The 54769-nt window shown below is 64.2% G+C and carries 57 protein-coding genes and 2 pseudogenes (2 of these 59 running past the window's edge); 24 read left to right on the forward strand and 35 right to left on the reverse strand.

The features are described from left to right. Together D0Y60_RS18720 and D0Y60_RS18725 are read right to left on the reverse strand one after the other, a co-directional pair. Positions 1–456 carry the 5' end (the start) of a UdgX family uracil-DNA binding protein gene (locus tag D0Y60_RS18720; RefSeq protein ID WP_117371487.1) on the reverse strand. 1017 nt of this gene lie to the left of the window's left edge, so 456 of the gene's 1473 nt are visible here — the first part of the coding sequence; it begins with the start codon at positions 454–456; the stop codon falls past the left edge of the window. Further along, entirely contained in the window at positions 456–1685 is a 1230-nt protein-coding gene (locus D0Y60_RS18725) for a putative DNA modification/repair radical SAM protein (RefSeq protein ID WP_117371488.1), read from the reverse strand. Before D0Y60_RS18725 ends, D0Y60_RS18720 begins: the two co-directional genes overlap by 1 nt. 119 nt (positions 1686–1804) lie before the next feature. Here D0Y60_RS18725 and D0Y60_RS18730 point away from each other — a divergent pair, with 119 nt between their 5' ends. Next, positions 1805–2059 (forward strand): DUF982 domain-containing protein, encoded by a 255-nt coding sequence (locus tag D0Y60_RS18730; RefSeq protein ID WP_158565517.1) that lies wholly within the window; start codon positions 1805–1807, stop codon positions 2057–2059. Positions 2060–2106: 47 nt separating this feature from the next. Here the strand turns inward: D0Y60_RS18730 and D0Y60_RS18735 are convergent, their stop codons facing one another. From D0Y60_RS18735 to D0Y60_RS18760, 6 genes are all read right to left on the reverse strand, one after another. After that, a complete protein-coding gene (locus D0Y60_RS18735) occupies positions 2107–2601 on the reverse strand; it encodes a BON domain-containing protein (protein ID WP_117371490.1) in 495 nt (164 codons plus the stop codon). Between the two features lie 64 nt (positions 2602–2665). Then, positions 2666–3442, reverse strand: coding sequence for an inositol monophosphatase family protein (locus D0Y60_RS18740; RefSeq protein ID WP_117371491.1), 777 nt, complete (start codon positions 3440–3442; stop codon positions 2666–2668). A gap of 8 nt (positions 3443–3450) precedes the next feature. Then, entirely contained in the window at positions 3451–4188 is a 738-nt protein-coding gene (locus D0Y60_RS18745; protein WP_117371492.1) for an amino acid ABC transporter ATP-binding protein, read from the reverse strand. Beyond that, positions 4188–4880, reverse strand: coding sequence for an ABC transporter permease (locus D0Y60_RS18750; protein WP_117371493.1), 693 nt, complete (start codon positions 4878–4880; stop codon positions 4188–4190). Before D0Y60_RS18750 ends, D0Y60_RS18745 begins: the two co-directional genes overlap by 1 nt. Beyond that, positions 4877–5572 (reverse strand): ABC transporter permease, encoded by a 696-nt coding sequence (locus D0Y60_RS18755; RefSeq protein ID WP_117371494.1) that lies wholly within the window; start codon positions 5570–5572, stop codon positions 4877–4879. Before D0Y60_RS18755 ends, D0Y60_RS18750 begins: the two co-directional genes overlap by 4 nt. A 64-nt stretch (positions 5573–5636) precedes the next feature. Next, positions 5637–6452: a transporter substrate-binding domain-containing protein gene (locus D0Y60_RS18760; RefSeq protein ID WP_117371495.1), complete on the reverse strand. Its 816-nt coding sequence runs from the start codon at positions 6450–6452 to the stop codon at positions 5637–5639. A 203-nt stretch (positions 6453–6655) separates the two neighbouring features. On the opposite strand from D0Y60_RS18760, the gene D0Y60_RS18765 reads away from it, so the two are divergent. After that, positions 6656–7768: an aminotransferase class I/II-fold pyridoxal phosphate-dependent enzyme gene (locus D0Y60_RS18765; protein WP_117371496.1), complete on the forward strand. Its 1113-nt coding sequence runs from the start codon at positions 6656–6658 to the stop codon at positions 7766–7768. Between the two features lie 232 nt (positions 7769–8000). Here D0Y60_RS18765 and D0Y60_RS18770 read toward each other — a convergent pair whose 3' ends face one another. The 10 genes from D0Y60_RS18770 to D0Y60_RS18815 form a co-directional block, all read right to left on the reverse strand. Next, positions 8001–8816 carry a helix-turn-helix transcriptional regulator gene (locus D0Y60_RS18770; RefSeq protein WP_117371497.1) on the reverse strand — a complete coding sequence of 272 codons (816 nt, stop codon included), beginning with the start codon at positions 8814–8816 and terminating at the stop codon, positions 8001–8003. 61 nt (positions 8817–8877) lie between these two features. Further along, positions 8878–10113: a cysteine desulfurase-like protein gene (locus tag D0Y60_RS18775; RefSeq protein WP_117371498.1), complete on the reverse strand. Its 1236-nt coding sequence runs from the start codon at positions 10111–10113 to the stop codon at positions 8878–8880. Positions 10114–10183: 70 nt separating this feature from the next. Further along, a complete protein-coding gene (locus D0Y60_RS18780) occupies positions 10184–12142 on the reverse strand; it encodes a 3-hydroxyacyl-CoA dehydrogenase NAD-binding domain-containing protein (protein WP_117371555.1) in 1959 nt (652 codons plus the stop codon). 8 nt (positions 12143–12150) lie between these two features. After that, positions 12151–12546: a RidA family protein gene (locus D0Y60_RS18785; protein WP_117371499.1), complete on the reverse strand. Its 396-nt coding sequence runs from the start codon at positions 12544–12546 to the stop codon at positions 12151–12153. An 8-nt stretch (positions 12547–12554) separates the two neighbouring features. Beyond that, positions 12555–13742, reverse strand: a complete 1188-nt coding sequence (locus D0Y60_RS18790; protein ID WP_117371500.1) for an acyl-CoA dehydrogenase family protein — start codon at positions 13740–13742, stop codon at positions 12555–12557. A 1-nt stretch (position 13743) separates the two neighbouring features. Beyond that, positions 13744–14586 (reverse strand): enoyl-CoA hydratase family protein, encoded by an 843-nt coding sequence (locus tag D0Y60_RS18795; RefSeq protein ID WP_117371501.1) that lies wholly within the window; start codon positions 14584–14586, stop codon positions 13744–13746. Positions 14587–14597: 11 nt separating this feature from the next. Then, positions 14598–15368 carry an SDR family NAD(P)-dependent oxidoreductase gene (locus D0Y60_RS18800; protein WP_117371502.1) on the reverse strand — a complete coding sequence of 257 codons (771 nt, stop codon included), beginning with the start codon at positions 15366–15368 and terminating at the stop codon, positions 14598–14600. Beyond that, on the reverse strand, positions 15365–17683 hold the full coding sequence (locus D0Y60_RS18805) for a bifunctional salicylyl-CoA 5-hydroxylase/oxidoreductase (RefSeq protein WP_117371503.1): 2319 nt from the start codon (positions 17681–17683) through the stop codon (positions 15365–15367). The genes D0Y60_RS18800 and D0Y60_RS18805 overlap by 4 nt, the downstream gene beginning before the upstream one ends. A gap of 190 nt (positions 17684–17873) precedes the next feature. Next, entirely contained in the window at positions 17874–18398 is a 525-nt protein-coding gene (locus D0Y60_RS18810; protein ID WP_117371504.1) for a MarR family transcriptional regulator, read from the reverse strand. Positions 18399–18466: 68 nt separating this feature from the next. Further along, complete coding sequence (locus D0Y60_RS18815) at positions 18467–19231, reverse strand: GntR family transcriptional regulator (RefSeq protein WP_117371505.1); 765 nt, start codon at positions 19229–19231, stop codon at positions 18467–18469. A 158-nt stretch (positions 19232–19389) separates the two neighbouring features. Here D0Y60_RS18815 and D0Y60_RS18820 point away from each other — a divergent pair, with 158 nt between their 5' ends. From D0Y60_RS18820 to D0Y60_RS18840, 5 genes are all read left to right on the forward strand, one after another. After that, positions 19390–20376, forward strand: coding sequence for an ABC transporter substrate-binding protein (locus D0Y60_RS18820; RefSeq protein ID WP_117371506.1), 987 nt, complete (start codon positions 19390–19392; stop codon positions 20374–20376). Positions 20377–20440: 64 nt separating this feature from the next. Further along, positions 20441–21220: an ABC transporter ATP-binding protein gene (locus tag D0Y60_RS18825; RefSeq protein ID WP_117371507.1), complete on the forward strand. Its 780-nt coding sequence runs from the start codon at positions 20441–20443 to the stop codon at positions 21218–21220. Positions 21221–21225: 5 nt separating this feature from the next. Then, positions 21226–22149: an ABC transporter permease gene (locus tag D0Y60_RS18830; RefSeq protein WP_117371508.1), complete on the forward strand. Its 924-nt coding sequence runs from the start codon at positions 21226–21228 to the stop codon at positions 22147–22149. Between the two features lie 9 nt (positions 22150–22158). Continuing rightward, the gene (gene kynU / locus D0Y60_RS18835) at positions 22159–23406 is read left to right on the forward strand and encodes a kynureninase (RefSeq protein WP_117371509.1); all 1248 of its coding nucleotides are present in this window, start codon (positions 22159–22161) and stop codon (positions 23404–23406) included. 54 nt (positions 23407–23460) lie between these two features. After that, on the forward strand, positions 23461–24429 hold the full coding sequence (locus D0Y60_RS18840; RefSeq protein ID WP_117371510.1) for a pyridoxal-phosphate dependent enzyme: 969 nt from the start codon (positions 23461–23463) through the stop codon (positions 24427–24429). Positions 24430–24432: 3 nt separating this feature from the next. Here D0Y60_RS18840 and D0Y60_RS18845 read toward each other — a convergent pair whose 3' ends face one another. The 7 genes from D0Y60_RS18845 to D0Y60_RS18875 all read right to left on the reverse strand — a co-directional run bounded on the left by D0Y60_RS18845 (position 24433) and on the right by D0Y60_RS18875 (position 31469). Continuing rightward, on the reverse strand, positions 24433–25119 hold the full coding sequence (locus D0Y60_RS18845) for an ABC transporter ATP-binding protein (RefSeq protein WP_117371511.1): 687 nt from the start codon (positions 25117–25119) through the stop codon (positions 24433–24435). Further along, on the reverse strand, positions 25116–25865 hold the full coding sequence (locus D0Y60_RS18850; protein ID WP_117371512.1) for an ABC transporter ATP-binding protein: 750 nt from the start codon (positions 25863–25865) through the stop codon (positions 25116–25118). The genes D0Y60_RS18845 and D0Y60_RS18850 overlap by 4 nt, the downstream gene beginning before the upstream one ends. Further along, positions 25858–26829, reverse strand: coding sequence for a branched-chain amino acid ABC transporter permease (locus tag D0Y60_RS18855; protein WP_117371513.1), 972 nt, complete (start codon positions 26827–26829; stop codon positions 25858–25860). Before D0Y60_RS18855 ends, D0Y60_RS18850 begins: the two co-directional genes overlap by 8 nt. Positions 26830–26836: 7 nt before the next feature. Beyond that, positions 26837–27757 (reverse strand): branched-chain amino acid ABC transporter permease, encoded by a 921-nt coding sequence (locus D0Y60_RS18860; protein WP_117371514.1) that lies wholly within the window; start codon positions 27755–27757, stop codon positions 26837–26839. Positions 27758–27839: 82 nt separating this feature from the next. Beyond that, positions 27840–28976 carry an ABC transporter substrate-binding protein gene (locus tag D0Y60_RS18865; RefSeq protein ID WP_117371515.1) on the reverse strand — a complete coding sequence of 379 codons (1137 nt, stop codon included), beginning with the start codon at positions 28974–28976 and terminating at the stop codon, positions 27840–27842. 39 nt (positions 28977–29015) lie between these two features. Then, positions 29016–29852, reverse strand: coding sequence for a tryptophan 2,3-dioxygenase (gene kynA, locus D0Y60_RS18870; RefSeq protein WP_117371516.1), 837 nt, complete (start codon positions 29850–29852; stop codon positions 29016–29018). Continuing rightward, positions 29853–31469: an AMP-binding protein gene (locus tag D0Y60_RS18875; protein WP_117371517.1), complete on the reverse strand. Its 1617-nt coding sequence runs from the start codon at positions 31467–31469 to the stop codon at positions 29853–29855. It lies immediately after the preceding gene. 293 nt (positions 31470–31762) lie between these two features. On the opposite strand from D0Y60_RS18875, the gene D0Y60_RS18880 reads away from it, so the two are divergent. The 10 genes from D0Y60_RS18880 (at position 31763) to D0Y60_RS18925 (ending at position 39855) form a co-directional block, all read left to right on the forward strand. Next, entirely contained in the window at positions 31763–32593 is an 831-nt protein-coding gene (locus D0Y60_RS18880) for an alpha/beta hydrolase (RefSeq protein ID WP_117371518.1), read from the forward strand. A gap of 480 nt (positions 32594–33073) precedes the next feature. Continuing rightward, complete coding sequence (locus D0Y60_RS18885) at positions 33074–33427, forward strand: metalloregulator ArsR/SmtB family transcription factor (protein WP_117371519.1); 354 nt, start codon at positions 33074–33076, stop codon at positions 33425–33427. Then, entirely contained in the window at positions 33424–33864 is a 441-nt protein-coding gene (gene arsN2 / locus D0Y60_RS18890; RefSeq protein ID WP_117371520.1) for an arsenic resistance N-acetyltransferase ArsN2, read from the forward strand. The genes D0Y60_RS18885 and arsN2 overlap by 4 nt, the downstream gene beginning before the upstream one ends. 15 nt (positions 33865–33879) lie before the next feature. Continuing rightward, on the forward strand, positions 33880–34407 hold the full coding sequence (locus D0Y60_RS18895) for an arsenate reductase ArsC (protein WP_117371521.1): 528 nt from the start codon (positions 33880–33882) through the stop codon (positions 34405–34407). After that, positions 34407–35465, forward strand: a complete 1059-nt coding sequence (gene arsB, locus D0Y60_RS18900; protein WP_117371522.1) for an ACR3 family arsenite efflux transporter — start codon at positions 34407–34409, stop codon at positions 35463–35465. Before D0Y60_RS18895 ends, arsB begins: the two co-directional genes overlap by 1 nt. A gap of 2 nt (positions 35466–35467) precedes the next feature. Next, a complete protein-coding gene (gene arsC / locus D0Y60_RS18905; RefSeq protein WP_117371523.1) occupies positions 35468–35890 on the forward strand; it encodes an arsenate reductase (glutaredoxin) in 423 nt (140 codons plus the stop codon). Between the two features lie 13 nt (positions 35891–35903). Further along, positions 35904–36593 (forward strand): arsenical resistance protein ArsH, encoded by a 690-nt coding sequence (arsH, locus tag D0Y60_RS18910; protein ID WP_117371556.1) that lies wholly within the window; start codon positions 35904–35906, stop codon positions 36591–36593. Between the two features lie 385 nt (positions 36594–36978). Continuing rightward, on the forward strand, positions 36979–37908 hold the full coding sequence (locus tag D0Y60_RS18915) for a bifunctional enoyl-CoA hydratase/phosphate acetyltransferase (protein ID WP_117371524.1): 930 nt from the start codon (positions 36979–36981) through the stop codon (positions 37906–37908). Then, positions 37905–39020: an acetate/propionate family kinase gene (locus D0Y60_RS18920; RefSeq protein WP_117371525.1), complete on the forward strand. Its 1116-nt coding sequence runs from the start codon at positions 37905–37907 to the stop codon at positions 39018–39020. Before D0Y60_RS18915 ends, D0Y60_RS18920 begins: the two co-directional genes overlap by 4 nt. Before the next feature lie 109 nt (positions 39021–39129). Beyond that, a complete protein-coding gene (locus tag D0Y60_RS18925; RefSeq protein ID WP_117371526.1) occupies positions 39130–39855 on the forward strand; it encodes a universal stress protein in 726 nt (241 codons plus the stop codon). 21 nt (positions 39856–39876) lie between these two features. Here the strand turns inward: D0Y60_RS18925 and D0Y60_RS18930 are convergent. The 4 genes and pseudogenes from D0Y60_RS18930 to D0Y60_RS18945 form a co-directional block, all read right to left on the reverse strand. Continuing rightward, positions 39877–41614 (reverse strand): annotated as a pseudogene (locus D0Y60_RS18930) (cation-translocating P-type ATPase). Beyond that, positions 41554–41745, reverse strand: a pseudogene (locus D0Y60_RS18935) (VIT1/CCC1 transporter family protein); the annotation flags it as partial. The pseudogenes D0Y60_RS18930 and D0Y60_RS18935, both read right to left, overlap by 61 nt. A 95-nt stretch (positions 41746–41840) precedes the next feature. Continuing rightward, the gene (locus D0Y60_RS18940; RefSeq protein ID WP_035219899.1) at positions 41841–42392 is read right to left on the reverse strand and encodes a cytochrome b/b6 domain-containing protein; all 552 of its coding nucleotides are present in this window, start codon (positions 42390–42392) and stop codon (positions 41841–41843) included. Beyond that, complete coding sequence (locus tag D0Y60_RS18945; protein ID WP_035219788.1) at positions 42392–42670, reverse strand: PepSY domain-containing protein; 279 nt, start codon at positions 42668–42670, stop codon at positions 42392–42394. Before D0Y60_RS18945 ends, D0Y60_RS18940 begins: the two co-directional genes overlap by 1 nt. 129 nt (positions 42671–42799) lie before the next feature. On the opposite strand from D0Y60_RS18945, the gene D0Y60_RS18950 reads away from it, so the two are divergent. From D0Y60_RS18950 to D0Y60_RS18965, 4 genes are all read left to right on the forward strand, one after another. Continuing rightward, the gene (locus D0Y60_RS18950) at positions 42800–43132 is read left to right on the forward strand and encodes a PepSY domain-containing protein (protein ID WP_035219790.1); all 333 of its coding nucleotides are present in this window, start codon (positions 42800–42802) and stop codon (positions 43130–43132) included. Next, positions 43132–43791 (forward strand): response regulator transcription factor, encoded by a 660-nt coding sequence (locus tag D0Y60_RS18955; protein WP_117371557.1) that lies wholly within the window; start codon positions 43132–43134, stop codon positions 43789–43791. The genes D0Y60_RS18950 and D0Y60_RS18955 overlap by 1 nt, the downstream gene beginning before the upstream one ends. Further along, positions 43788–45152 (forward strand): HAMP domain-containing sensor histidine kinase, encoded by a 1365-nt coding sequence (locus D0Y60_RS18960; protein WP_035219791.1) that lies wholly within the window; start codon positions 43788–43790, stop codon positions 45150–45152. Before D0Y60_RS18955 ends, D0Y60_RS18960 begins: the two co-directional genes overlap by 4 nt. Positions 45153–45272: 120 nt before the next feature. After that, the gene (locus tag D0Y60_RS18965; protein ID WP_035219792.1) at positions 45273–45959 is read left to right on the forward strand and encodes a YoaK family protein; all 687 of its coding nucleotides are present in this window, start codon (positions 45273–45275) and stop codon (positions 45957–45959) included. Between the two features lie 211 nt (positions 45960–46170). Here the strand turns inward: D0Y60_RS18965 and D0Y60_RS18970 are convergent, their stop codons facing one another. The 6 genes from D0Y60_RS18970 to D0Y60_RS18995 form a co-directional block, all read right to left on the reverse strand. Next, a complete protein-coding gene (locus tag D0Y60_RS18970) occupies positions 46171–46554 on the reverse strand; it encodes a hypothetical protein (protein WP_051795987.1) in 384 nt (127 codons plus the stop codon). A gap of 399 nt (positions 46555–46953) precedes the next feature. Further along, on the reverse strand, positions 46954–47976 hold the full coding sequence (locus tag D0Y60_RS18975) for an FAD:protein FMN transferase (RefSeq protein ID WP_023513010.1): 1023 nt from the start codon (positions 47974–47976) through the stop codon (positions 46954–46956). Beyond that, positions 47957–50164, reverse strand: a complete 2208-nt coding sequence (locus D0Y60_RS18980; RefSeq protein WP_117371527.1) for a PepSY domain-containing protein — start codon at positions 50162–50164, stop codon at positions 47957–47959. Before D0Y60_RS18980 ends, D0Y60_RS18975 begins: the two co-directional genes overlap by 20 nt. Before the next feature lie 12 nt (positions 50165–50176). Further along, complete coding sequence (locus D0Y60_RS18985) at positions 50177–50644, reverse strand: DUF2271 domain-containing protein (RefSeq protein ID WP_023513012.1); 468 nt, start codon at positions 50642–50644, stop codon at positions 50177–50179. Between the two features lie 268 nt (positions 50645–50912). Next, a complete protein-coding gene (locus tag D0Y60_RS18990) occupies positions 50913–51428 on the reverse strand; it encodes a cytochrome b (protein WP_023513013.1) in 516 nt (171 codons plus the stop codon). A 54-nt stretch (positions 51429–51482) separates the two neighbouring features. Beyond that, positions 51483–51878, reverse strand: coding sequence for a PepSY domain-containing protein (locus tag D0Y60_RS18995; protein WP_088016575.1), 396 nt, complete (start codon positions 51876–51878; stop codon positions 51483–51485). Positions 51879–52024: 146 nt separating this feature from the next. Between D0Y60_RS18995 and D0Y60_RS19000 the strand changes: the two genes are divergently transcribed. The 3 genes in view from D0Y60_RS19000 to D0Y60_RS19010 are tightly spaced (at most 44 nt apart) and all read left to right on the forward strand, a layout consistent with a single transcriptional unit that may run on beyond the window. After that, on the forward strand, positions 52025–52684 hold the full coding sequence (locus D0Y60_RS19000) for a response regulator transcription factor (RefSeq protein WP_024271189.1): 660 nt from the start codon (positions 52025–52027) through the stop codon (positions 52682–52684). Beyond that, a complete protein-coding gene (locus D0Y60_RS19005) occupies positions 52681–54009 on the forward strand; it encodes an ATP-binding protein (RefSeq protein ID WP_117371528.1) in 1329 nt (442 codons plus the stop codon). Before D0Y60_RS19000 ends, D0Y60_RS19005 begins: the two co-directional genes overlap by 4 nt. A gap of 44 nt (positions 54010–54053) precedes the next feature. Further along, a protein-coding gene (locus tag D0Y60_RS19010) for an MgtC/SapB family protein (protein ID WP_117371529.1) crosses the window boundary here: on the forward strand, positions 54054–54769 show its 5' portion. 550 nt of this gene lie beyond the right edge of the window; only the first 716 of its 1266 coding nucleotides appear in the window; it begins with the start codon at positions 54054–54056; the stop codon falls past the right edge of the window.

Genomic DNA, 54769 nt, shown 5'->3' on the forward strand with positions numbered 1-54769 from the left:
ATGCGTCGGCTCGAACCAGGCAAAGAACCGCCGGCGGCCTTCCGCTTCGCCTGCAATTTCCTTGAACCGTACGAAGGCCGTCATCTTGTGGCTGTCGCGCGCCACGTTCTTGGCCAGCAACCGTGCCCAGGCGACATCCTTGTCCGCCGTCAGTTCCAGCAGGCGCCGGTCGGATTGCAGGCGCCAGAGCAGGCGATAGAGCAGATGGAAACGCCCCGGTTCCGTATGGCACACAACCGCCTCGGCCAGCGGAAGGAAGGCCTGCGGCACCACGAGCGGTGCGGCGGCGGCATCCGGCGGCGGCAGCTCCGGCATCGTGCTGGCCTCGAAGAGTTCTATGTCGCCCTTTATGCGCCAGTCCACCTCGCGCGGCGAAATGCCGGCGGAGGCAAGCGCGCGGGCGGCGTCGCGCCACTCGGAAAAATCACCGCGGGCGAGAAGCGGGATCGTCCACATCACAGCAACGAAAGTTGTTCCGGCTTGCGCGCGAAGAGCGTTTTCAAGTCGGCGCGGTCGGCGAGCTTCAGCGGCGTCCAGCCCTCCGCCTCGATGAAGGCCTTCACCTTGCGCACGGACACGCCGAGCCGCGCCATATCCTCCAGCCGCAGGCGGCGGAAGCGGCGGCTGGAGAGGATCGCATCGACCGTCTTCGTACCGAAGCCGGGCACGCGCAGCAGAGTTTCCTTCGCCGCCCTGTTGACGTCGACGGGGAAATCCTGCCGGTTGGCGAGCGCCCAGGCGAGCTTGGGGTCCATGTCGAGATCCAGCATACCGCCGGTCGCGGCCGTGATCTCGTCCACGCCGAAACCATAGAAACGATAGAGCCAGTCGGCCTGGTAGAGCCGGTGCTCGCGCACCAGCGGCGGCTTGATCAGCGGCAGCGCACGCGAGGCATCCGGGATGGGACTGAAGGCGGAATAATAGACGCGCTTCAGGCCATAGCTGCCATAAAGCCGGGCACTGGTCTTCAGGATGGTCGCATCGTCGGCGCCATCGGCGCCAACGATCATCTGCGTGCTCTGGCCGCTCGGCACGAAACGCTTGCGGTGCTTGCTTTGCAAGGTCGGGTCATCGGCCGCCTCGATCTTGCGGCGCAGGTCCCCCATAGCGCGGCGGATGCCCTCGGGGCGCTTTTCCGGCGCGAAACGGCCGATGCCGGCATCCGTCGGCAGTTCGATATTGAGCGACAGACGATCGGCATAAAGCCCCGCCTCCTCGATCAATTCGGGTGCCGCATCGGGGATCGACTTGAGATGGATATAGCCGCGAAAACCATGCACTACGCGCAGGTCTTTCGCCACCCGCACCATTTCGCCCATCGTATGGTCAGGCGAGCGAATGATGCCCGAGGAGAGGAACAGGCCTTCGATGTAGTTGCGCCGGTAGAATTCCAGCGTCAGCCAGACCACCTCGTCCGGCGTGAAGCGGGCGCGCTCAACATTGCTCGACGAGCGGTTGATGCAATAAGCGCAGTCGAAGATGCAGAAATTGGTGAGCAGGATTTTCAGAAGCGAAATACAGCGCCCATCCGGCGCATAGGCGTGGCAAATGCCCGCCCCTTCGGTCGAGCCGAGACCACCGCTCTTTACGGAGTCGCGTTTGACGGTTCCACTCGACGCGCAGGAGGCATCGTACTTGGCGGCATCCGACAGGATGGCCAAACGTTTCTGCAGCGATTTCTTCATATCTGTTCACTATATGTTCTTCTTCTCACTGTCAAGCACGGGATTTGCGCACTGCGGGGTATGGAACTTTTTTCGCCATCCCTGATTGTATGGAGAGGAACACCGGACGGAGGTTCGTCATGGAAGACGCTCACAATTGGCCGATGCCCGTCGTTGTCGCCAACGACGAAGCGAAATCCTTCGTGGTCGTGCGCAGTTCGCTCGAGGCGGCCGCCTATCTCCTGGAATTCTGGCCAAAACAACACGGCGATGCCTTCTTCAATGCCATCCGCATTTGCGCCGATGCGCTCGACGGCGATGTCGAGGATGAGGATGTGCGCGACGCCTTTCTGGCCGCCGCCTACGATGCGAATATCGCCATCACCGTTCATTGAGACGCGCGCGGCCGACCCGGCGTTAACGCCGGGCCGCCATGATGCATTTATTCATCGACATCGCTGGGAATATGGCTGTCGACGCCGCGCGTCATCAGGCGTTCCGCCCGAACGCCGCGCACGCCCTTGACGCGCCGCACGACACCGATGAGATGGCGGCGGTCTTCGTCGCTATCAACGGAACCATCGAGATCGGCGATACCGCCGCGGATGGCGATCTCGATCAGATCAAGATCGAAGCGACCGTCTTCTTCAAGGCTCAGTGCGATGCGCTCTTCCAGATCGTCGTCGGCAATCGTGTCGGCCTCGTCGTCGGAGAATGGCAGCGGTGCACCATCGACATCCCGCAGTTCGGGATCGCCGGCAACTTCCACGCCCTTGTTGTCCAGCTGCTCGAGATTAGCGCCCGCAGTGCCGTAGGGCGCATTCCTGGCGGCCTTGCGATCACCATCGCTGTCCGCATAGGGCCAGCCGTCGCGAATATCGCGCTGTTCGTAATCGCGGAAATCGTCCTCGCGGGAGGCTTGTTTGCGGTCGCCCATTGTTTTGCTCCATCGGTTTCAGATGATGGAGCCCGAACTGCGCAGGGCAGCGCTTTGTTCCGCCTCAGCCGGCAAGCAGCTTGAGCGCGCTTGCATGCAGCGCCGGATCGCCGGCCGCGATGACGCACCCCTTCCAGCCGAGATCGAGCGGACCGCCCTGCCAATCGGTGACGATACCGCCTGCGCCCTCGATGATGGCGGTCGGGGCAAAGAGGTCATAGGCGTCGAAACCGGCATCCACGGCGAGGTCCGTGCGGCCGCGCGCGAGGCAGCCATAGCTGTAGCAGCTGCCGCCGTATTGCGTGAACTGCACGGCGTTGTCGAGCCGCGCGAAGGGTATGCGGTCGGCTTCCGGTACGAAGCGCGGGTTGGAGGAGGTCATATAGGCATCGGCCAACGCCGTGCCCTTGCGGCAGCGGATCGGCTTGCCATTGTGCCAGGCGCCGCGACCGGAAATGCCAGTCAGGCGCTCGGCGGTGGCGGGCAGATCGATGACGCCGAGCAAGGGCTTGCCGCCACGTGCCAGCGATATCAGCGTGCCATAGACCGGGATGCCGGCGACCCAAGCGGCGGTGCCGTCAATCGGGTCGAGCACCCAGACGAACTCGGCCTCCAGCCGTTCGCTGCCATATTCTTCACCCATGATGCCGTGGTCGGGAAAGGCGGCGCGGATCTGTTCGCGCAGCCGGGCTTCCACCGCGCGGTCGGTGGCGGTGACGAAACTCGCATCCTGTTTCAGGTCGACGCGGGGCGCCTCTTCGGCGGCGGCCAGAAGCAGGGTGCGGGAGCTATCGGCGATTTTCTCGGCGAAGGCGAGGAAGGTTTCGGTGCTGTCGGTCATGGCGTTTCTCAATGGGCAAGGATCTGTCCGAGGAAAGTGCGGGCACGCTCGGATTTGGGGGCTGCGAAGAATTCGGCGGGGGTGGAGACTTCGACGATCTCGCCCTGGTCCATGAAGACGATGCGGTCGGCGACGGAACGGGCAAAGCCCATCTCGTGCGTCACGCAGACCATCGTCATGCCCTCGCGGGCAAGGTCGGTCATCACGTCGAGCACTTCGGAGATCATTTCCGGATCGAGCGCCGAGGTCGGCTCGTCGAACAGCATGACCTCCGGGTTCATGCAGAGCGCGCGGGCGATCGCGACGCGCTGCTGCTGGCCACCGGAAAGCTGCGAGGGATATTTGTGCGCCTGGTCGGGAATGCGCACGCGGGTGAGATATTTCATGGCGATGGCTTCCGCCTCCACCGTCGCCATCTTGCGCACCAGGCGCGGCGCGAGCGTCAGGTTTTCCAGCACGGTCATGTGCGGGAAGAGGTTGAAGCTCTGAAACACCATGCCGACCTCGCGGCGCACGAGATCGATCTTCTTCTCGTCGTCGGTCAGCTCCTCGCCGCCGACAACGATGCGGCCGCCGTCATGCTCCTCGAGCCGGTTGATGCAGCGGATCATGGTCGATTTTCCCGAGCCCGAAGGGCCGCAGACCACGACCTTCTCGCCCTTGGCGATCGTGAGATTGACGTCCTTCAGCGCGTGATAGGTGCCGTAGAACTTGTTCATCTTTTCCAGGACAATGATATCGGCCATCAGGTCTTTCTCACATGGCGGTTCGCATAGGTCTCGATCAGCGTGAAGCCGGTCTGGATGATCCAGACGAGCACGAGATAGATGATCGTCGCGGCGATGAAGATCTCGTAAGGGGCGAAGGTATCGGCCACGATGGTGCGGGCGACACCCGTCATTTCCATCAGCGTGACGGTGGAGGCGAGCGCGGTCGACTTCAGCATGGAGACAATCTCGTTGCTGTAAGCGGGCAGCGCCAGCCGGACGGCGAGCGGCGCGGTGATGCGGGTGGTGCGCTGGAACTTGGAAAGACCAAGCGCCTTGCCGGCCTCGACGAAACCCTTGTCGACGCCGAGCACGCCGCCGCGCAGGATTTCCGAGACATAAGCCGCCGTGTTGAGCGACAGCGCGATGACCGAGCACCAATAGGGCTCGCGCAGGAGCGGCCAAAGCACGCTCTGCCGGATGAAACCGAACTGCGGCAGGCCGTGATAGATGACGAAGAGCTGCACGAGCAGCGGCGTGCCGCGGAAGAAGTAGATATAGGCCTTGGCCGGCCAGACGAGCCAGGACCGGCGCGATAGCCGCATCAGCAGGATGCCGACGGCGAGGATCAGGCCGAACAGGGTGGAGACGGCGAGAAGGTTGAGGGTCAGCCCCAGGCCTTGCAGGATCTTTGGCAGGCTGGTGGCGATCAGCGAGAGATCGAAGCTCATCGGGCACCTCTCAGATGACGGTTGGCACGCCGCTCCAGCCAGCCGACGGCGAGCGTGATGACAGTGGTCATGGCCAGATAGATCAGGGCGACGGTCATGTAGAGCAGGAAGGGGCGGTGGATGAGCGAGTTCGCCATCTTGGCGACGAAGAGGATTTCCTCCAGCCCAATGATCGAGACGAGTGCGGTGTCCTTCATGATGGACAGCATGTGATTGCCGAAATTCGGCAGCGCCAGCCGCCACATCTGCGGCAGGCGGACATAGCGGAAGATCTGATGGCGCTTGAGGCTGAGCGCCCGCGCCGCCTCGACCTGCCCGCGATCGACGCCGAGAAAGGCGCCGCGGAAGGTCTCGGTCATATAGGCCCCGACGATCAGGCCGATGGCGATGGAGCCCGCCCAGAACGGCGGCAGATCGATGAACTTCACCGAGGGATCGACGAGCTGCACCAATTGGGTAAGCGCGATCGCCATGCCGAAATAGAAAAGCAGCAGCACGAGCAGCTCGGGTGCGCCGCGAAACACGATGGTGTAGCCCTGGGCCACGCCGCGCAGGATGCGGCTTTTCGACAGTTTCGCCGAGGCCCCGAGGAGACCGCAGACGACCGCAATCACCAGCGACACCGAAAAGACCTGCAACACCGTCATCAGGCCGAAGAAGAAGTCGTCCCACCAGCCGTCGAGTACCGACATGCCGTACCTCCAGAATCTCTATGCGGATCGGGCGCCGCGACGGACGCGACGCCCGGAGGTCTTGTTACTGGCCGACGCCCTTCCAGTTTGCCGGCTGGATGGAGAAGGGGAAATATTTCAGGCTGAACTTCTCGAGCGAGCCGTCCTTGATCATGTCTTCCAGCGCCTTGTCGATCTTGGCGAGCAGTTCGTCATTGCCCTTGCGCAGGCCCACGCCGACGCCCGGACCGAAATATTCGACCTCGTCGATCGGCGGCGAGACGAATTCGAAGCCGGCACCATTCTCCTTGCTGAGGAAGTCGAGATAGGCCTTCATGGGATTGGTGATGGCGATGTCGATGCGGCCGTTCTGCAGGTCGAGCAGCATGGGCTGGGCACCGTCGTAAAGCGCGATTTCCGCGCCCGGCAGCTTGGCCTCCACCCATTTCGCATAGGTCGAGGCACGCTCCACGCCGAAGCGCAGGCCGTTGAAAGCGTCCGGGATCGGCTTGCCGTCCGCGTCGAACAGCTTCAGCGCGGCGTCCTTGGAGCCGAGGATACGGCCGAGCGAGACGCGGTAGGGGACCGAGAAATCGATCTTCTGCTTGCGCTCTTCAGTGATCGACATGGAGGCAACGATCAGGTCGAACTTGCTGGCGAGCAGCGCCGGGATCATGCCGTCCCACTCCTGGCAGACATAATCGAGCTCGACGCCGATGCGCTCGGCAATGCCCTTGGCGACATCGACATCGTAGCCGGCCATCTCGCCCTCGGGCGTGCGGTAGTTGAAGGGCGCGTAGGTGCACTCCATGCCGACGCGCAGCGTTTCGGCTTGGGCGGGCATGGCAACCGCCATCAGGCTGACAACTGTGGCGGACAACAGACCGGTCATGAGTTTCATGGCATTCCCCTTCTTTGTTGGCTCTGACGGCGGTCCTCACTCCGCCGATGGGCAACGATGCGCCGCCGGGAGGGGGGGAGGAAATCCACCTAGGGGATGATGCCGATGAGCTCGAAAATGACGCCCGCCATCACCCTCGGGGTGGATGGAATGTGACATCAGGTTGATCTAGCCCTTTGGTATGCAGGCCAGAGGAGAGCCCCATGAAATATGTCCGCATGCCCATCGAGCTGGAATCCCCCGAGCAGCTCGGCTACGACACGATCCGCTACAATCTCTCGGAAAGCTCGGTCGCCGATCGCCGCCTGGGTGAGCTGAATCTCCGGCTGGACGACATCCTGCTGTGCTACGGCGACCATCGCGGCGCGCCGGATCTGCGCGGCCTGATCGCCGGCACGGGTGAAGGGCTGAAGGCCGATGACGTGCTCGTCACGGCGGGTGCGGCGGGTGCGCTCTTCATCATCGCGACCTCGATGCTGGAGGCCGGCGACCACATCGTCGTGGTCAGGCCGAACTATGCGACGAACCTCGAAACGCCGCGCACCATCGGTGCCGACATGACCATCGTCGATCTCACCTTCGAGACCGGCTACCGGCTCGATCTTGCAGCTATCGAGGCGGCGATCCGGCCGGAGACGAAGTATGTCTCGGTCACCTATCCGCACAACCCGACCGGCGTGATGATTTCCGAAAGCGAGCTGAAGGCGCTCGTCGCACTCATCGAACGTAAAGGCACGCGCCTGCTGTTCGACGAGACCTATCGCGAGATGACCTCGGGCACGATGCTGCCGGTTGCCGCCAGCCTGTCTGACCGGGTGATCAGCGTGTCCTCGCTGTCCAAGACCTACGGCATTCCCGGCATCCGCATCGGCTGGCTGATCACGCGCGATGCCAACCTCATGGAAACCTTCCTCGCCGCGCGTGAGCAGATCGGCATCTCCGGCAGCACGGTGGATGAATACATCGCCTATGTCGCGCTCAGCCAGCGCGATGCGTGGCTCGCCTTCAACAATGCCCGCATCGCCAGCGCCTTTGCCATCGTCAAGGACTGGATCGCGTCCGAGCCGCTCGTCGAGTGGATTGCGTCGTCGGGCGGCTGCGTCTGTTTCCCGCGCATCGTGCCTTCGGCCAATGTCGATCTCGCCGGTTTTCACGAAAGCCTGTACAGCCGCCACCAGGCCTATGTCGGCCGCGGCAGCTGGTTCGAGCAGGACGACCGGCACTTCCGCATCGGCTACGCCTGGCCGACCGAGGACGAGCTGCGCAAGGGGCTTGCGGCCATCTCGGCCGCGATCCGCGAAAACCTGAAGAACTGATGGAACGAGGGGCGAACCAGGTTCGCCCCTAGCCGTCGACACGGTCCTCCTGCCCTCTCCTCCGTCATGTCAGGGCTTGACCCGAGGATCCACCCATCCGCACCGCCTCGCTTGTGGCGTGGATCCTCGGCTCAAGGCCGAGGATGACGTTGGTGGGTGGGATGGGCGCACGGGTTTTTAATGAGGCGCGGGCTGTGGGAGCGGCCTGGGACGCGAGCATGCCCCCCTCACCTCACAGATTGAGACTGCGCAGAAACGTCGAGAACAGCTCCTGCTGCGTGGAGAGATTGAGCTTGGCATAGAGCTTCTGCCGGTGCGTCTTCACCGTGGCGATCGAGATGCCCAGGTGAAAGCTGATCGACTCGCTGGAATGTCCCTTCAGGATCAACAATGCCACCTCGCGCTCGCGCGGGCTCAGCACATCACGGCCGAAATCGCTGAAGAGATGATCGATGGGGCGTGCCTGCGGCGCATTCTCGTTGCGCGACAGATGCGCCCAGAGCCTGCGGAAGATCGCCGCGATCAAGGGATGCGCCTCGCGCAGCCGGGCGACGGACGCCGCGTCGAAACCGCCTTCGCTGCGGATGCGCGACAGGCTGATCTCCGCCATTTCGCCACCCGGCAGGTCCATGGCGATCAGCAGCTCCTCCATGCCTTCCGGCCAGCCATGGGTGCGATAACCCAATTCCTCGTCCTGATGGCGGCGGATATCAAGGCCACGATAGAGATCGGAGCCGAGATACTCATCCGGCGCCAGATCCCGCATCAGGTAGATGCCCCCGGGCAGACCGGCGAGATAGGCGTTGTAGAACGGATTGAGCAGGTAGGTACCGGCGATGAAGAGCTGCACCGCCCGTTTGGCCTTGGGGCCGGAAAACGTATCGAAGACGTAGCTCGGCCCACCGTTCTTACGGTGCACCACCGACAGCGCCAGATGGAACCGCGCCACCGAGCCGATGGCCGCCAGCAGCGCCGACACGCTGTCGGGCTGGTCGTAGCGGTCGAGCGCATGAGAGAAAGGCTCTATCCAGCGGGCACTGTCGGTCATGTTCCATCTGTGAGATTCCCGAAGAAAAACGGCTAGTTATATCCCTTTACGACAGCCGCCCTCACGCGACAAGCTTGCCGACCGCGCCAAGCGTCCGCTCGATCTCCTCGGCGCAATTGTAGTGTGCGATACCGATACGCACCACACCTTCATCCTCGGAAAGGCCGAGATGGCGGGCCGGCTCCAGCGCGTAATTGTGGCCGGACCAGATATTGATGTCCTCGCCCGCCAGCGCCTCGGCGAAACGATGGGTCGAGACACGGTCATGCGTGAACGAGATCGTCGGCACGCGATGGGCGAAGAGGTTGGGATTGGCGATGCCGACCAGCCGGACGCCCGGCAGCGCGGTCAGGCCGCCGATCAGCCGGCGCGTCAGGCCCGCCTCATAGGCATCGAAGGCCTGATAGGCAGCGGCCATCTTTTCGCGCCGTGTGCCCGTGCTGCCGGCCGCTTCGCCTGTCGATGCGAGATAATCGATCGTCGCGGTGAGGCCGGCGAGAAGCTCGGTCTGCGGCGTGCCGGTGCAGAAGCGATCCGGAATGTCATCGCTCTGGCAGCGCACGCGATGCGGCGGCAGCGCGCGCAACAGATCGCCACGGCCCCAGAGCACGCCGAGATGCGGGCCGAAGAACTTGTAGGACGAGCAGACGAGGAAATCGCAGCCGATCGCCTGCACATCCGGCAGGTGGTGCGGCGCAAGCTGCACCGCATCGATCCAGACGAGCGCGCCTGCCGCCTTGGCCAAGGCCGTCAGCGCGGCGACGTCGTTGATGCTGCCGGTCATGTTCGAGGCGTAGTTGAGCGCCAGGAATTTCGTGCGCGGCGTGAGAAGGGCTGCAAGGTCCTCCGGCTCGATGCGCCAGGTCTCCTTGTTGAAGGGCAGCCACTTTACCGTCAGCCCATAGGCCTCGGCCATGGCAAGCCACGGCGAGACATTGCCTTCGTGATCCATGCGCGTGACGATGATCTCGTCGCCGGGGGAAAGCGTGCTGCCGATGACGCGCCCCATCTGGAAGGCGAGCGTCGTCATGTTCGGGCCGATGATCATCTCCTGCCAGGAGGAGGCGTTGACGAATTCGGCTGCCGCGTCATGCGCCGCACGCCAGGTGGCATCCGCGCGCTGAGAGGCTGCAAAGCGCCCGCCGAGATTGGACGAGGCCGTCGCCATCGCCCCGGCCACGGCGTCGATCACCGTTTTGGGAACGAGCGTCCCGGCGGGATTATCGAGATAGGCGGTGCGCGAACCCTCCAAAGCGGGGAAGGAAGCGCGGATGAGGTCGATCGGATAGGCAGTCATGGGCGGCACCCTTTGCAGAACGCTGTTGTCTGCTCCTGTGTGCCGCGTTCTGCCCCTCGCCGCCATCCTCCTAGGAGATGAGGCCGGCGGCAAACATCGGGCCGCCCTTGTGCGCAGGAAAGCCGTAGCCGTTGATCATCACCAGATCAATATCGCTGGCGCGCGCGGCAATGCCCTCCGCAAGCAGCGCCCTGCCCTCATCGGCCATCACCTTCAGAAGCCGGTCCATGATCTCGTCTGCCGTGAAGGCGCGCGGCACGATGCCCTTCGCCGCCCGCGCCGCCTCGATCACGGCGGTGACGGCGGGATCGACGGTTTTCTCACCGTTCGGATAGGCATACCAGCCGAGCCCGGTCTTGCGCCCGAGCCGACCCGCCTCGCACAGCCTGTCGGCGATGTCGACATAGCGTTCGGCGGGATCGCGTGTCGCGGCCTGGCGCTTTCGGCGCGCCCAGGCGATCTCGAGGCCGGCCATGTCGCTGACGGCGAAAAAGCCCATCGGGAAACCATAGGCCTCCATCGCCGCATCGATCTCCTGCGGCAGCGCACCATCCTCCACCATGAATTCTGCCTCGCGACGATAGGCGGAGAAGATGCGGTTGCCGACGAACCCTTCGGTGACGCCGCAGACGACGGGGAGCTTGCCGAGGCGTTTGACGAAAGCGAGCGCGCTTGCCAGCACGTCGGGCGCGGTTTTCGTGCAGTCGACCACTTCCACGAGGCGCATGATATTGGCCGGCGAGAAGAAATGCAGGCCGACCACGCGCGACGGATCGGCGGTTGCGGCAGCGATCGTGTCGGGATCGAGATAACTCGTATTGGTCGCCAGGATGGCCTGTGGCGCGACGATGCCGTCGAGCCTGCGGAACAGTTCCGTCTTGACCGCGAGGTCGTCGAAGACCGCTTCGATCACCAGATCGGCCGTCGCGAGGTTTTTGGCCTCGGCTGTCGTTTCCAACCGGGAGAGGCAGGCGTCGCGCATGTCGGGCGTAAGGCGCTTTGACTGGACGGCCTTGTCGAGCAGGCCGGCGATGCGGGCGCGGCCGCTCTCGGCCGCCTCCACACTCTGCTCCAGCGCAACGACGCGATAGCCGCCGGTGAGCGCCGAGACGGCGATGCCGGAGCCCATCAGCCCCGTGCCGACCACACCGATGGTTTCGATGCGCCGCGCCTGCACGCCCTCAAGCGCATCGACCTTGCCGGCGGCGCGCTCGGCGAAGAAGACATGCCGCAAGGCGGCGGATTCCTGGGAATCGCGCAGGCGAAGGAAGGTGGCGCGCTCCTCCGTCAGCCCCTGTTCGAGGCTGAGCCGGCCGGCTGCCTTGACGAGGCGGATGGCCTCGGCGGGTGCGATCTGGCCACGGCTCTTGCCGATGACCTTCGCCTCCGCCGCGCTGACGGCGGTCTCATCTGCGCGGGGCACGGCAAGCGCGCCGGTACGGCGCAGCGGCTGCCCGGCCTTTTCCTTCATGGCGGCGATGGCGGCAGCAATGGCGTCGGCGGCAACCGCGTCGGCAAGGCCCAATGCCACAGCTTCGGCGCTCTTTACCGCCCGTCCCGTGCCGATGAGATCGATGGCCGCGACCGTGCCAATCAGACGCGGCAGGCGCTGCGTTCCGCCGGCACCGGGAACGAGGCCGAGCTTTACCTCCGGCAAGCCAAAGCTTGCGCCTTCCCCGGCGATACGGCCATGGCAGGCCAGCGCCACCTCGCAGCCACCGCCGAGCGCCGCGCCGTTCACGGCTGAGACTACGGGTTTTTCGAAGCGCTCAATACGCTCGATAACATCAGGAAGTATGGGTTCGACCGGCGGCTTACCGAATTCCTTGATATCGGCCCCGCCGATGAAGGTGCGGCCTGCGCCCGTAACCACGATACCGACGATGTCCGTCGCGCTGGCGGCATGGTCCAACGCTTCGACCAGTCCCGCACGGACATGCGCCGACAGCGCGTTGACCGGCGAATTGTCGATGGTGACGACGAGCACGCCGTCATGGCTTAAGGCCGAAACGCTCTCGGAAAACCGCATCTTCACGCCTATTCGGGAACGACGGCCGTGGCCTGGATTTCGATCTTGGCGCGGTCTTCGACCAGCGCCACCACCTGCATGGCCGCCATGGCGGGATAGTGCCGGCCGATGGTTTCGCGATAGGCCTGGCCGATGCCGCGCAGGTTGCCGAGATATTCCTGCTTGTCCGTGAAGTACCAGGTCATCGTGGTGATGTGGTGTGGCTCCGCACCGCCAGCGGCGAGCACGGCCACGACATTCTTCAACGTCTGGCGCACCTGCTCGACGAAATCGTCGGTCTCGAACTGCGCCCGCGCATTCCAGCCGATCTGGCCGCCGACGAAGAGCGTGCGGCCCGACGCCGCCACGCCGTTGGCATAGCCGATGGGCTTCGCCCAGCCTTCCGGTTGCAGGATCGTATGCATGGCGTCTCCTATCGTGCCGCTTCTTTCATCAGCTCGCGGCCGATGATGAGCTTTTGAACTTCCGTCGCGCCTTCATAGATGCGCAGCGATCGAATCTCGCGGTAAAGCCGCTCGGTGATCTCGCCCGTGCGCACCCCCCTGCCCCCGAAGAGCTGCAGCGCCTGGTCGATAACCCATTGGGCATTTTCCGTCGCGGTCATCTTGGCCATCGCCGCCTCGCGCGTCGTCGGCTGCTTCTGCACATCGCGTTTCCAAGCGGTGCGGCTGGTCAGTAGCGCGGCGGCATCGATAGCGGTCGCCATTTCGCCGAGCGTGCTTTGTGCCGTCGGAAGGTCGGAGAGGGTGGCGCCGAACATTTTTCGGCTTTTCGCATGCGCCACGGCTTCATCGAGCGCGCGGCGGGCAAATCCGGTCGCAGCCGCCGCCACGGACGGGCGGAAGATATCGAGCGTGCGCATGGCGATCTTGAAGCCCTCGCCGGGGCTTCCGAGCAGCTGCGTCGCGGGGATGCGGCAATTGTCGAAGCGGATGCGGGCGAGCGGGTGCGGCGCGATGGTCTCGATGCGCTCGGCAATGGTGAAGCCGGGCGTATCTGCAAAGACGACGAAGGCGGAGATGCCGCGCGTGCCGGGCGCCTCGCCGGTGCGGGCAAAGAGCGTATAGACATTGGCGATGCCGCCGTTGGAAATCCAGGTTTTTTCGCCGTCGAGAATGAAGTGGTCGCCCTCGCGCCGTGCCGCGCAGGCGAGCGCGGCGACGTCGGATCCGGCATCGGGTTCGGAGAGCGCGAAAGCGGACAGCCATTCGCCGCGCGCCACTTTCGGCAGCACCTGCTCTTTCAGCGCCAGCGAGCCGGACAGGCTGATCGCGCCTGTGCCCAGCCCCTGCATGGCGAAGGCGAAATCGGCGAGACCGTCGGCATAGGCGAGCGTTTCGCGCACCAGGCAGAGCGCCCGGCTGTCGATCTCCTCGCTGGCCCCACCGAAAGCTTTTGGAACGCAATGGCGCAGGATACCGGCGGCACCCAGCGCCGCAACCAGCTGCCGGCAGGCCGCATCGACATTGCCATGGTCCACATTGTCGAGGCCGCCACGCGCGACGAAGCCGTCAAGCTCCGCTGCAAGGGCGCGGTGGCTCTCGTCAAAGAACGGCCAGTCGAGATGATCGCGGGTCGGCGCCATGGCAGCGGGCTGCATGTCAGTTCCCCTCGAAGGCAGGCTTGGCCTTGGCGGCGAAGGCCTCGAAGGCGCGGCGGAAATCGCCGGTCGCCATGCAGATCGCCTGCGCCTGCGCTTCCGCCTCGATCATCTGGTCGATGCCCATCGCCCATTCCTGATCGAGCATCTTTTTGGTCATGGCATGGGCAAACCACGGGCCATCGGCGAGGTTGCGCGCGAATTTTTGCGCCTCGGCAAGCACCGCATCGCGCTCGTGCAGGGCGCTATAAAAGCCCCAGGTGTGGCCTTCCACAGCGCTCATCACGCGGCCGGTGAACAGCAGTTCGGCGGCACGGCCCTGGCCGATGATGCGGGGAAGGATGCCGCAGGCCCCCATGTCCGCTCCGGCGAGCCCAACGCGGGTGAAGAGGAAGGCCGTCTTCGTCTCCGGCGTCGCCACGCGGTAATCCGAGGCCATGGCGAGGATCGCACCGGCACCAGCGCAGATGCCATCGACGGCGGCGATGATCGGCTGCGGGCAGGCGCGCATCTGGCGCACGAGTTCGCCCGTCATGCGGGTGAAGGCGAGAAGGTCCGGCATCGCCATTTCGGTCAGCGGCTTGATGATATCGAACACATCGCCGCCGGAAGAGAAATTGCCGGCCGCTCCCGTCAGCACCACGACACGTACATCGCTGGCGCGCGTCAGCGCACGGAAGAGGTCGCCTAGTTCCTCATAGCTTTCGAAGGTCAGCGGGTTCTTCTTGTCGGGGCGGTTGAGCGTGATCGTCGCGACGCGACCGTCGGCATCCGTCTCGAACAGGAAGTGCTTGGCCTTGTGATCCTTGAAGGGGCGCTGCTTGGCCTGCATGGGGTTCGTCATGTCATCGTCCTTCAGAGAATTTCGCCGCCGGCGACCGCGATGGCCTGGCCGGTGATCGCGCTCGCCCCTTCGGAGACGAGCCAGGAAACGGTGTGCGCCACCTCGGCCGGGCTCACCAGCCGGCCCTGCGGGTTGGAGCGCGCGAGGCTGGCGCGCGCCTCCTCGCGTGAGCGGCCGGTTTTTTCCGTGATCGTGTCGAGCGCACCATCGATGAGCGGCGTATCGGTGAAGCCGGGGCAGACGGCGTTGACCGTGACGTCGGTGCGCGCCAATTCCAGCGCCAGCGCCCGCGTCAAGCCGATGACCCCGTGTTTGGAGGCGCAATAGGCGGAGACATAGGCATAGCCGGTGAGCCCGGCGGTGCTCGCGACATTGACGATGCGGCCCTTGCCGGCGCAGCGCACGGAGGGAAGTGCCGCCTGCGTAACGATATAGACGCCCGTGAGGTTGATGGAGAGCACACGCTGCCAGAGGGCGAAGTCGGTCTTTTCGAACGGCGCCGAGGGCGCTTCGCCAGCGCAATTGACGAGCACGGCGATCTCACCGGCCGAGGCGATGGCGGCGGCGATGCCGCGTTCGACGGCAACGGCATCCGTCACATCGAAACCGTCGTGGGCGAAAGCCTCGCCACCGGCCGCGCGGATCTCGTCGCGCACCGTTTCCAGCGGCCCGGCCCTCCGGCCGGCGAGACTGACAATGTGGCCTTCGGTGGCAAGCATCAGCGCGATGGCCTTGCCGATGCCGCTGCCGGCACCCGTGACGAAAGCGTGCCGTTTGCTCATGGCTTGCCTGCCGTCGTCGCGCGCGCGAGGTTGTTCACATATTGCGCGCGGGCGGAATAATATTGTTTGGGCCAGGGCTGGGCGTCATAGCCGATCTTCGCGGCCTCGTGCATCACGAAGGACGGGTCGGCGAGATGCGGGCGGGCGACGGCACAGAGATCGGCGCGGCCGGCGGCGATGATCGAATTGGCGTGGTCGGCTTCGGAAATCGCGCCAACGGCGATGGTCGGCACCTGGATCTCGTTGCGGATCTTGTCGGAGAACGGCGTCTGGAACAGGCGGCCATAGACCGGCTTCTCCTCCTTCACCACCTGGCCGGACGAGCAGTCGATCATGTCGGCGCCGGCCTCCTTGAACATCTTCGCGAAGATCGCCGCATCCTCCGGCGTGTTGCCGCCCTCGTGCCAGTCATTGGTCGAGAGACGCACCGAGATCGGCTTATCCTCGGGCCAGACCTTGCGGATGGCGTGGAACACTTCGAGCGGGAAACGGGCACGCGCCGCGTGGTCGCCGCCGTAGTCGTCGGTGCGATGGTTGGTGAGCGGCGAAAGGAAGCTCGACAGGAGATAGCCGTGCGCGGCGTGTAGCTCGAGAATATCGAAGCCGATGTCGCGTGCCCGCTCGGTCGCCGTCACGAAATCCGCGATGACGCGATCCATGTCCTCGCGGGTCATTTCGCGCGGCGTCTCAGAATGCTTGAGATAGGGCAAGGCCGAGGCCGAGATCAACGGCCAACCACCTTCGGCGAGCGGCTGGTCAATGCCGTCCCAGGCGAGCTTCGTCGCCCCCTTGCGCCCGGCATGGCCGAGCTGGATACCGATCTTGGCGGGCGTTTCGTGATGCACGAAATCGACGATCCGCTGGAAAGCCTGCTGCTGTGCATCGTTCCACAGGCCGAGGCAGCCGGGCGTGATGCGCGCATCGGGCGAGACGCAGGTCATTTCCGGGAAAATGAGGGCGGCACCGCCCATGGCGCGCGCGCCGAGATGCACGAGATGGAAATCGCCCGGCAGACCGTCCGTCGCGGAATACATCGCCATGGGCGAGACGACGATGCGGTTCCTGAGCGTCAGGCCAAGCAGCTTGAAGGGCGTGAACATCGGCGGCGGCACGGCGCCGTTCGCGGCCTTTTCCGCACCCGCCCGCTCGGCGAACCAGCGTTCGAAACCTTCCAGCCATTCCTTGTCGCGCAGGCGCAGGTTCTCGTGGCTGATGCGCTGCGAGCGCGTCAGCATCGAATACATGAATTGTTCTGGCTCCAGCGTATCGGCATAGCGCGTGCCGACCACCTCGAACCATTCCATGGCGTTGCGCGCCGCGTTCTGGATGCGCGCGACATCGACGCGGCGCACCTCCTCGTAAGCCGCGAGCACGGCGGGGATGCTCGCCTTGTCGTGGCCGATCAGATCGAACTGGCGGGTCAGCTCGATTGCATCGTCGATGGCGAGCTTGGTGCCCGAGCCGATGGCGAAATGGGCGGTGTGGGCGCTGTCCCCCATCAGCACGACATGGCTGTTGCCGTTGAAATGGCTCCATTTCTCGCAGATCAGCCGGCCGAAATTCAGCCAGGCCGAGCCGCGCAGATGGCGCGCATTGGTCATCAAGCCGTGGCCGTCGAGGCTTTCGGCAAAGAGCTTCTCGCAGAAGGCGATGGACTGGTCCTGGTCCATCTTGTCGAGCCCATGCGCCTTGAACACCTCGTCCGTCGTCTCGACGATGAAGGTCGAGGTCGTGTCGTCGAAGCGATAGACATGCGCCTGGAACCAGCCGTGTTCGGTGCGCTGGAAATCGAAGGTGAAGGCATCGAACGGCTTGTTGGTGCCGAGCCAGATATAGCGGTTCGGCCGCACCACCATGTCGGGCTGGAAGACATCAGCATATTTATTGCGGATACGGGAATTCACGCCGTCAGAAGCGATGATGAGGTCGGCGTCCGGGAACTCCTCGTCCCCTTGCACGTCGCGCTCGAACAAAAGCTCGACGCCGAGTTCCAGGCAGCGCTCCTGCAGGATGTTGAGCATCTTCTTGCGGCCGATGCCGACGAAGCCATGGCCGGTGGTGCGGATCTTGCGGCCCTTGAAGACCAGTTCGATATCGTCCCAATGGTTGAAGGAAACCTCGATCGCCTCCGCCGTCTCCGGATCCCACTGGCGCATCGACTGCATGGTGGCATCGGAGAAGACCACGCCCCAGCCGAAGGTATCGAAAGCCCGGTTGCGCTCGACGACGGTGATCTGGTGTTCCGGGTGCTGGCGCTTCATCAGAAGCGCGAAATAGAGACCGGCAGGCCCACCACCGATACAGACGATCCGCATGTCGTTCTCCTCCCGAGCTCCGGCCGCGTGTGTCGCAGACACCGCACAGGTATCTGGACTGTGGCAGCAGGTTGGACCCGTTTCGGAGAAATTTCAAGCTTAAAATTGTTTTGGTGAGAGATACGCGTAAGCACAGTCCGCCGGGCATGACGCACGACGTAAAACAGTCTCGGGAAGGCGAAAAAGTTTCTCAGCCGCCCTTGGCGAGCGAGGCGATGACCGAGCGCTTGAGCTTGGCAAGCTCGTCCATCAGCACGCCGCCATCCGCCGGTGCGAGGCCGGCGAAGAGGTCGGAAATCCAGTCGGCGTGGCGGGCAGCCATCTTCTCGAATTCGGCACGGCCGAAGGGGGTGAGCGCGATGATCTGCACGCGGCGGTCGGTCGGAAGCGTCGTGCGGCTGAGATGTCCGCTCTCCGTAAGGCGTTCGACGAGGACGGTGATGTTGCCGGGCGAGACCATCATGCGCTTGGAGACTTCGCCGAGCACCATGCCGTCGGGTGCACGCTCGAGCTGGGCCATCAGGTCGAAGCGCGGCAGGGTGGAATCGAATTCCTCGCGCAGGCGGCGACGCACTTCGCTTTCCACCAGCGTCGAGCAGGTGAGCAGGCGCAGCCAGAGACGAAGCTCGGCACGGTGATCGTGCGGCGCTTCCAGGGCCTTGGTCTCGCCATCCACCCAATCCGGCGCGATGTCGAACGTGTCGTCACCCGTCATAACAAAGGTCCGTTTTCTGTACCGTCGCCTTGCCTTTTAGAGATGTTTGCACCGCTTGGACAGCGCCGTCATTTCGCGGCGTGCCGCGCGGAAGGTTGCGGCTCGGCGCGGTCGCCGTCCTCCGACTGGGCAAAGACGTTCACCGTCAGGCCGATGTGCTCGGTCATCAGGGCCTGCGCGCGCGCGGCATTCCGGTCGAGCGCAGCCTCCATAAGCTCGGTATGGTGCTCGATCGACATGGCGTCATGAAGCGCGGCGACCGCAGCCTCATAGCCTTCCGTCCGGCCCTCGGCCGCGCGGAGCGCCGGGGCAAGGCTGAGGAAGCGGTGATGGCGGCGCAGCTGGTCGGACACCGTCGCCTGGAAGCGCATGAGCCAGTTGGAGCGGGCCGAGCTAATAAGTGCCGTGTGGAAGGCGGCGTGCCGTTCATCCCACTCGTCGATCTCGCTCTCCGTCGCCGTTTCGACGGCGAGCTTACACCGCGACAGCCGGTAATGTGCGGTAACGACCTCCGATTCCCAGGCGCTGTCGCCGCTGGCGATCGATTCCAGCAGGAGCGGGATTTCCACCACCATGCGGGCGCGGGTCAGGTCCTCCAGCGCATCGAGGGAGACGGGTGCCACCGCAAAGCCGCGATTGCTGATCGCCGTCACCAGCCCTTCGGCCTCCAGCCGCGACAGCGCCTCGCGCAACGGTGTCCAGCCGAGTTCGTAGCGATCGCGGAGCGCGCTCAGCTTCATCGGCGCACCGGGCTTCAGCCGCGTCGCGAGGATATCGCGGCGCAGCAGGCGATAGGCGGATTCGGTCTTGGTCGATTGCTCGTGCTTTTGCATCGAGGCCCCTCAGCGCCGGCATGTCATGGATCGAATATATATACTTTTGCCCCCGTGATCAAAATATATATATTATTTGACAAGCCGTTCCACCGCCGCCATGATCCGCGCCAAGCCGCTGAAGAACGGCGGCCGCTTGTCATCTCTGGGAGGATTTCATGAGCAGGCTTACTAAGTCATTCGTTTCGGGACTGGTTCTGGCCGGCGCACTGGCGCTCGGCGCCGCAAACGCGCTCGCCGAGCCGATCCGCATCGGTATCGCCAATTTCGGCGAACACCCGCAGCTTGCCGCCTCGATCGCCGGCTTCAAGAAGGCGATGGCGGAGAACGGCTTCGTCGAAGGCACCGACGTCGTCTATACCGAGAGCCACACCAATTTCGACGCCTCGCTGGTGCCGCAGATGATCGCCAAGCTGCAGGCCGAACAGCCTAAGCTGATCTACACGATCACCACACCCGTCTCGCAGATCGCCAAGAAGGCGCTGGCAGGCTCCGGCATTCCGGTCGTCTTCTCGGCCGTCACCGATCCCGTCGCCGCCAAGCTGGTCCCCTCCTGGGAAGCGGGTGACGATGGCATGACCGGTGCGACCGACCTTCAGGACGTCGCCGCCGTCATGGAATTCGCCCACAAGCTGCTGCCGAACGCCAAGCGTTTCGGCGTGCCCTACAATCCGGGTGAGGCGAACGACGTGGCGCTGCTCGACAAGATCAAGGAAGCGGCCCCCGCAGCCGGTTTCGAGGTCGTTGATGTCGGCGTCGACAATGTCAACGACATCCAGCAGCGCATCGCCTCCTTTGCCGGCAAGGCCGACGTGATCTACACGCCCGCCTCCAACCTGCTCCAGCCGGCGATCGCCGCTGTTTCGGCCGCCGCCCGTCAAGCGCAAATCCCGATCGTCAATTCCGACGACGGTGCCGTGCGCGACGGCGTCGTGCCGGCCAGCTTTGCCGTGAACTACGAGCAGGTCGGCCTCGCCGCCGGCAAGATCGCCGCGGAAATCCTGAAGGGCAAGGACCCGAAGACCATCGCTCCCTGGCGTCCGGCCTATGAAGACCACAAGCCGCTGATCTCCAAGAAGACGCTCGCCGCCTTCGGCGTCGAAGTGCCCGCCTCGCTTGCCGATTGCGGCTGCCTGATTGACTGATCCGACCTTCGCGTCTATCCGGTGACGGCGCCTCAGCGCCGTCACCCATAAAAAGGGGAAGCCCATGCTGGAAATCCAGTCGGCGCGAAAAGTGTTCTACAAGGGACAGGCGGACGAAAAGACCGCCCTCAACGATCTCAACCTGCGGCTTGAAACGGGCGAATTCGGCGTCGTCATCGGCTCGAACGGTGCGGGCAAGAGCAGCATGCTCAACGCCATCTCGGGCGCGCTGGTGCTCGACAGCGGCAAGATCGTCATCAATGGCGACGATGTGACGGGTATGCCCGTGCACAAGCGCGCCATGCGGCTTGCCCGCGTTTTCCAGGACCCGATGAAGGGCACTGCTGCCTCGATGACGGTGGCCGAAAACATGCTGCTCGCGGAACTGCGCGCCAACAGGCGCACGCTGCGGCGCGGCCTCAACCCGGCACGCCTCGCCGCCTACAAGGAGCGGCTGTCGCTGCTCGGCCTCGGGCTGGAAAACCGGCTCGACACCCGCGTGGAACTGCTCTCCGGCGGCCAGAGGCAATCGCTGTCGCTGATCATGGCGGTCGGCGGCTCCCCGGAGCTGCTTCTGCTCGACGAGCACACGGCAGCGCTCGATCCGCGCACCGCCGACATCGTCATGCAAGCGACGATCCGCGCCGTGGAAGCCTTAAAACTCACCACGCTGATGGTGACGCACAACATGCAGCACGCCGTGGATTTCGGCCACCGGGTCATCATGCTCGATGCCGGCCGCGTGCGTCTCGAAATCGCCGGCGCCGAGAAGACGTCGATCACGGTCCCCGACCTGATCGGCCATTTCTCCGTCAAGACCGACCGCATGTTTCTGGCGAGCTGAGACCCATGGATTTCCTGCAAAACACCCTTGCGAGCTTTGTCTCGCTCGTTCCCGTCACGCTGGCGCAAAGCCTCATCCTCGCCTTCGTCGTGCTCGGCATCATGATCCCCTTCCGAATGCTGAGCTTTCCGGACCTGACGAGCGAGGGCGCCTTCCCGCTCGGCGGCTGCGTCTGCGGCGTTCTGATGGCGGCCGGCCTGTCGCCCCTGCCGGCGATCCTGATTGCGCTTCTCGCCGGCTTCGTCGCCGGCTGCTGCACCGCCTTCATCCATCTGCGCTTCCGCATCCATACGCTGCTGGCGGGCATCCTGATGATGACGATGCTCTACTCCATCAACCTGCGTATCATGGGCCGCTCGAACCTCTCGGTCTTCGGCTCGGCGACGGTGTTCGACTGGGTGCCGGGTCTGCAACCGGGCTTCCCGGCCAGCAAGATCGTGATGGCCGGCGCCTTCGGCCTCATCGTCTTCGCGCTGCTCCTGCATTTCTTCCGCACGGAAAAGGGCACGGCCGTGCGCGCCGTCGGCGCCAATCCCGATATGGCCGAGGCGCAGGGCATCAATGTCTGGCTCGCCACCATCGGCGGCGTCGGCCTTGCCGGTGCCTTCTCCGCCGCCGGCGGTGCGCTGATGGTGCAGTCGCAGGGTTTCGCCGACGTCAATATGGGTCTCGGCATCCTCATCAACGGGCTTGCCGCCCTGATGATCGGCGAGGCCATCGTCGGCAAGCAGAGTGTGCTGCGCCAGCTCGCCGCCCCCTTCGTCGGCGCTATCGTCTATTACCAGCTCGTCTCCTTCTGCCTTGCCGCCGGCATGCCGCCGCCGGACCTGAAGCTGGCAACGGGGCTCTTCGTGTTGGCCATGCTGGCGCTCCCGAGCCTCAAGCGCAGCCGTGGCCCGGCGCCCGCCCGCGAAACCGTTCGTGAATAGGATTTTCCGATGACTGCCATTCCCGACTTTTCAGCCGTCGAGGCCATGGACGCAGCCGATGCGCTCAGCGCCTTCCGGGACCGCTTCATCTTGCCGGATGGTTTGATCTATCTCGACGGCAATTCGCTCGGCGTCGCCTCCAAGGCCGCCTTCACCGAATTGCAGCAGGCCGCCACACAGGAATGGGGCCAGGACCTCATCCGCAGCTGGAACATCGCCGGCTGGTTCGACATGCCGCTGACGCTGGGCGACCGCGTCGGCCGGCTGATCGGGGCCGCCGCCGGCCAGACCGCCGTCTGCGACACGACCTCGATCAACATCTACAAGGCGCTGCATGCGGCCATGGCGCTACGGCCCGGCCGCTCGGTCATCGTCAGCGAGGGCGGCAGCTTCCCGACAGACCTCTACATGGCCGAAGGCGTACTCTCGACCCGGCCCGGTGGAACGCTGCGTCTCGAGGGCGTCGATGCCGACACCATCGAGGCGCTGATCGACGACAGCGTCGCCGTCGTGCTCGTCAACCACGTCAACTACAAATCCGGTGAGCTGCGCGACATGGCGGCGCTGACGAAGAAGGCGCATGACCACGGCGTGCTCGTCATCTGGGACCTGTGCCATACGGCCGGCGCCCTGCCCGTCGATCTCGACGGCGCCAATGTCGATTTCGCCGTCGGCTGCACCTACAAATACCTCAACGGCGGCCCCGGCGCCCCGGCCTTCATCTATGCCGCGACGCGCCACCACGGCGATGTCAGCCAGCCGCTCAGCGGCTGGTGGGGCCACGCCCGGCCCTTCGCCTTCGAGAAAAGCTATGCGGCCGGTAAGGGCATGCTCCGCTTCCTCTGCGGCACCCAGCCGATCCTGTCGATGCGGGCGCTCAAGGGTGCGCTCGACATCTGGGAAGAGGTCGACATGGCGGTGCTACGCCACAAGAGCCTCGGCCTGACCGACCTCTTCATCGCGCTCGTCGAAGAAAAATGCGCGGCGCATGGCCTGGAACTCGAAAGCCCGCGCGACCGCGCCAAACGCGGCAGCCAAGTCTCTTTCAGCCATCCGCACGCCTATGAGATCATGCAAGCGCTGATCGCCCGTGGCGTCATCGGCGATTTCCGTGCGCCGTCCACGATGCGCTTCGGCTTCACCCCGCTCTATGTCAGCTATGCCGATGTCTGGAAAGCCGTCGAAATCCTCGAGGATATCCTGACGACCGGCGCCTGGAAGGATGCCCGTTTCGCCGTGCGCGCGGCCGTGACCTGATTTTTCAGCTGCGGGCGGTTTTCCGCCCGCAGCGACGCATCCGGGGATTTCGTCATGACAGCACCACACCGCCCCAGCCTCGACTCGATCGCCGAAGCGCGGGCACGCATCGCTCCCCACCTCGCCCGCACCCCGCTTGTCAAACTCGATCTCGACCTGCCGGACCGGCAGATCTTCCTGAAGCTCGAGACCCTCTCGCCGATCGGCGCCTTCAAGCTGCGCCCTGCCCTCAATGCCGTGCTGTCGCGCGATCCGGCAAGCCTTTGCAATGGCGTCGCCATCACCAGTTCCGGCAACATGGCCTATGGCATGGCCTGGGCAGCGCGCCTCGCCGGTGTTCCGATGGTCGCCTACATGTATCGCGGCGCGCCGCAGACCAAGATCGACGGCGTGCGCGCGCTGGGCGGCGAGGTCCGTTTCATCAGCATGGAAACCTGGTGGGATTATATCATCGGCGCGGACCGGCCGGAGGCGCCGGAGCTGCTGATCAACCCGGTAACCGATCAGGCTGTGCTCGACGGCAACGGCTCCATCGGCATGGAGATCGCCGAGGACCTGCCCGACGTCGACGTGGTGCTGACGCCCTATGGCGGCGGCAGCATGACCACCGGCGTCGCCAGCGCCATCAAGGCGGTGTCGGCACGGGCGCAGGTCTTCGCCGTCGAAGACGACAGCGCCGCTCCCGTCACCGCAGCGCTTGCGGCCGGGGAAATCGTGACGATCGACACCCGTCCCTCCTTCATCAAGAGCATCGGCGGCCCGTCGCTCGTGCCGCAGCTCTGGCCCATCGCGAAAAAGCTGATCGACGGCGCCATCGCCATCAGTCCCGCTGAGATCACAGAGGCAATGCGCCTGCTGTTCCGCAAGGCCAAGATCGTCGCCGAGGGTGCGGGCGCTGCCTCGCTGGCTGCGGCCATCGCGCGGCCTGATCTCACCGGCAACGTGGTCTGCGTCATCTCCGGCGGCAATATCGACGCGGAAGCCTATTCCACCGTGCTCGCGGGCGGTATCCCGGCCGCCTGAAAATCAGACGCCGAGATAGCGGTCCTGCAAGTCCCGCGTCAGTGCTGCCGGGGCTCCCTCGAAAACCGTCCTGCCCTTTTCCAGCACGAAGCAGCGGTCGGCCACCGGCAACAATTCCGACAGCGTCTTGTCGACCACGAGGATCGATTGTCCCGCAGCCTTCAGCTTGCGGATCGCTGCCCAGATATCCTGTCGGATGACGGGGGCGAGGCCTTCCGTGGCCTCGTCGAGAATGAGAAGGCGCGGATTGGTCATCAGCGCGCGGCCGATGGCGAGCATCTGCTGCTCGCCGCCGGAGAGCGTGCTGGCATATTGATCGCGCCGTTCGCCGAGACGGGGGAAGAGGTCGACCACCTTCTCGAAGGTCCATTCGCTGCCGCGGGCGGTCGCGACGAGATTTTCCATCACTGTGAGATTGGGAAAGCAGCGCCGCCCTTCCGGCACGAGACCGAGGCCGAGTCTTGCGATCCGGTGCGGCCGCATGCCGAAGATCGCCTTGCCGCCGAAGCTGATCGAGCCGGCGCGCGGACGCACGAGACCGATGATCGAATTGATCGTCGTCGTCTTGCCCATGCCGTTGCGGCCCATCAGAGCGACGACCTCGCCCTGGCGGATATCGAGATCGACGCCGAAAAGCGCCTGCGAGGCGCCGTAGAAGGTTTCGAGGCCCTTGAGGGAAAGCAGGGTCACGCGGCTTCTCCCAGATAGGCGCGGCGGACTTCCGGGTCGCGGCGGATTTCATCGACCGTACCCGACGCGATGATGCGGCCATAGACCAGCACGGAGATGCGGTCGGCAAGCGCGAAGACGGCGTCCATGTCGTGTTCGACCAGCAGCATCGGCGCCTCGTGGCGCAAACGGTCGAGGAAGGTGGTCAGTTGCTTGGAGCCCTCCGGCCCCATCCCGGCCATCGGTTCGTCGAACAGAAAGGCTTTTGGCTGAAGCGCCAGCGCGATGGCGATTTCGAGCTGGCGGCGTTCGCCGTGGGACAGTTCGGCCGCCGGCGCATTCGCGCGATGAGCGAGACCGACGCGCTCCAGCATGGCCATGGCGGGATCGATCAGGCTCCTGTCGCTTGTTACCTGCCGGAAGAAGCGGAAGCTGCTGCCTTCTTTCGCCTGAACCGCCAGCATGACGTTGCGCAGGGCGGAAAATTCCTGCGCGAGCGAGGAAATCTGGAAGCTGCGGGCAAGGCCGAGCCGTGCGCGCGCCGCCATGTCGAGGCCGCCGATATCCTGGCCGAGAAAGCGGATCGTGCCGCTGTCGGCCTTCAACGAACCGGCGATCTGGTGGATCAACGTGCTCTTGCCGGCACCGTTCGGGCCGATCAGCGCGTGGATCTGACCGGGTTTGAGATCGAGGCTGACACCATCCGTCGCCTTCAGCGCGTTGAAGGACTTTTGGAGATCGCGGATTTCAAGGATCGGCTCAGACATGGCGCGGTTTTCCCGAAAGGAGGCCCAAAAATCCGCCGCGCGCGAACAGCACGATGCCCAGCAGGATGAGGCCGAGGAAGAACTGCCAGCGCTCGGTGATGCCGCCGAGCACATATTCGAGGCAGACGAAGATCATGGCCCCGGCGACCGGCCCGAACAACCGGCCCTTGCCGCCGAGAATGATCAACACCATCAGCTCACCCGACATGTGCCAGGACAGCATGGACGGGCCGACGAAGCGGTTGAGATCGGCATAGAGCGCGCCGGCAAGACCGGTGATCATCGCCGACAGAACGAAGGCGACAAGCCGGACCTTGAACGGTGGAATGCCGACGGCGGCGAGGCGCACGCCGTTCTGCCGTGCCGCCTGCAAGGCGCTTCCGAAGCGCGAGCCTTCGATGAGGCGGAAGGCGAGAAGAGCCGCCATGAGGACAACGAAGCAGATCAGGAAATAGGGCAGCGGCTGTGCGGTGTTGAGGCCGGGGAAGCTGTTTCGCACATAGATCGAGAGGCCATCCTCACCGCCATAGGCCGGCCAGGAGATGGCGAAATAGTAGATCATTTGCGCGAAGGCGAGCGTGATCATGATGAAATAGACGCCCGTGGTGCGCAGGCTGATCGCGCCGATCGGCAGGGCGACGAGACCGGCGACCGCGATGGCAACGAGCCAGATAAGCGGCATGGACGTCGTGCCGGGAATGCCGGCGAAGAGCGGTTCGGCATTGAAGGCATGGGTCGCCAGAATGCCGGCGGCATAGCCGCCGAGGCCGAAGAAGGCGGCGTGGCCGAACGACAGGAGACCGCCGAGGCCGAGCGCCAGATTGAGGCCGACGGCGGCAAGCGCCAGCACGACGACGCGGGTCGCGAGCGTCACATAGAACGGTTCCCCCATGCCGGCGGCAATCAGCGGCAGGGCGAGAAGCAGGGCTGCGAGCAGCAGGTTGATGGCGGTTTCGCGGGTCATCGGGCCCTCACGACTGCGCGGCGAACAGGCCGCTCGGCCTGAAGGCAAGGATCAGGGCCATGACGACATAGATCAGCATGGAGGCAAGTGCCGCACCGATGGTGGTGGCCTGCGCGGCGGGCATGGTGAGCGCGAGCAGCGAGGGCAGCAGGAAACGCCCCATCGTATCGACCACGCCGACGATGACGGCGCCGATCAGCGCCCCCTTGATGGAGCCGATGCCGCCGATGACGATGACGACGAAGGCAAGGATGAGCACCGGTTCGCCCATGCCGACCTGCACGGATTGCAGCGCGCCGACAAGCGCCCCGGCGAGACCGGCCAATGCGGCACCGAGTGCGAAGACCACCGTATAGAGCGTGCTGATATCGACGCCGAGCGCCGCGATCATCTCGCGGTCTGATTCACCGGCGCGGATGCGCATGCCGAGCCGGGTCCTGGAGATCAGCAGATAGAGGCCCACGGCGACGACGATGCCGACGGCGATGATGGCGAGGCGGTAGAGCTGATATTGCCCGCCACCCGGCAGCGGCACCGCGCCCTGCAGCAGTTTCGGGATATCGAGATAGAGCGGGAACGAGCCGAACAGCCAGCGCGCGCCTTCCGACAGGATAAGGATCAGCGCGAAGGTGGCGAGCACCTGATCGAGATGGTCGCGGTCATAGAGCCGACGGATCACCGCAACCTCGATCAGCGCGCCGACACCGGCCGCGGCGGCAAGGCTCGCGATGAGGCCGAGCCAGAAGGAACCGGTGGCGGAGGCAACGACGGCACAGGCGAAGGCGCCGATCATGTAGAGCGAGCCGTGGGCGAGATTGATCAGGCCCATCACGCCGAAGATCAGCGTCAGGCCGGCGGCCATCAGAAATAGCATCACGCCGAGCTGAAGCCCGTTGAGCAATTGTTCGATCAGGAGTGCGGTGAACACGGCGTCGAATCCAAGGTCGGGAGCGCGTGGGGCATGATCCGGGCGCGGCAAGCCGGCGCCCGGAGATCAAGCAGCGAAAACCTTAGAGGCCGCACTGTTCCGCGTAAGCGTCCTTGTGCTTTTCGAAGGCGGTCGCGATGATCTTGTTGGTCAGCACGTCGCCGTCCTTCACCACCTCGCGAACATAGATGTTTTGGATCGGGTGCTGGTTGTTGTTGAAGGTGAAATCACCGCGCACGGACTTGAAGTCCGCCGCCTTCAGCGCCGCGCGGAAGGCATCCTTGTCCTTGACGCTTGCCTTGCCGAGCGCCGAGACGATGAGATTTGCCGTATCCCAGCTCTGCGCGGCATAGACCGACGGCAGGCGGTTGTATTCGGCCTTGAAGGCCTGGACGAAGGCCTTGCTCGCCTCGTTGTCGAGGTCCGGCGACCAGCTGGCGGCGTTCTTCACGCCGAGAGCGGCATCGCCTACGGCCGGCAGAACGTCCTGGTCGAAGGAGAAGGCCGGGCCCATGACCGGGATGCCGACGCCCGACTGGGCATATTGCTTCATGAAGGCGATGCCCATGCCACCGGGCAGGAAGAAATAGACCGAATCAGCACCCGACGCGCGGATCTGCGCGATCTCGGCAGCATAGTCCGTCTGGCCGACCTGGGTATAGACCTCACCCGACAGCGCGCCCTTGTAGTAGCGCTTGAAGCCGGTCAGCGCGTCCTTGCCGGCGGGATAGTTGGGCGCCAGGATGAAGGTGTTCTTGTAGTCCTTGTTGGCGTATTCGCCCATGCCTTCATGGAAATTGTCGTTCTGGTAGGCGACGTTGAAATAGTTCGCATTGCAGTTCGCACCGGCCAGCGCCGAAGGGCCGGCATTGGGCGAGAGATAGATGACGTCCTGCGCCACCGTGTTCGGCACGACGGCCATGGCGAGGTTCGACCAGATAATGCCGGTCATCAGGTCCACCTTGTCGCCCTGGATCATCTTTTCGGCGATCTGCACGGCCAGTTCCGGCTTCTGCGCGTCGTCCTCCACGACGAGCTCGATATCCTTGTTGCCCGACTGCTTGATGGCGAGCTGGAAGGCATCGCGCATGTCGATGCCCAGACCCGCGCCGCCGCCGGAAAGCGTGGTGATGACACCGATCTTGACCGGCTCGGCATAGGCAAGGCCGGATGTCGCGAGCGAAAGACCGAAAAGGCTTGCCGTCAGAATGCGCTTCATGCTGTTCTCCTCATATAACCAGGTTTTTATCGTTTTCTATCAAAGGTCTGTGCGAACATGCCATAGCTCGGGGAAGAGTTCCACTTCCAGCATCTTCTTGAGATAGGATGCCCCCGACGTGCCACCGGTGCCGCGCTTGAAGCCGATGATGCGCTCGACGGTGGTGACATGGTTGAAGCGCCAGCGGCGGAAATAATCCTCGAAATCGACGAGCTTTTCCGCGAGCTCGTAGAGCATCCAGTAGCGCTGCGGGTTGCGGTAAACGGTCTGCCAGGCGGCAAAAACCTTGTCGTTTTCGGTACGCGTTTCGCGCCAGTCCCGGCGCTCGGCTTCTTCCCCGATGTCGAAACCGTTGCGGGCGAGAAGCCGGATCGCCTCGTCATAGAGCGAGGGTGCCGCCAGGATCGCCTCCAGCTTTTCCATCAGGTCGGGGCGGTGCGCATGCGGGCGCAGCATGGCGAGGTTGCGGTTGCCGGCGAGGAATTCGATGGCGCGGTATTGCCAGGACTGGAAGCCGGAGGACTGGCCGAGGCTTTCGCGGAATTCGGTATATTCGCTCGGCGTCATGGTGCGCAGCACGTCCCAGGCACTGTTCAGCTGCTCGAAGATGCGCGCGACCCGCGTCAGCATCTTGAAGGCCGGCTCCAGCCGGTCCTCGCGCACCGCGCGGATGGCCGAACTTATCTCGTGCAGCGCGAGCTTCATCCAGAGTTCCGAGGTCTGGTGCTGGATGATGAACAGCATCTCGTCATGCGCCGTCGAAAGCGGCTCCTGTGCGGTCAGCACCTTTTCCAGCATCAGATAGTCGCTGTAGGACATGCGCCCTTCGAACGACATCTGCGCGCCTTCCTTCGAGGGGTCGTAGGGCTTGCTCATTCAATGCTCCCGCAGGCGAAAACGCTGGATCTTTCCGGTCGCCGTCTTCGGCAGAGCCTCCAGGAATTTCACCGAGCGCGGATATTTGTAAGGCGCAATCAGTGCCTTCACATGGTCCTGCAACCGCTTGATCGTCGCTTCGTCTGCCGAGACGCCGGCTACCAGCACGACATGGGCCTCGACGATCTGACCGCGGTCGCCATCCGGCGCGCCGACCACGGCGCATTCGGCCACGTCGGCATGCGCAATCAGCGCTGCCTCCACTTCCGGGCCGGCAATGTTGTAGCCGGCGCTGACGATCATGTCGTCCGAGCGGGCGGCGAAATGGAAGAAGCCGTCCTCGTCCTGGAAGAAGGCATCGCCGGTGAGGTTCCAGCCGTCGCGGACATAGTCACGCTGGCGGTCGTCGGCCATGTAGCGGCAACCGGTCGGGCCTCGCACGGCCAGTCGTCCGACCGTGCCGCGCGGCACTTCCTGCATGTCCTCATCGACGATCCGCGCTTCGTAACCACCAACCGGCTTGCCGGTGGAGGCCGGCTTGCGGTCTTCGAAGCGGTTGGAGATGAAGATGTGCAGCATTTCGGTGGCGCCGATGCCATCGAGGATCGGCTTGCCGGTCTTTTGGGTCCATTCCTCGAAGACGGGGCCGGGCAAGGTTTCGCCGGCGGAGATGGCGACGCGCAGCGACGAGAGGTCGGCACCGGCATCCATCGCCTTCAGCATCGCGCGATAGGCGGTGGGCGCGGTGAAGGAAATCGTCGCCTTGTAGGTCTCGATGATCTCGACCATCTGCGGCGGCGTCGCCTGTTCAAGCAGGGTCGCGGCGGCACCGAAGCGCAGCGGGAAAATGGCAAGGCCGCCGAGGCCGAAGGTGAAGGCGAGCGGCGGCGAGCCGACGAAGACGTCCTCCGGCGTCACGCCGAGCACGTCCTTGGCATAGCCGTCGGCAATCATCAGCAGGTCGCGGTGGAAATGCATGGTGGCCTTGGGTACGCCCGTCGTGCCCGAGGTAAAGCCGAGCAGCGCCACGTCATCGCGGCCGGTGTGCACGGCCTCGAAGATCACGGACTTGTCGAGGGCGGCCCGGTCGAGTTCGGCGTCGTGATTGGCGGTGCCGTCGAAGCCGATGACCTGTTTGAGGTAGCGGCTGTCCTTGGCGCAGGCGATCATCTCGTCCATCAGGCGCGTGTCGCAGAGCGCCAGGCTGATCTCCGCCTTGTCGACGATCTTGGTCAACTCCCCCGCACGCAACATCGGCATCGTGTTGACGACGACCGCGCCCGCCTTGGTGGCGGCGAGCCAGCAGGCGACCATGGCGGGATTGTTGGCCGAGCGGATGAGGATGCGGTTGCCGGGCTTCACGCCGTAATTCTCGACCAGCGCATGGGCCAGCCGGTTCGTCCAGTCGGACAGTTCCTTGTAGGTGCGGCGGCGGCCGTTGCCGATGAGGGCGGTGCGATCGCCGAAACCCTTGGCGACCACCGCATCCGTCAGCTCGACGGCGGCGTTGATGCGGTCGGGATAGTCGAACCCTTCGAGCAGGAAATCCGGCCATTCCTCCGGCGGCGGCAGGTTATCGCGGGTGAACGTATCGACGTGAGCGGTCGGTCCAAGCATGTGACGGCTATTCCCCCTGTTCGTGCCGGCCCGCATGGTCAAAGCCGGCCGGTCAACACGCCGCGCGGTGCCCCACAGCCGGGCGAAGCTTCGCCGAACCGTCTCGTCGCGCGGGAAAAATCATCTGGTGTGATGGGCACAGCGAAGACCTCCACTTCCGCGCTGAACATGAGGCAGCATGGCACCTGTCAAAAATTATTTCAAGCCTAAAGTTTCTCGCGCCAATGGCATTGCCTTTGTCGTCCATCCGCGCGATTTCTAGCCCGCTGACAACGCGAAGGAGGAGTGCGGCAATGCTGGAACACCGGATATCGGATTGGGACGACGCCTATTCCAACGGCGCGAACATCGCGCGCGGCGATCGCTGGCCGGCCTCCTGGGTGGAGCCTGCCGAAACCTTCCGCACCACCCTGGCCGCCGCCGGCCGCGCGAAACTCGACATCGCTTACGGCGACCGGCCGCGCAACCGGCTCGATCTCTTCCTGCCGGAGGGCACGCCAAAAGGTCTTGTCGTCTTCGTGCATGGCGGCTTCTGGCTTCAGCTCGACAAAAGCTTCTGGTCACATCTGGCCGCCGGCAGCATCGAGGGCGGTTATGCCGTCGCCATGCCGTCCTATACGCTTTGCCCCGAGGTGCGCATCGCGGAGATCGTGAAGGAGATCGCCGCGGCAGTGACGGAAGCGGCACGCCATGTGGAGGGACCGCTGATGCTGACAGGGCATTCGGCCGGCGGCCATCTCGCGAGCCGCATGGTGACGGCGACGGCACCACTCGCGCCGGAGGTCCAGGGGCGCATCCGCAACGTCGTCTCGATTTCAGGCGTGCACGACCTGCGACCAATGCTCTCGACCGCCATGAATGCAAGGCTTGCCATCGACGAGGCGGAGGCACTGGCGGAAAGCCCCGCCTTGCTGCGACCCATGCGGAATGCCCGCATCACCTGCTGGGTCGGCGGCAACGAGCGTTCGGAATTCCTGCGGCAGAACGCCCTGCTCGCCAATATCTGGACCGGCCTCGGCGCGACCACGGTGGAGGTCGTCGAGCCGGACAGGCACCATTTCAACGTCATCGATGGCCTTGCCGATGCGCAGCATCCGTTGACGCGCCAGCTTCTATCCATCTGACGACATTAGCGATCCGGCGAGAGACGGCCACAGCGATGGCCTTGGGATTTTTCCTGCTTGAGCGCCTTGTCCCTTTTCATCGGTCGACAAGACCCGAACTTGCTTTTGGTGATGCTTGATGGTCTGGACGCCGATGGCCGTGGCGCTGTGCGTCTTGGACACGCCGGGATCGCCGAGAGGACGATGTTGTTGGCGTCGTTGATGAAGTCGCATTGCTGCCGCTGGCCCTGGGTGTTGTTTATTTCACGGCTGGGTAAGGCTGCGACGACAGTTTCCCTTTGCACCACGAGCCGGCCATTTTCACGTTGATCTCACTGACCAAAATGGGGCCGGTTGCTGACAGTCTGCTCTCGCGATCAAATTGCGAGAAACGGCCATCCTGCTGCTCAGGTGTATATAGGGCCAAGCACGGATTAGCCCTACGCAATGTCAGTAGTCGCGTGCAATTGACAATCGCAACATATCCGATAATCTGGATATATGGATAACACCACAGCAATTGCGGCGCTCGGCGCCTTGGCACAGGCCACGCGACTGGAGACCTTCCGGCTTCTGGTCCGGCATGAACCCGATGGCATCCCGGCCGGCGAACTCGCCCGCCTTATCGATGTGCCGCAGAACACCATGTCGGCGCATCTCGCGACGCTCTCGCGGGCAGGCTTGGTGACGAGCGAGCGGCAGAGCCGGTCGATCATCTACCGGGCAGACCTCGCCGGCCTGCGAGAGCTGACCCTGTTCCTCCTGAAGGACTGCTGCGGCGGATCGACGGAGCTTTGCGCTCCGCTCATCGCCGAGCTGACGCCCTGCTGCGCCCCGGAGGCGAAGCTGTCATGAGCGCGATCAGGTTGGAGCAAATTGAAGGCAACGACGCTGGCCTCAAGGCAGCCTTGACGGAAGCACATCTGCCAACTGACGACATCGAGGATCACGGCCGCACCTTCTACAGGGCGCTGTCATCGGATGGCCGGGCTATCGGTTTCCTCGGTGTCGAGCGCTGCGGCGACGATTTTCTCCTCCGTTCGGTCGTCGTGCTTCCCGATCATCGGGGGCAAGGACTGGGGAGCGTTTTGGTCGAGCGGGCGGTGGCGGGTCTCGATCAAGCCGGCGACGTCTTCCTTGCCACGACGAGCGCAGCACCGTTCTTCACGCGCGTCGGATTTTTTGAAGTCCTGCGAGACAGCGTTCCCGCAGCCGTGCTGGCGACCCGCCAGCTTTCCTCCATCTGCCCATCATCGGCGACGATCATGAAGCTTATCCGGCCGCCGACCTAACCACGGACCACGACCATGACCGATAAGACCTACAACGTGCTCTTCCTCTGCACGGGCAATTCCGCTCGTTCTATTCTCGCCGAATCCATCCTCAACAAGGAAGGTGGCGGACGATTCAAAGCCTTCTCCGCCGGTAGCCAGCCGAAGGGTGAGGTTAATCCGCATGCCCTGAAGGAACTGGAGGCACTCGGCTATCCATCGACGGGCTTCTCGTCGAAGAGCTGGGATGTGTTTGCGGAACCCGGCGCGCCGCAGATGGATTTCATCTTCACCGTCTGCGACAGCGCCGCCGGCGAAGCCTGTCCCGTCTGGATCGGCCATCCGATGACCGCCCATTGGGGTGTCGAAGACCCTGCCGCCGTCACGGGATCGGACGTCGAGATCCAGCGTGCCTTCGCACAGGCCGCGCGTTTCCTCAAGAACCGGATTGCCGCGTTCGTCAGTCTGCCGCTGGCATCCATCGATCACATGGCGCTTGAGACGAAGCTTCGCCAGATCGGTGCGATGGAAGGTTCGACGTCGCCGCAGGGAAAGTCCGCCTGATGTCCACGTTCGAGCGCTATCTGACCATCTGGGTATTCCTGTGCATCATCGCCGGTGTCGCCCTCGGCCATCTCATGCCCGGCCTCTTTCAGATCATCGGCGCGGCCGAGGTCGCCAAGGTGAACATTCCCGTCGCGATCCTGATCTGGCTGATGATCATTCCGATGCTGCTCAAGATCGATTTCCGGTCTCTGGCGCAGGTCGGCACCTACTGGCGCGGTATCGGCGTGACCTTGTTCATCAACTGGGCCGTCAAGCCGTTCTCCATGGCACTGCTCGGCTGGCTTTTCATCGGTTGGCTGTTCCGCCTATACCTGCCTGCCGACCAGATCGACTCCTATATCGCAGGGCTGATCATTCTCGCCGCGGCTCCCTGCACCGCGATGGTGTTCGTCTGGAGCAACCTGACACGCGGGGAGCCATTGTTCACGCTGTCTCAGGTCGCGTTGAACGATGCCATCATGGTCGTCGCCTTTGCTCCGATCGTAGGCTTATTGCTCGGCCTCTCCGCGATCACCGTGCCTTGGGATACGCTTGTTCTTTCCGTCGCCCTCTATATCGTCGTGCCCGTCATTATCGCGCAGGTCATCCGCCGCCGCCTCACGGTTGGCGGTACGGCTCGCGCACTGGATGGCGTGCTGGCAAGGTTGCAGCCGATCTCACTGGTGGCGCTGCTTGCGACGCTGGTTCTGCTCTTCGCCTTTCAGGGCGAGCAGATCATCGACCAGCCCGCCGTCATCGGCTTGCTCGCCGTGCCGATCCTGATCCAAGTCTATCTGAACTCCGGGCTTGCTTATCTGCTCAACCGGATGACCGGCGAACGGCATTGCGTTGCCGGGCCATCGGCTCTGATCGGCGCCAGCAATTTCTTCGAGCTTGCGGTTGCTGCCGCCATCAGCCTGTTCGGCTTCCAGTCCGGCGCAGCACTCGCCACCGTCGTTGGCGTGCTCATCGAGGTTCCGGTCATGCTCTCGGTCGTCTGGATCGTGAACCGCTCGAAGGACTGGTACGAGGCCGCCCCCGCTGTTTCCAGAACCACCGCCACCGAAAGGCACTGACCATGGACGCGACCATCTATCACAACCCCGCCTGCGGGACGTCCCGCAACACGCTGGCGCTGATCCGCGCTGCCGGCATCGAACCTGCTGTCATTGAGTATTTGCTGAACCCGCCGACGCGCGAGCAGCTTGCGACGATGATCGCGGACGCTGGCTTGAATGTTCGGGAAGCTATTCGCGAGAAAGGCACGCCTTATGCCGAACTCGGTCTGGACAACCCAGACCTGACTGACGAGCAATTGCTCCACTCGATGATCGCGACGCCAATCCTGATCAATCGACCCTTCGTCGTGACACCGCTCGGCACCCGGCTCGCCCGTCCGTCCGAGGCGGTGCTCGACATCCTGCCCGACACCTTCAAGGGACCGTTCTTCAAGGAGGACGGTGAACAGATCCTCGACCAGGAAGGAAAGCGCATTGCCTGACACTTTCCCAGCACTGCGGGGCGATCACCTATATTCGACAGATCTCGATGCCCTGCGTCCGGCGTTCTCAACGCATAAGCCGCGCATCCTGATCCTCTACGGCTCGCTGCGTGAGGTGTCGTATAGCCGCCTGCTCGCATTCGAGGTCCGCCGGCTGCTCGAACGCCTTGGATGCGAGGTTCGTATCTTTGACCCGAAGGGCCTGCCGCTCCCTGACGAAGCGCCGGCGAGCCATCCGAAGGTGCAAGAATTGCGCGATCTTTCGCAATGGTCGGAAGGGCAGGTCTGGGTGAGCCCGGAACGCCACGGCGCGATGACCGGGATAATGAAGTCCCAGATCGACTGGATTCCACTCTCGGTCGGATCGGTCCGGCCGACGCAGGGCAAAACGCTTGCCGTTATGGAGGTGTCGGGCGGTAGCCAGTCCTTCAATGCAGTGAACCAGATGCGCATTCTCGGCCGCTGGATGCGGATGGTCACCATCCCGAACCAATCCTCGGTCGCCAAAGCCTATCAGGAGTTCGACGCCGATGGCCGGATGAAGCCCTCGTCCTACTACGACCGGGTGGTGGATGTCTGTGAGGAGCTGGTGAAGTTCACCGTCCTCACGCGCGACGCCTCCGCCTACCTCACCGACCGCTACAGTGAGCGCAAGGAACAGGCGGCCGAGCTTGAGAAGCGTGTATCGTTGCGGTCGATTTGAAGGGCTTCGCTCATGTCGGATGCGCGAACGTCATGCCTCGTGCCACAGCCAGAATGCTGACCGAAGCCTGCGCTTGCAAAACTTGACGTTGGAATCCGTCGATCGGGAGACGCAAGTGCCATCACATACATGCCGGTGTGCCCGCCGACCACAGCCGTTGCGGTCAATACGGCCCGTTAGCCCCCACCAACGGAACCATCAAAATCCAAGCGCCCATGGTTGCAATCGCTTCTTATCCAGAGCCCGGGCACGGTTCATCCGCCAAATACCAGAATGGCGCGGCGCGACAGGGGTAGAACACCTCTTGCCTCCATTGGGACCATCGTGAAGATTACCGTTCCTACGCAGGGTTTGCTCTTTCCATAGAGTTCCAGGGAAACATTCCATGAGCCGACAGACAGATGCGATCCTCACCCTTTGCCGTGCGCTGCCGCCCACCCGTATCGCGATCGTGCATCCGGTAAAGGCCAATGTCATTGCCGCCAGCTTCGAGGCGGTGCAGGAAGATCTGGTAACGCCGGTGCTCATCGGCCCGGCGGCGCGGATAACCGACGCGGCCAGAGAGGCCGGGGTCGATATCGCGGGGTGGGAGATCGTCGATACCGAGCACAGCCATGCGGCGGCGGTCAAGGCGGCGGAACTGGCCGCGAGCGGCCATGTGGGTGCCATCATGAAGGGTTCGCTGCATACGGACGAGCTTCTGGGCGAGATCGTGAAGGCCGGCGCGGGGCTGCGCACGGAGCGGCGCATCTCGCACTGCTACCTCATGAGCATCGCATCCTATCCGAAACCGTTCATGATCACCGATGCCGCCGTCAACATCCTGCCCGATCTCGCGGTGAAGGCGGATATCGTCCAGAATGCGGTCGATCTCTGGCGCGTGGTGTTCGGCGAGGCGCGCGCGCCGAAGGTCGCCGCTCTCGCGGCGGTGGAAACGGTCAATCCCAAGATGCAGGCGACCCTCGACGCCGCAGCACTCTGCAAGATGGCGGACCGCCGGCAGATCACCGGCTGCCTGATCGACGGGCCGCTTGCCTTCGACAATGCGATCAGCCCGCAGGCAGCACGGGAGAAGGGCATAGAATCGGCCGTCGCCGGCGATGCTGACATCCTTCTCGTTCCCGATATCGAGGCCGGCAACATGCTGGCGAAGCAGCTCACGTTTCTTGGCAGCGCTGAGGCGGCCGGCATCGTGCTGGGCGCCCGCGTCCCCATCGTTCTGACAAGCCGGGCCGACGACCAGCGCACGCGCCTCCTGTCCTGCGCGCTTGCCTGCCTCCTCGCGGATGCCCGCGCCAAGGGCCGCATCAAATGACTGACGTCCTGCTCGTTCTCAATACCGGTTCGTCGAGCCTGAAATTCGAAGTTTTCGGCTATGAGGCACTCGACAAGCTCGCCAAGGGCAAGGTCACCGGCATCGGCACCGAGGCCAGGCTGAGCGCGACGGTCGTGGCAAGCGATGTCCATGTCGACAGGGCGCTTGCAGCGAACGACCACGAGACCGCCATGGCCGCGGTGATCGACCTCATCGACCGATACGACGACGCATGGCGCATGGTGGCGACGGTACACCGGATCGTGCATGGCGGCGCCGATTTCGTCGCGCCTGTCGTCGTCACGCCCGGGATTCTCGATCGGCTTGCGGCGCTGGCGCCCCTCGCGCCATTGCACCAGCCCTACAATCTCGCGGGCATCGCGGCGTCGGACCGCCTGTCGGACGCCCCGGACATCGCCTGTTTCGATACCGCCTTCCACGCCGGCCATGCACCGCTCTTCCAGGTCTTCGCCGTCGATGCGACGCTGCGGGATCGGGGCATCCGCCGCTACGGATTCCACGGCCTGTCCTACGAGTGGATTGCCCGCGTGCTCGCAAGTGAACACCCCGATCTTGCGCGCGGCCGGGTCGTGGTCGGGCATCTCGGCAATGGCGCAAGCCTGTGTGCCCTGAAGGACGGCGCAAGCGTCGACACGACCATGGGCATGACCGCGCTCGACGGTCTGCCGATGGGGAGCCGCACCGGTGCGATCGATCCCGGCGCGGTCACCTACATGCTGCGCAATCTCGGCATGGGCATCGACGATGTGGAACATGCGCTCTACGAGCGCTCCGGCCTGAAGGGCCTGTCCGGCCTCAGCAACGACGTGAAGGCCCTGCTCGAAAGCGCGGATCCGCGCGCCGGCTTCGCCCTCGACTATTTTGCCCTGAAGGTAGCGCAGTTCGCGGCCATGATGGCAGTGTCCATGGGTGGACTCGACGCCGTCGTCTTCACGGGGGGCGTCGGGGAAAATGCGGGACCGGTTCGCGATGCGATCCTCGCCCGGCTGGAATTCCTGCGGCCGTTCCGGACCTTGATCGTCCCGGCGAACGAGGAACGCATGCTTGCGATCCACGGCAAGGCATTGCTGGAGGCAGGACGGGGCGGCTGATCCGGTCCTCGATGGCGAGGCCCCGCGCAACACTTGACCAGGATCAATATATGCCGCGTTATCGGCGCTATGCTTCCGACCGCTTGCCTGGAACGGAAGGAATGTACGCGTGTTTTATCAATCCATTCTCGTCAATCTCGATATCGAGCGGCCGGTCGAGCCGATCACGGAGGCCGCGGTCGATCTGGCGTCTCGCTCGGGTGCTCGGCTCATAGGGCTTTGCGCCGCCGGAACGCTCGCAGAGCGCATGGAGGAGGCTCGCGCCACGTTCCTCCATCTGGCGGCAAACAGGATCGAGGCGGAATGGCGCGGCGAAACGATGGCGCCAACCGAGGCGGTCGTGGCGGCCGCCCGTGTCGCCGATCTGGTGCTGATGGCGGCCGGAGACCGCGCGGACCCGGCGACCGTCGTCCTGCGTGCCGGCCGGCCTCTTCTGGTGGTCGGGAGCGACTGCGACACGATTGCGACACGAAAGATCGTCATCGGCTGGAAGGACACCCGCGAGGCCCGCCGCGCGATTGCGGATGCGCTTCCCCTGCTCTCGGTCGCCTATGACGTCGCCGTCGTCTCCGTTTCCCCGGAGCCCGCGCCGGCCGAGAGGCAGAGCCTCTCCGATATCGTTTCCTATCTCGCCCGGCACAATGTGAAGGCCAGGCCGCAGATGATCAAAAGCGCCGACGAAACGATCGGCTTTCTGCAATTCGTCGACGAAAGCGACGCCGATATCGTCGTCACCGGCGCCTATGGTCATAGCCGCCTGCGGGAATGGGTGTTCGGCGGAATCACGGGCCTGCTTCTCGAAGAGAACACGCGCACCCGCTTTCTTTCCTGTTGATCCGCGGAACGCGACCGGCGCCTACACCGGCGTGTCGGCCGACGACGTGGCCGCAACCGGTGGCGACGTCTCCAACCCATCCTCCGGCGCACGGACGGATGCGGCCCTGTCCACTGGCCGCCGGATCGGATCCGACAACAGCGGAAGCCGTTGAGGACCACGAGCACGGTCCCGCCTTCATGTCCGACCACCGCCAGCGGCAGAGGCAGATCGAAGAACAACCCGCCCGTTACCAGCACCAGCATGGCGCCGATCGCGACGACGAGGTTCTGCCGGATGATCGCGGCGGTCCGGCGCGCCAGATGCTGCGCATCGGCCAGCTTCTTCATGTCATCCGACAAGAGGGCGACATCGGCGGCCTGAAGGGCGACCTCCGAGCCGGCCGCGCCCATGGCGATGCCGACATCGGCGCGTGCAAGAGCGGCCGCGTCATTGACACCGTCGCCGACGAAGGCCACGGTGCCGCCACCCGCCAGTTCCCCCACATGACGCACCTTGTCTTGCGGCAGCATTTCGGCATGAATCTCGTCGGGAGCAAGGCCGAGCAGCGCGCCGATCCGCAAGGCCACCGGCCGGCGGTCTCCGGTCATCATGACGATGCGGCACACGCCGCCGGCCCGCAGCGCGGCGAGCGCCGGGGCCGAGCTCGCCCTCGCCTCGTCCGCCACGCCGACGGCGCCGAGAACGGTCGGTCCACGTCCCAGATAGACGACGGTCTCGGCGCTGTCGGTCAGTTCCCGAAGCCGGGCGTGGTCGACGGACGCCCCCATGTCCCGAACGAGATGAAGATTGCCGGCCCAGAGGACACCAAGCGCATCCGACCCGACGATCCCTGCGCTTGGGCGCGCGCTGACATCCACGACATGCGCCGGCGCGATGCCACGTGCGGCCGCCTCCCGGCGTATGGCCGCCGCGACATGATGCTCGGAATGGGCTTCGAGCCCGGCGAGCAACGACAGGAAGCCGCATTCGTCCGCGTCCAGCGCGACGATCCGCGTCACGGCCGCCCGGCCGTTGGTGAGGGTGCCGGTCTTGTCGAAGGCGAAGATATCGACGGCGGCCAGTGTTTCGAGCGCGCCGCCGAGAGCGCAGACAGGATCGCTGCAGGCACCGATATGACGATCGCACAGGGGCTGGCCGCGACCAGCAGCGTCGCGGCCCGATAGAGCGCCTGCTCCCAATCGCGCTCCACCCCGTAGAAAACGGCGAAGGCTAGAGCGGCGCCGAGGAGCACCGCGACGATATAGCGCTGTCCGAACCAGGCGCTGAAACGCTCGGAGGGGGCCTTGGCCTCCTGGGCTTCCGTGATCAGCCGGATCATGCGGGCGATCGTGCTGTCGCCGATCGTTCTTGCGACCGCCACTTCCAGAATGCCGTCCAGATTGACGGTGGCCTCGAACACCTGCTGGCCCGGCTCTTTGGAAACGGGCATGGATTCACCGGTGATATTGGCCTCGTCGATACCGCCGCGTCCCTGCAGGATGACGCCATCGGCCGGCACGCGGGCGCCGGGCCGCAGGATCACGACATCCCCGACGACAAGCTCCGCTGCGGGAACCTCCAGCACCGAGCCATCGGCCTGCCAGCGGAACGCCGTTTCGGGACGAAGCGCCATCAGCGCCTCGACGGCGCGGCGCGCACGGCCGAGCGCCTGGTGCTCAAGCGTCGTCGACACGCTGAACAGCGTCAACAGCACCGCGCCATCGACATCGCGCCGGCCACCAGCCCGGCGACACCGGCGACGAGGATTTCCTGCGATGCAGCGGTCGCCGCCGCGACACCGACGATGAGGCTCGACGTCGAGATCAGCCCGTCATTGGCACCCAGCACCGCCGCGCGGAGCCAGCCGATACGTTCGATGAGTTGGCTTTCCCTGTGGACGGCGCGCATGGCATCTCCGATTTCAGCAGATCGGCTGTGGTTACACGACTTCAGGCAATGGATTTAGAATTATTCTAAATGTATGCCATAGAGACGGCAGCACATCAATCTTCGCGGCGCTTTCTTCCCGTCACCATGGCGCGAACGAGGTTTTCCCGGTGCTCGACGCTGGCTAGAACAACGCCGGCGATATGCAGGGCGACCAGCCCGATGGTCGAATAGACAAGGGCCTTATGGACATCCTCCACCCAGCCGACACCCCAATAGGCATCCGTGGTCATCATATAGCCGGTGGTCACGATGCCGGACACCGCCGCGAGCAACAGAACGACCATGGCGCCCCCCGCCGGATTGTGGCCGAGATACCGCTTGGCGCGGAAGGCGAGGCTGTCACGGAGGAACGCGAGAATCGTCGTAGGGGCATAGAGGAAATTGGCGAAGCGGGCGTGATGCGGCCCCAGCAGCCCCCAGACCAGGCGCAAGGCGATCAGCCCGGCGATGGCATAGCCGGAGAGGATATGGGCCTTCTTCCATTCGTCGCCGGTGACGAAGGAGAAAACGAAGAGGCAGACCAGCGACCAGTGAAAGACCCGCACGAGCGGGTCCCACACCTTGACGCTTTCCCCCGCCCCGCTGGTTCGGGAGAGTGGCGCCATCATTCCGCTCCTTCCGAGCCGACCGGCTCGCCGGTCTGCGGATTGAAGATCGTCTCGACCTTGGCGCCCTTGGCATCGATCGCATAGACTTCGTAGCAGCCGTTCTCGACCTTTATCCGCCGGACGTCGAGGCCCATCGCCTTGGCCTTGTCCTTCATGGCATCCTCGGTCATCCATTTGTCCTTCGGCACGTCGCAGCTCTTGCCCTCATCTTCGGCACGGGCCGCACCGGCGGCAAAAAGGCCGAGAAGGGCGGTTGCGAGAAGGATTGTCTTCATGGAATTTCTCCTTGTGGCCGGCCGGAGCACCCTGCCCCGACGCTGGACGCACCATAGGCAGCCGTGGCTGAGCGATGGCTGACGGGAAATGTCAGCAAAATTTCAGCCTCGCCGTGCTAGGCTTCGAACATGCGTGTGCTCTTCATGTCCGTCATCACCCTTTCCCTTGCCGGGCTCCTTTCGGCCGGCGCAATCGCTCATGCAGACGATGAGGGGGACGACGCGGACGGACGCACCCTCGACGCCGTTCAGGAGGCGGTCGAGAAGGGCGCGATAAAACCGTTTTCCGAGTTGCGCGACATCGTCAGCCGGCGTTTCCGGGGCGATATCGTCCGCGTGGAACCACGCCGGAAGCACGGGATCTTCCTCTACAAATTCAAGGTTCTGTCGCCCGAAGGGCAGCTCGTCGAAATAGAGATCGACGCAGCGAGCGGCACGATCCTCGAAGTCGAGAACGAATGATGCGCATCCTGCTCGTTGAAGACGACCGGCTGATCGCCCGCGATCTCATCGCCCATCTGGAGCGGGCGGGCTATGTCGTGGACCATGCCCGCGACGGCGAAGACGGCTGGTATCGCGGCGACAGCGAGGATTTCGCCGCCGCCATCCTCGATCTCGGCCTCCCCTCCATGGATGGCATGACGATCCTGAAACGCTGGCGCAAGGACGGGCGCCGCTTCCCCGTCCTCATCCTGACGGCGCGCGGCAATTGGGAAGAGCGCGTGGAAGGCATCGATGCCGGGGCGGACGACTATCTCGCCAAGCCCTTCCAGATCGCGGAAGTCCTCGCCCGCCTGCGCGCTATCCTGCGCCGCTATGCCGGCGAGCCGAGCCCCGTCCTCAGCGCCGGCGGCCTACACCTGGACCCGCGCGTCAAATCGGTGACGCTTGGGGACCGGCCGGTCGACCTGACGCCGCTCGAATATCGCTGCCTGCACCATCTGCTCCAGAACCGCGAGCGCCATGTCAGCCAGCAGGAACTGACCGAGCAGCTCTACGCCCAGGATTTCGACCGCGACAGCAATTCGGTGGAGGTGCTGATCGGCCGGCTGCGGCGCAAGCTGGGCAAGGCTTTCATCGAGACGCGCCGCGGCTACGGCTACCGGATCGCCGCCGCATGAGATGGCCAACCTCCATTCGCAGCCGCCTCCTGCTGATTTCCGCGTTGACCGTGAGCCTCGCGCTGACACTGACCGTCACCTTGCTGGTCTCGCTCTTCTCCAGCAACATCCGCAACCGCATCGATGCGGAGCTGACCAGCCATATCAACACGCTGGCCGGCGCGCTGTCCTTTGCCGCCGACGGCACGCTCCAGCGCCCGGAAAGCCCGCTCGACCAGCGCTTCGCCACGCCCTATGGCGGGCTTTACTGGCAGATCGTCGACGATGCGCGGGGGCAGACCGTCCGCTCGCTGTCGCTGTTCGACACGGCCCTTGCCCTGCCCATGGACAGGCACGCCGAGGGCGCGGTTCATCGCTACCTGCTGCCCGGCCCGGCCGGAAGTTCATTGATCGTCCTCGAGCGGCTCGTGCAGGTCGCTGCACCGGAGGGGAAACGCGCGCTGCGCATCGCTGTCGCCATCGACGCGCAAACGCTGGAGGAGGCCAGAGCCGCCTTCATCCGCGACATCCTGCCGGCCGTCGCCGGGCTCGGCGTCTTCCTCGTCGTCGCGTCGATCCTGCAGCTCACCCTCGGGCTGCGGCCGCTGGCGGCGCTGAACGAAGGGATCGTGCGCATCCGCGAGCGGCGTGCCAACCAGTTGACCGGCGCCTATCCCAGTGAATTCCAGAGCACCGTGGCGGCAGTCAATGCGCTTCTGGATACGCAGGAAGCGATGATGGGCAAGGCGAGGAAGCGCGCGGCCGACCTCGCCCACGGCCTGCGCACGCCGCTGACGGTGCTCTCGAACGATGTCCTCACTCTGCGCGACAAGGGTGAGGCGGCCATGGCGGACGAACTGGAGCACCTGGCGTCCGTCATGCGTAATCATGTGGAACGGGAACTGGCGCTTGCCCGCATCGCCGCCAGCGCGGACCTGCGCCGCTCGGACGCCGACGTAGCCATGATCGTCGGCGAACTTGTGCGCATCCTCAAGCGCTCCCCTTCCGGCGAGCGGCTGCGGTTCGAGATCGACGGCCCAAACACCGAGACCGTGCCCATGGACCCAGCCGACTTTCGCGAACTCATCGGCAACCTGCTCGAAAATGCCGTCAAATGGGCGACGGCCGAAATTCGCGTGCGCTGGAAGCGCAACGAAGACGGCCTGCGTCTGACGATCTCGGACGACGGTCCGGGCGTGCCGGAGCAAGAACTCGGCAATCTCACCCGCCGCGGCTGGCGTCTTGACATGGCATCCCCCGGCTCTGGCCTCGGTCTCTCCATCGTTCGTGAAATCGTCGATGTCTATCGCATCGGTTTTATGCTGCGGAACAGAAAGGCCGATAGCGGGCTGGAAGCCGAGCTTCTGTTCGCTCATACATGATGCAAACCGTCACGCAGATGGACGCCCCCCATCGACTCTCGCGCTTCGGCGTTGCATCCTGCCCTACAGAAACGACACGCGGTTCGTTCCCCACCGCATCCATAGCAATGTAAAATCGAAATGCTCATCCAAGAAGGCGACAAGAGGACTCCGGCAACAGACCTGATGCTGGCTTCAATTCTGGCGTTCGTCGCAGGCGGCGTGAACAGTGCCGGTTACCTTGGCTACCGCTATTTCTCAGCCAACATGACCGGCAATGTCTCGATGGCCTCCGATTTCCTCGCAGTCTCCCGGTCCGACCTGGCACTGGGATTCCTGACGATCGTCGTGATGTTCATCCTTGGTGCCTTCATCGCCTCGTGTCTCATCGAAGTCGGCAAGCGGCAGCTACGTCGTAACATCTACGCCCTCACATTGATCGTCGAAGCCGCGCTTCTGATGCTTGTCGGGCTTTTCATCACCCTGAGCGCACGCTCCCCGAATGGTGTGCTGGTGGTGGGCCTGTTGAGCCTGACCATGGGATTGCAGAATGCGGCATCGACGCGGATTTCCGGCAGTCGCGTAAGAACGACCCACGTTTCGGGTGTAGCAACCGATATCGGGGTGGGCATCGCCATGCTTCTGGGAAACAATTCCAGCTCCGACAGGCTGGCCATCGTGCTGCGCTTGAAACTCCACCTCGTCACGATTGTCTTCTTCGCACTCGGTGGCGTATTTGGCGTTCTTGGATACCAGCACCTCGGGGGATTATCCTTCTGCGCTTTGGCGATGCCTCTACTCCTGCTAAGCATCAGATATCTCCGGTAATGCAGATGGAGAAATGCTGCCCGCTCTGCCGGACGGCGCGCACTTGCAAATTGAGCAGACTGTCGGCTTTGAAGTGTCACAACTTTAGACTGAAGGACCATAATAAAGGCGCAAATATACCTCTACCCCAGCCGGATACCGGCCAGCACCGACACATCGCCATAGCAACCGTCGACTATCCCAAGAACACAATTCAAATCCGAATCTACTGTTATTCTGGCCCACGATCACCGTATTTGAGCAGCCCCTTCACCGCCTCGCCATCCAAAGCCTGCGCATCGAACAGCGCCGTGGTGAGCGCGTCGAGCTTGTCGCGGTTCTCACTGATGATTTCGACCGCCCTCGCAAATGCCCTTTCCAATCCCGCATGGATGCGGGCTGCGAGATCGGGATTACCGTCGAGCACGGCGGTCGGGTCCTTGTCATCGCGGTAGAGCAGCGGCTGAATCGCACCGAAGCCGAGGGAACGCTCCATGGCGAGCGCCATCTTCGTTGCCCTGGCGAGACCGCTTTCGTCCGAACCAGCGGACCCGGCGGACACCTTGCCGACCACGATCTGCTGGGCGGCGCGCCCCGCCATGAGCATGGCAAGCATGTCCTTACGGTACCCCAGCGTATCAGCATTTGCCTAAACCCGCAATCTTCCAACCTATCGGTTCCCACCAATTGTGGGTTGCTATGATCCGGGCCGACTTCATGGCCTGAGTAAAGTCGTAGGAGCTACGGCGGTTAAGAAATTCCTACATTAAGCAACCTGTGATGAAATAAACAGCAGAGAGATCAGAAATTAAACTTGATAAATTTCAAAAGGTTAAGCGTGCAAATCCGCGCCTCTCACGTTCTGGCGCATTCTCCACATCAACTGTCGCGATATGAAATCTTGGGTTGAATGGAATTTGGAAGCCGATACGGGGTCCCGTTACAACGTCGATTGACAAGAATAGCTGGCCAAAGTCCAGCCACCACCAGGAGGCACGGCCATTTTCCGGTCCTGTCAGTCCGAATTGTGCGATTGCTTCAAACTTTGCCCATAAACCTCAGGAACCCTTCGACAGGTCTCCCGGCCTGCCGAAAAAAGAGGTCCTGTCGCTATCGGCCGGACTCCGCCCGAGGCGTCTCGCAGAAGAAACAGCACGTCTAGGCCAAGGTGCTGGGCAAGCTCGGTCCCGGACGTCGGACCGAGAACCGTCAACGCGGTCGCCCAGGCATCGGCTTCAGCGCAGGTTCGCGCGACGACCGTGACCGAAGCGGGCGACGACAGTAGCGGCGCACCGCGGCGCGGATTCATGGTGTGCGAGAGACGGCGACCGTTCACGACAGTCCAATGCCGGTAATCGCCAGAGGTGGCGACCGCAGCCTCCTGCAAGGCGAGGACGGAGTGCGGCGCTCGACGGGCCGCGTCGGGACCTTCTACGGCAATGTTCCACGGTTCACCATCGGGGCGCAGACCGAGCGCCCTCATCTCGCCGTCAATTCCCACGAGGCCGGAAGTTATGCCGAAGCGCCCGAGGATCGCGACCAGCCGGTCGACGCCATATCCCTTGGCAATGCCGTTGAGGTCGATCGTGATCGGCGCGCGCTTGCGCACCGCCGCGCGAACAGGATCGAGCTCGAGCGCCACATGGGCGGGTTGGCGCGATGTCGCGAGTGCCTTCCGGATCAGGGCCCGGTCGGCCGCTTGCGGGCCAAAACCCCAGGCAACGACCGCATCGCCCACGCCGATATCGAAAGCTCCGCCCGACGCACGGCCGATTTCGAGCGCAAGATGCAGAACGTCTGCCAGACGCGCCGGCACATCGATCCAGTCGCCGACGGGACCGGCGTTCAACCTCATCAGAGCGCTGTCGGGCTTCCAGGTGGACATCTGCGCGTCCACCTCGTCCATTTCCGCCTGAAGAGCGTGTCGAACCGGCTCCGGATCGAACCCTGCCTCCGTGTAGAACAGCGCGGACCAGCGCGTTCCCATGGTCGGTCCGTTGAGCGCGTGCCTCATCGGATCAGTAGACGTCTTCGACATAGCGTCCCTCCGCCTTGAGCAGGGCCGGCGTCAACCCTACCGGCGCGAGAATCTCGGCAAGCGCCGCCGAAACGCCGACGGCCATATCCCGCCCACCACAGACCATGATGCGCGCGCCGCTGCGGATCAGGGCTGCGATCTGGGCGGCATCCTCAAGAAGAGCGTGCTGGACATAGCGCGGCATCCGCCCGCGCGAGCAGGCCCCGACGAGCCGGTGAAGGCGCCCTTCGCGATGCCAGCGCGTCAGTTCGTCCTTGTAGAGGAAATCGCTGGCAGGATGACGCATTCCGAAGAACAGGTGGATCGGACGGCGACGCGCATTGGCGCGCACGAAGCCCGCCAGCGGCCCTATCCCTGTTCCAGCTCCGATCAGGATCAACGGTATCCTCCTCCTGCCGGCATGGAAGCCGGGATTGGTTCGGATGAATGCGCGAACGGCACATCCTGGCTCCAGATTGAAGAGCTGCCCGGAACAGAGCCCCGCCGGATGCTTCTTCACGACGATCTCGATGAAGCCATCGCGCCGTCCCGAAGCCAGCGAGTAGAACCGTGGAACGGACGAGCCCTCGGGCAGCACGCCGAGAAGATCGCCTGCCGAATATCGACCGAAGCCACGCCCGGCCAACCGATGCCAGAACGGGACTTTGGGCAGCACGAACCGCAGGATCACTGTCGGAGCTTGCACCTCCGCGCCGTATTCGCGTCGCGAAACGAGGGTCAATGGGGAGGCCGCCAGCAAGGCTGGCCGATGGACAAGCTCCAGCCCGATCCCTATTGCCTCGCCCAGCGATCGTCCCCAACGGGCAAAATCCTGCGGCGACTGCCGGTCGACGGTTTCGTATGGGATGAGCGTGCTCCACCCTCGCGCCTCGGCGGCCCTCGCAACGACCTGGGCAAAAGCGCAGTAGGCCGGGAAGCTGCGGTCACCGAAGCCGAGCACGGCGATCGGAATGGTTGGCTCTACCGGCAGGGTTTGCAGGCGATCGAGAAACCCCCGCGCCGAAGCGGGCGCATCGCCATCGCCATAGGTTGCCGCAAGAATGAGAACGCGCCGGGCATGCCGGTAGCGTTCAGGATCGAATGACGACATCGGCGCGGTGTGAACCGCCTGCCCGAGCTTCGTCAGCGCGGCGTGCAGTGTCGCAGCGAAGCTCCATGTGCTGCCGCTCTCGCTGCCGACAAGCAGGATCGTTTCCGCACGTCCAGCCGTTACATTGCCGTGAATCCGTGGCCGCCCGCGCCGACCCGCCAGCCACAGGATGAGGCCGGTGCCCGCCATCGCCGGCACGCCGAGCGCCATCATGCCGAGCACGAGGCCCAAGGTGGCCGCGCCTCGACCGGTATGCAGCATATAGATAGTCTCCGAGAGACGCTGCCATCCGGTCAGGTCGCTCCAGGCCAGCAGCACGCCGGTGCCCTGATCCAGATAGCCCGTGCCGCGATCCGTCTTCAGCGTGAAGACATCCGTCGCATCGGCCGGATCGGGAAACGCCAGGCTGCGCAGTTCGGTGACCGGTGTCCGTTTCAGCAGATCCATATGCGATGCGGCCATGCCGGTCCGGCCGCTCGCCTCGATGTGGGCGACGGGAGATGTGGCCGCGTCGGGAAGGAGATCGAATGTCGACGCCGTCATCCACAATGCGGTGGCCGAGGACAAGACGAGGCCTGCGACGGCGACGCGCGCGATCTCGACATGCAATCTTCCGGCGAGCGGCCCGCGTATCGGCGCGAACCATCGCCGCCAGCCGCCGGCCCTGCGGGCGACGAGCATAGTGCCGGACACAGCCAAGACCAGCATGGCGGCAGCGCCCACTGCCGCTGCGATACGCCCGCCGTCACCGAGAAAGAGCGACCGGTGCAGACCGGTAAGCCACTGCTCGACGGCATTCGGATCGCTGGAGGCGACACCCAGCCCTGTTGCGGGATCGATGATGGCGGCCTGAGGCGCCCCACCCTCAAACCAGTAGGCGGTGATCTTGCCGGAGGGCGCGCGACGTATCTGTTCTATTTGAGGGTGGATGGCGAGGATACGTCCGGCCAGCGTCCCGACGGAAAGCCCTGCCTCGGCCTGCGGGGCGGACAACCGTTCGGCGGCGGGAAACAGCGAGAGTGCTGCACCGCTAAGGCTCAAGACCAGCAGAAAAAGAGCGGCCAGAAGGCCTGGCCAGCGATGGATGACACGGATCATGTCGTCCACCGCCTAGAAGGAGTAGGCAACGGTCGAGACGTAGCGTCGACCGCGAACGGTCGTCTTCGTGCCCGCAGTGGTCAGGGGAACGGCGACCTCGTTGGGGCTGTCACGCATGTCCTCCACGGCTGCGTCGACATGCAGCGTGTAACCTGCGTCGAAAAGCGCATCGGCAAGGTCGAGCGAGATCTCCAGCGTGCGCCCCGCACCGACGCTAGCGCCGGTAATGCCGTCGATACCGGCGCGGCCGCCAGTGGCGCGATACCAGCCCGATAGATGCTCGTAATATTTGGACTTGCCGCCAGCGACCCAGAGCGTGCCGGCATATTTGCCCTGGGGATCGGTGACGTAGAGCGCGAGATAGGCGCCGTCGCCGCCATAGTTGGTCAGCGTTGTGGTCAATGTCACCGGCCGGGCCATGGCGAGGCCAGGGAACGTGAGGGCGGTTGTCATGGCGAGAGCTGCGAGAAGCGATTTCATGTCGGCTTGCCTTCTGCGAGGAAACGGTGTCCGGGTCGTCGCAGAGCGCCGACCCGTCCTCGTCACTGTGGCGAAGCCGCCTGAGGGCTGCCTGACGGCCATCGGGATTTTCCGTCAGCACTTCGTCAGGAAACATCGGACACGGTCAGGTCCGCAGCAGATGCAGGAGCGACCGGCCTGTCGGCAGGCCAGCCGCGAAAGCTCCGGGGACTGAACAAGACGGCAGCCAGCCACGCTCCGCTCAGGCGCGTGGCTGGCTGCCGCTGCGTTAGCGCGGAGACATCCGCTGCAACGTCCCGTCGCGCAGGACGTACTGGTGCCAGACCGCCATCGCGGCATGCAGTCCGGCAAGGTAGAGGATGATCGTGCCGGCATTCTCATGAATGTCCGCGATCAGGCCCGGTGCGCCCTGCACCCGCTCGGTGATCGCCGGAAGCTGGAAGCCGAAGAAAGAAACGGGAACACCGAGGCGCGACGCCGCGTACCAACCGCTCAACGGCAGGGCAATGAGGAACAGATACAACAGCACATGTCCGGCTTTGACGGCAAGGGCGAGACGGCCATTGGACTGCGGCGCGTCCGGGGTTCCGCCCGCAAGGCGCAGGATCAAGCGCGGAAGCACCAGGACGAGCACGGCCAACCCGAACGAGAAATGCAGCAAGGGCGGGTTTTCGGCCATATGACGGCCTCCCGTCGAGGTCAGCCAGGCCCCGAGGATCAGCAGGGCTGTCAGCCAGTGGATGACGATCATGCTTCTGGAATAACGGGCCGGATCATGAGGCATGGCGGGATCTCCTTGCGACGGTCGCAGCGCTTGAGCGATAGCGAGATGGGATTGCTACTTGATGGTGGTCTTGGGCCGCACGGTCGTCCCGAGCAGGGTGTTGGAGGATGTTCCGCCTACGGTGTCGTTCTGCGAGGCTGGCGGCCGCTGACGCCTCGATCCGTGACGGTCGTCATCGCGATCCCTGTGCCGGAACTTGACGATTTCGAGGGTTTCCGGATCGACCTTGGCCTTGAAAGCCAGGCCATTCCGGTCGGTTCCCCGGATTTCGTAACAGCCGTCATCGATCTTGATCCTGGCAACGGTCCAGCCTTGACTGGCGGCCATTGTTTCGACCGCTTCCCGCGGCTTCCATCGATCCATCGAGACATGGCAATCGTCGTCGTCAGCCTTGGCGATACCGGGACCGGAAAACGCCAGAACGAGGATCGCGGCCAGCAAATGTTTCATCGTTTCATTGTTCCTGATCAACGCGCTTTCGGGGGGAACCATGGCACGCTCTCCTGACGAACGCCTGAAGCAGCGATGGGGCGGTCTTCAGCAAACCGACAGCATCGGACGCTAGGCAGGAGGATGGCGAGACGGGTGACCCTGGGATGAGAGTTCTACTGATCGAAGACGATGCTATCCTCGGAAAGGCCGTGCGCGAGCAGGTTGCCGCCCTCCACTCGGTGGACTGGGTGACACGGCTCGATGCGGCGCGCGAACATCTCCAAAGCGCGGCATACGATCTCATCCTGCTCGATCTGATGCTCCCGGACGGATTGGGCATCGCCTTTCTCAAAAAGCTTCGAGCCGAGGGCAGCGTGACGCCGGTCATCATCCTGACGGCGCTCGACCAAATCTCCGACCGCATCGCGGGCCTCGATGCCGGCGCCGACGACTACATGATCAAGCCGTTCGATCTGTCGGAACTCTCCTCGCGGCTGAATGCGGTGGCGCGGCGATACAGCGGCAACCCGAATCCTCTCATCGAGATCGGCGACCTGCGCATCGATCTCGCCGCCCGGACCGTGATGCACGGCGCGCGCCCTGTTGAGCTTACCGGTCGCGAATGGGCGCTGTTCGAAGCATTTCTGCAGCGGCCCGGCATCGCGATGACCAAGGCGCAGCTCGAAGATCGGCTCTATGCATTCGGCGCAGAGGTCGAGAGCAATACGATCGAGGTTCACGTCAGCAGACTGCGCAAGAAGCTCGGCCACGGCGCGATCGATACGGTGCGGGGCATCGGGTATCGTCTTGGAACGGCAAGATGAAGCGGCCCAGGAGCCTGCAATGGCGGCTCTCGCTATCGCTGGGGCTAGGGCTAACGGTGTTATGGGCACTTGCCGCGGTCGTGACCGCGCAGATGCTGCGCCACGAAATGGACGAGGTGTTCGACAGCGCCCTCGAAGAGACGGCGCAACGCATCCTGCCGCTTGCGGCGATCGAGATCATCGGCCGCGATGCCGACGACACCGAACAGCGCGTTGCCACGCTCCGCCAGCACGACGAGTATTTCACCTATGTCGTGCGCGATGCCGCGGGCAAGGTTCTGCTGCGATCGCACAGCGCCGATCTCGCGGCATTCCCGCCGTTTTCCGGAATGGGCTTTGCCACGACGCCGACGCACCGCCTCTACTCCGACGCGACCCTCCAGCAGAATCTGACCATCACCATCGCGGAGCCCCTGTCGCATCGCCGGATGACCGCCGGGCGACTGTTGCTCGGGCTGAGCCTGCCGCTGGCCGTCATTGTCCCGCTCGGCTTGATCGGCATCTGGGTCATTGTCCGGCTGTCCATGACCCCGGTTCGGACCTTCCGCTCGCAGATCGAGGGGCGCGGCGGCGGTGATTTGACACCCATCGACGCGGAGGACCTGCCCTCGGAGATCGGCCCCGTCGCCAAAGCGGTCAACCACCTCCTGGACCGATTGACGCGTACCTTGCAGGCCGAGCGCAGCCTGGCGGCCAAATCGGCCCATGAGCTGCGGACACCGGTGGCTGCTGCACTGGCGCAGGCGCAGCGCATGATCGCGCAAGCGCCGGACGACGCCACGCGCGAGCGCGCCGAGGATATGCAGACCGCCTTGCGGCGCCTTTCCCGCCTCACCGAGAAACTCATGCAACTGGCGAGAGCCGAGGGCGGACGCCTTCTCGCCGAGGCGCCGGTCGAGATCGGCGCCATCCTGCGAATGGTTGTGAGCGAATTCGACGGGCAGGCCGAGACTGCAGGGCGCATCGACCTGACACTGCCAGACGCGCCGGTATTCGCAAGCATCGACGCCGACGCCTTCGCCATCCTGGCCCGGAACCTGATCGAAAACGCCCTCAAGCATGGCGTGCGGGACGAACCGGTCGCCGTCACCTTGTCGGCAGACGGCTGTCTGCGCGTCACGAACGCCGGCCCGGTCGTGCCTTCCGCAGTGCTTGCGCGGCTGAGCGAGCCCTTCGAGCGCGGTCAGGCTCTGGTGCGGGGGGCCGGCCTGGGGCTCGCCATCGCCCGGACCATTGCTGCCGGAACAAATGGACGGATAGAACTCCAATCTCCCGCAAGCGGCAGGATTGACGGGTTTGAGGCAAGGTTCTTCATAGACAAATGATCATCGACATCGACGCCAGATGCTGAAAGGCAACTCGGGAGACCATGGACACTGACGCCCTGCTCAGCCGCCTTGCGGTATCGCTTTCGATCGGTCTGCTGATCGGCCTGGAGCGTGGATGGCGTACCCGCAACGAGGAAGACCATCTGCGCGCGGCAGGTCTACGAACGTTCGCGCTGACCGGTCTCACCGGCGGCATTACCGGCGCCCTGGCCCGGCAGTTCGACTCTGGCCTCGTGATCGGTCTTGTTTTCCTCGGGTTCACCGCGGCATTCGCCTCCTACCACTGGCTCGAAGCGCGGGCCGAGCGAAATTACAGCGCGACATCCGTCGTCGCCGGCATAGCCACGTTCCTGCTGGGAACGCTTGCCGTCGTCGGCGACCTTGCAGCCGCCATCGCCGGGGCTGTTGCCACGGCTGTGCTGCTTGCCCTGCGCGAGCCGTTGCATCGTTGGGTCGCGTCGCTGAGCTGGAATGAGATCCGGTCGGGCCTGACGCTTCTGGCAATGACCTTTCTCATGCTGCCGATCCTGCCGAGCAGGCCGGTCGATCCCTGGGGCACCGTCAATCCATATGAGATCTGGTTGCTGACCATCCTGATCGCCGCGGTCTCCTTCGCCGGCTACGTCGCCGTCCGCGTGTTCGGGGACCGGCTTGGCGTCCTGATGACGGCGATCGCGGGCGGGCTCGCCTCTTCGACAGCGACGACCTTGACGCTGGCAAGGCTTGCCCGCCGGCACCCCGAGTCCAGCACGCTGCT

Origin of the sequence: Shinella sp. WSJ-2, from assembly GCF_003432075.1 — a bacterium.
GTDB lineage: Bacteria > Pseudomonadota > Alphaproteobacteria > Rhizobiales > Rhizobiaceae > Shinella.

Excerpts from the sequence above, each read along its gene's own strand:
- D0Y60_RS18725 (WP_117371488.1), bottom strand. The coding sequence starts at position 1,685 with ATGAAGAAATCGCTGCAGAAACGTTTGGCCATCCTGTCGGATGCCGCC.
- D0Y60_RS18880 (WP_117371518.1), top strand. The coding sequence starts at position 31,763 with ATGCTGGAACACCGGATATCGGATTGGGACGACGCCTATTCCAACGGC.
- D0Y60_RS18915 (WP_117371524.1), top strand. The coding sequence starts at position 36,979 with ATGAGCCGACAGACAGATGCGATCCTCACCCTTTGCCGTGCGCTGCCG.
- D0Y60_RS18965 (WP_035219792.1), top strand. The coding sequence starts at position 45,273 with ATGCTCATCCAAGAAGGCGACAAGAGGACTCCGGCAACAGACCTGATG.
- D0Y60_RS18850 (WP_117371512.1), bottom strand. The coding sequence starts at position 25,865 with ATGTCTGAGCCGATCCTTGAAATCCGCGATCTCCAAAAGTCCTTCAAC.
- D0Y60_RS18975 (WP_023513010.1), bottom strand. The coding sequence starts at position 47,976 with ATGTCGAAGACGTCTACTGATCCGATGAGGCACGCGCTCAACGGACCG.
- D0Y60_RS18755 (WP_117371494.1), bottom strand. The coding sequence starts at position 5,572 with ATGTCGGTACTCGACGGCTGGTGGGACGACTTCTTCTTCGGCCTGATG.
- D0Y60_RS18990 (WP_023513013.1), bottom strand. The coding sequence starts at position 51,428 with ATGCCTCATGATCCGGCCCGTTATTCCAGAAGCATGATCGTCATCCAC.
- D0Y60_RS18815 (WP_117371505.1), bottom strand. The coding sequence starts at position 19,231 with ATGCAAAAGCACGAGCAATCGACCAAGACCGAATCCGCCTATCGCCTG.
- D0Y60_RS18940 (WP_035219899.1), bottom strand. The coding sequence starts at position 42,392 with ATGGCGCCACTCTCCCGAACCAGCGGGGCGGGGGAAAGCGTCAAGGTG.
- D0Y60_RS18980 (WP_117371527.1), bottom strand. The coding sequence starts at position 50,164 with ATGATCCGTGTCATCCATCGCTGGCCAGGCCTTCTGGCCGCTCTTTTT.
- D0Y60_RS19005 (WP_117371528.1), top strand. The coding sequence starts at position 52,681 with ATGAAGCGGCCCAGGAGCCTGCAATGGCGGCTCTCGCTATCGCTGGGG.
- D0Y60_RS18955 (WP_117371557.1), top strand. The coding sequence starts at position 43,132 with ATGCGCATCCTGCTCGTTGAAGACGACCGGCTGATCGCCCGCGATCTC.
- kynU (WP_117371509.1), top strand. The coding sequence starts at position 22,159 with ATGACTGCCATTCCCGACTTTTCAGCCGTCGAGGCCATGGACGCAGCC.
- D0Y60_RS18770 (WP_117371497.1), bottom strand. The coding sequence starts at position 8,816 with ATGACCGACAGTGCCCGCTGGATAGAGCCTTTCTCTCATGCGCTCGAC.
- D0Y60_RS18810 (WP_117371504.1), bottom strand. The coding sequence starts at position 18,398 with ATGACGGGTGACGACACGTTCGACATCGCGCCGGATTGGGTGGATGGC.
- D0Y60_RS18875 (WP_117371517.1), bottom strand. The coding sequence starts at position 31,469 with ATGCTTGGACCGACCGCTCACGTCGATACGTTCACCCGCGATAACCTG.
- D0Y60_RS18970 (WP_051795987.1), bottom strand. The coding sequence starts at position 46,554 with ATGCTTGCCATGCTCATGGCGGGGCGCGCCGCCCAGCAGATCGTGGTC.
- D0Y60_RS18830 (WP_117371508.1), top strand. The coding sequence starts at position 21,226 with ATGGATTTCCTGCAAAACACCCTTGCGAGCTTTGTCTCGCTCGTTCCC.
- D0Y60_RS18740 (WP_117371491.1), bottom strand. The coding sequence starts at position 3,442 with ATGACCGACAGCACCGAAACCTTCCTCGCCTTCGCCGAGAAAATCGCC.
- D0Y60_RS18960 (WP_035219791.1), top strand. The coding sequence starts at position 43,788 with ATGAGATGGCCAACCTCCATTCGCAGCCGCCTCCTGCTGATTTCCGCG.
- D0Y60_RS18950 (WP_035219790.1), top strand. The coding sequence starts at position 42,800 with ATGCGTGTGCTCTTCATGTCCGTCATCACCCTTTCCCTTGCCGGGCTC.
- D0Y60_RS18885 (WP_117371519.1), top strand. The coding sequence starts at position 33,074 with ATGGATAACACCACAGCAATTGCGGCGCTCGGCGCCTTGGCACAGGCC.
- D0Y60_RS18775 (WP_117371498.1), bottom strand. The coding sequence starts at position 10,113 with ATGACTGCCTATCCGATCGACCTCATCCGCGCTTCCTTCCCCGCTTTG.
- D0Y60_RS18945 (WP_035219788.1), bottom strand. The coding sequence starts at position 42,670 with ATGAAGACAATCCTTCTCGCAACCGCCCTTCTCGGCCTTTTTGCCGCC.
- D0Y60_RS18800 (WP_117371502.1), bottom strand. The coding sequence starts at position 15,368 with ATGAGCAAACGGCACGCTTTCGTCACGGGTGCCGGCAGCGGCATCGGC.
- D0Y60_RS18745 (WP_117371492.1), bottom strand. The coding sequence starts at position 4,188 with ATGGCCGATATCATTGTCCTGGAAAAGATGAACAAGTTCTACGGCACC.
- D0Y60_RS18995 (WP_088016575.1), bottom strand. The coding sequence starts at position 51,878 with ATGAAACATTTGCTGGCCGCGATCCTCGTTCTGGCGTTTTCCGGTCCC.
- D0Y60_RS18790 (WP_117371500.1), bottom strand. The coding sequence starts at position 13,742 with ATGCAGCCCGCTGCCATGGCGCCGACCCGCGATCATCTCGACTGGCCG.
- kynA (WP_117371516.1), bottom strand. The coding sequence starts at position 29,852 with ATGAGCAAGCCCTACGACCCCTCGAAGGAAGGCGCGCAGATGTCGTTC.
- D0Y60_RS18735 (WP_117371490.1), bottom strand. The coding sequence starts at position 2,601 with ATGGGCGACCGCAAACAAGCCTCCCGCGAGGACGATTTCCGCGATTAC.
- D0Y60_RS18785 (WP_117371499.1), bottom strand. The coding sequence starts at position 12,546 with ATGCATACGATCCTGCAACCGGAAGGCTGGGCGAAGCCCATCGGCTAT.
- arsC (WP_117371523.1), top strand. The coding sequence starts at position 35,468 with ATGGACGCGACCATCTATCACAACCCCGCCTGCGGGACGTCCCGCAAC.
- D0Y60_RS18855 (WP_117371513.1), bottom strand. The coding sequence starts at position 26,829 with ATGACCCGCGAAACCGCCATCAACCTGCTGCTCGCAGCCCTGCTTCTC.
- arsN2 (WP_117371520.1), top strand. The coding sequence starts at position 33,424 with ATGAGCGCGATCAGGTTGGAGCAAATTGAAGGCAACGACGCTGGCCTC.
- D0Y60_RS18780 (WP_117371555.1), bottom strand. The coding sequence starts at position 12,142 with ATGCGGTTTTCCGAGAGCGTTTCGGCCTTAAGCCATGACGGCGTGCTC.
- D0Y60_RS18730 (WP_158565517.1), top strand. The coding sequence starts at position 1,805 with ATGGAAGACGCTCACAATTGGCCGATGCCCGTCGTTGTCGCCAACGAC.
- D0Y60_RS19000 (WP_024271189.1), top strand. The coding sequence starts at position 52,025 with ATGAGAGTTCTACTGATCGAAGACGATGCTATCCTCGGAAAGGCCGTG.
- D0Y60_RS18805 (WP_117371503.1), bottom strand. The coding sequence starts at position 17,683 with ATGCGGATCGTCTGTATCGGTGGTGGGCCTGCCGGTCTCTATTTCGCG.
- D0Y60_RS18760 (WP_117371495.1), bottom strand. The coding sequence starts at position 6,452 with ATGAAACTCATGACCGGTCTGTTGTCCGCCACAGTTGTCAGCCTGATG.
- D0Y60_RS18750 (WP_117371493.1), bottom strand. The coding sequence starts at position 4,880 with ATGAGCTTCGATCTCTCGCTGATCGCCACCAGCCTGCCAAAGATCCTG.
- arsB (WP_117371522.1), top strand. The coding sequence starts at position 34,407 with ATGTCCACGTTCGAGCGCTATCTGACCATCTGGGTATTCCTGTGCATC.
- D0Y60_RS18820 (WP_117371506.1), top strand. The coding sequence starts at position 19,390 with ATGAGCAGGCTTACTAAGTCATTCGTTTCGGGACTGGTTCTGGCCGGC.
- D0Y60_RS18765 (WP_117371496.1), top strand. The coding sequence starts at position 6,656 with ATGAAATATGTCCGCATGCCCATCGAGCTGGAATCCCCCGAGCAGCTC.
- D0Y60_RS18825 (WP_117371507.1), top strand. The coding sequence starts at position 20,441 with ATGCTGGAAATCCAGTCGGCGCGAAAAGTGTTCTACAAGGGACAGGCG.
- D0Y60_RS18920 (WP_117371525.1), top strand. The coding sequence starts at position 37,905 with ATGACTGACGTCCTGCTCGTTCTCAATACCGGTTCGTCGAGCCTGAAA.
- D0Y60_RS18985 (WP_023513012.1), bottom strand. The coding sequence starts at position 50,644 with ATGAAATCGCTTCTCGCAGCTCTCGCCATGACAACCGCCCTCACGTTC.
- D0Y60_RS18840 (WP_117371510.1), top strand. The coding sequence starts at position 23,461 with ATGACAGCACCACACCGCCCCAGCCTCGACTCGATCGCCGAAGCGCGG.
- D0Y60_RS18895 (WP_117371521.1), top strand. The coding sequence starts at position 33,880 with ATGACCGATAAGACCTACAACGTGCTCTTCCTCTGCACGGGCAATTCC.
- D0Y60_RS18865 (WP_117371515.1), bottom strand. The coding sequence starts at position 28,976 with ATGAAGCGCATTCTGACGGCAAGCCTTTTCGGTCTTTCGCTCGCGACA.
- D0Y60_RS18795 (WP_117371501.1), bottom strand. The coding sequence starts at position 14,586 with ATGACGAACCCCATGCAGGCCAAGCAGCGCCCCTTCAAGGATCACAAG.